This window comes from Flavobacterium sp. TS_SC_5, from assembly GCF_056156265.1.
The window spans coordinates 3,090,370-3,148,040 of the sequence record NZ_CM149588.1 but is presented as its reverse complement, the minus strand read 5'-3'; the positions used below and the strand labels follow the sequence as shown (position 1 = coordinate 3,148,040).

At 33.7% G+C, this 57,671-nt stretch carries 51 protein-coding genes and 1 other RNA gene (2 of these 52 only partly in view); 28 read left to right on the top strand and 24 right to left on the bottom strand.

The annotated features are described in order from the left end of the window. Together AC0J6S_RS13580 and AC0J6S_RS13575 are read right to left on the bottom strand one after the other, a co-directional pair. On the bottom strand, positions 1–335 hold the 5' portion of the coding sequence (locus AC0J6S_RS13580; protein WP_474954298.1) for an anti-sigma factor. It extends 202 nt beyond the left edge of the window; only the first 335 of its 537 coding nucleotides appear in the window; it begins with the start codon at positions 333–335; its stop codon lies beyond the left edge, outside the window. Then, on the bottom strand, positions 332–886 hold the full coding sequence (locus AC0J6S_RS13575; protein WP_474954297.1) for an RNA polymerase sigma factor: 555 nt from the start codon (positions 884–886) through the stop codon (positions 332–334). Before AC0J6S_RS13575 ends, AC0J6S_RS13580 begins: the two co-directional genes overlap by 4 nt. Positions 887–1,194: 308 nt before the next feature. On the opposite strand from AC0J6S_RS13575, the gene lon reads away from it, so the two are divergent. The 9 genes from lon (at position 1,195) to AC0J6S_RS13530 (ending at position 15,936) form a co-directional block, all read left to right on the top strand. Then, complete coding sequence (gene lon, locus AC0J6S_RS13570; RefSeq protein WP_474954296.1) at positions 1,195–3,645, top strand: endopeptidase La; 2,451 nt, start codon at positions 1,195–1,197, stop codon at positions 3,643–3,645. Positions 3,646–3,813: 168 nt separating this feature from the next. After that, positions 3,814–4,833: a type IX secretion system protein PorQ gene (gene porQ / locus AC0J6S_RS13565; RefSeq protein ID WP_474954295.1), complete on the top strand. Its 1,020-nt coding sequence runs from the start codon at positions 3,814–3,816 to the stop codon at positions 4,831–4,833. 34 nt (positions 4,834–4,867) lie between these two features. Beyond that, positions 4,868–5,563: a (d)CMP kinase gene (cmk, locus tag AC0J6S_RS13560; RefSeq protein ID WP_474954294.1), complete on the top strand. Its 696-nt coding sequence runs from the start codon at positions 4,868–4,870 to the stop codon at positions 5,561–5,563. A gap of 76 nt (positions 5,564–5,639) precedes the next feature. Further along, the gene (locus AC0J6S_RS13555; protein ID WP_474954293.1) at positions 5,640–7,016 is read left to right on the top strand and encodes a nucleoside permease; all 1,377 of its coding nucleotides are present in this window, start codon (positions 5,640–5,642) and stop codon (positions 7,014–7,016) included. Between the two features lie 387 nt (positions 7,017–7,403). After that, positions 7,404–9,182 (top strand): 30S ribosomal protein S1, encoded by a 1,779-nt coding sequence (gene rpsA, locus AC0J6S_RS13550; protein WP_474954292.1) that lies wholly within the window; start codon positions 7,404–7,406, stop codon positions 9,180–9,182. A gap of 229 nt (positions 9,183–9,411) precedes the next feature. Then, a complete protein-coding gene (locus tag AC0J6S_RS13545; protein ID WP_474954291.1) occupies positions 9,412–9,966 on the top strand; it encodes a fasciclin domain-containing protein in 555 nt (184 codons plus the stop codon). A 208-nt stretch (positions 9,967–10,174) separates the two neighbouring features. Next, positions 10,175–12,829, top strand: coding sequence for a gliding motility-associated C-terminal domain-containing protein (locus AC0J6S_RS13540; protein WP_474954290.1), 2,655 nt, complete (start codon positions 10,175–10,177; stop codon positions 12,827–12,829). Between the two features lie 31 nt (positions 12,830–12,860). Further along, the gene (locus AC0J6S_RS13535) at positions 12,861–13,796 is read left to right on the top strand and encodes a PorP/SprF family type IX secretion system membrane protein (protein WP_474954289.1); all 936 of its coding nucleotides are present in this window, start codon (positions 12,861–12,863) and stop codon (positions 13,794–13,796) included. A 10-nt stretch (positions 13,797–13,806) separates the two neighbouring features. Then, complete coding sequence (locus tag AC0J6S_RS13530) at positions 13,807–15,936, top strand: OmpA family protein (RefSeq protein WP_474954288.1); 2,130 nt, start codon at positions 13,807–13,809, stop codon at positions 15,934–15,936. A 62-nt stretch (positions 15,937–15,998) separates the two neighbouring features. On the opposite strand, the gene pheT is transcribed toward AC0J6S_RS13530, so the two are convergent. Further along, positions 15,999–18,419, bottom strand: coding sequence for a phenylalanine--tRNA ligase subunit beta (gene pheT / locus AC0J6S_RS13525; protein WP_474954287.1), 2,421 nt, complete (start codon positions 18,417–18,419; stop codon positions 15,999–16,001). A 265-nt stretch (positions 18,420–18,684) separates the two neighbouring features. On the opposite strand from pheT, the gene AC0J6S_RS13520 reads away from it, so the two are divergent. From AC0J6S_RS13520 to AC0J6S_RS13510, 3 genes are all read left to right on the top strand, one after another. After that, complete coding sequence (locus AC0J6S_RS13520) at positions 18,685–20,190, top strand: aldehyde dehydrogenase family protein (protein ID WP_474954286.1); 1,506 nt, start codon at positions 18,685–18,687, stop codon at positions 20,188–20,190. Positions 20,191–20,253: 63 nt separating this feature from the next. After that, positions 20,254–21,288 carry an alcohol dehydrogenase AdhP gene (gene adhP, locus AC0J6S_RS13515; protein ID WP_474954285.1) on the top strand — a complete coding sequence of 345 codons (1,035 nt, stop codon included), beginning with the start codon at positions 20,254–20,256 and terminating at the stop codon, positions 21,286–21,288. Between the two features lie 70 nt (positions 21,289–21,358). Then, positions 21,359–21,733: a DUF779 domain-containing protein gene (locus tag AC0J6S_RS13510; protein ID WP_474954284.1), complete on the top strand. Its 375-nt coding sequence runs from the start codon at positions 21,359–21,361 to the stop codon at positions 21,731–21,733. 2 nt (positions 21,734–21,735) lie between these two features. Here the strand turns inward: AC0J6S_RS13510 and AC0J6S_RS13505 are convergent, their stop codons facing one another. The 5 genes from AC0J6S_RS13505 to AC0J6S_RS13485 all read right to left on the bottom strand — a co-directional run bounded on the left by AC0J6S_RS13505 (position 21,736) and on the right by AC0J6S_RS13485 (position 29,245). Then, the gene (locus AC0J6S_RS13505; protein ID WP_474954283.1) at positions 21,736–22,662 is read right to left on the bottom strand and encodes an AraC family transcriptional regulator; all 927 of its coding nucleotides are present in this window, start codon (positions 22,660–22,662) and stop codon (positions 21,736–21,738) included. Between the two features lie 77 nt (positions 22,663–22,739). Next, positions 22,740–23,603, bottom strand: coding sequence for a bestrophin family protein (locus AC0J6S_RS13500; protein ID WP_474954282.1), 864 nt, complete (start codon positions 23,601–23,603; stop codon positions 22,740–22,742). A 28-nt stretch (positions 23,604–23,631) separates the two neighbouring features. Further along, complete coding sequence (locus tag AC0J6S_RS13495) at positions 23,632–24,945, bottom strand: TolC family protein (protein ID WP_474954281.1); 1,314 nt, start codon at positions 24,943–24,945, stop codon at positions 23,632–23,634. Positions 24,946–25,022: 77 nt separating this feature from the next. After that, entirely contained in the window at positions 25,023–28,118 is a 3,096-nt protein-coding gene (locus AC0J6S_RS13490; RefSeq protein ID WP_474954280.1) for an efflux RND transporter permease subunit, read from the bottom strand. Between the two features lie 68 nt (positions 28,119–28,186). Beyond that, entirely contained in the window at positions 28,187–29,245 is a 1,059-nt protein-coding gene (locus tag AC0J6S_RS13485) for an efflux RND transporter periplasmic adaptor subunit (protein ID WP_474954279.1), read from the bottom strand. A gap of 228 nt (positions 29,246–29,473) precedes the next feature. Between AC0J6S_RS13485 and AC0J6S_RS13480 the strand changes: the two genes are divergently transcribed. From AC0J6S_RS13480 to AC0J6S_RS13455, 6 genes are all read left to right on the top strand, one after another. Then, positions 29,474–29,599: a hypothetical protein gene (locus AC0J6S_RS13480; RefSeq protein WP_395380172.1), complete on the top strand. Its 126-nt coding sequence runs from the start codon at positions 29,474–29,476 to the stop codon at positions 29,597–29,599. A gap of 44 nt (positions 29,600–29,643) precedes the next feature. Beyond that, positions 29,644–30,237: a 2OG-Fe(II) oxygenase gene (locus AC0J6S_RS13475; RefSeq protein WP_474954278.1), complete on the top strand. Its 594-nt coding sequence runs from the start codon at positions 29,644–29,646 to the stop codon at positions 30,235–30,237. A 719-nt stretch (positions 30,238–30,956) separates the two neighbouring features. Next, entirely contained in the window at positions 30,957–31,457 is a 501-nt protein-coding gene (locus AC0J6S_RS13470) for a CAP domain-containing protein (protein WP_165151273.1), read from the top strand. Positions 31,458–31,930: 473 nt separating this feature from the next. After that, complete coding sequence (locus AC0J6S_RS13465; RefSeq protein WP_474954277.1) at positions 31,931–32,416, top strand: SixA phosphatase family protein; 486 nt, start codon at positions 31,931–31,933, stop codon at positions 32,414–32,416. Next, the gene (gene ppk1, locus AC0J6S_RS13460; protein WP_474954276.1) at positions 32,413–34,500 is read left to right on the top strand and encodes a polyphosphate kinase 1; all 2,088 of its coding nucleotides are present in this window, start codon (positions 32,413–32,415) and stop codon (positions 34,498–34,500) included. Before AC0J6S_RS13465 ends, ppk1 begins: the two co-directional genes overlap by 4 nt. Before the next feature lie 70 nt (positions 34,501–34,570). Next, positions 34,571–35,461 carry a Ppx/GppA phosphatase family protein gene (locus AC0J6S_RS13455; RefSeq protein ID WP_474954275.1) on the top strand — a complete coding sequence of 297 codons (891 nt, stop codon included), beginning with the start codon at positions 34,571–34,573 and terminating at the stop codon, positions 35,459–35,461. A gap of 12 nt (positions 35,462–35,473) precedes the next feature. Here AC0J6S_RS13455 and AC0J6S_RS13450 read toward each other — a convergent pair whose 3' ends face one another. The 3 genes from AC0J6S_RS13450 to AC0J6S_RS13440 form a co-directional block, all read right to left on the bottom strand. Further along, positions 35,474–36,049: a DNA polymerase III subunit gamma/tau gene (locus tag AC0J6S_RS13450; RefSeq protein WP_474954274.1), complete on the bottom strand. Its 576-nt coding sequence runs from the start codon at positions 36,047–36,049 to the stop codon at positions 35,474–35,476. Between the two features lie 74 nt (positions 36,050–36,123). Next, positions 36,124–37,209, bottom strand: coding sequence for a DNA polymerase III subunit gamma/tau (gene dnaX, locus AC0J6S_RS13445; protein WP_474954273.1), 1,086 nt, complete (start codon positions 37,207–37,209; stop codon positions 36,124–36,126). A gap of 279 nt (positions 37,210–37,488) precedes the next feature. Continuing rightward, complete coding sequence (locus AC0J6S_RS13440; protein WP_474954272.1) at positions 37,489–37,788, bottom strand: hypothetical protein; 300 nt, start codon at positions 37,786–37,788, stop codon at positions 37,489–37,491. A 118-nt stretch (positions 37,789–37,906) separates the two neighbouring features. On the opposite strand from AC0J6S_RS13440, the gene rnpB reads away from it, so the two are divergent. Together rnpB and AC0J6S_RS13430 are read left to right on the top strand one after the other, a co-directional pair. Then, positions 37,907–38,234, top strand: an RNA gene (gene rnpB / locus AC0J6S_RS13435) — RNase P RNA component class A. 220 nt (positions 38,235–38,454) lie between these two features. After that, positions 38,455–39,387: a ketopantoate reductase family protein gene (locus AC0J6S_RS13430; protein ID WP_474954271.1), complete on the top strand. Its 933-nt coding sequence runs from the start codon at positions 38,455–38,457 to the stop codon at positions 39,385–39,387. Between the two features lie 152 nt (positions 39,388–39,539). Here AC0J6S_RS13430 and AC0J6S_RS13425 read toward each other — a convergent pair whose 3' ends face one another. The 3 genes from AC0J6S_RS13425 to AC0J6S_RS13415 all read right to left on the bottom strand — a co-directional run bounded on the left by AC0J6S_RS13425 (position 39,540) and on the right by AC0J6S_RS13415 (position 41,940). Beyond that, positions 39,540–40,373 carry an OmpA/MotB family protein gene (locus AC0J6S_RS13425; RefSeq protein ID WP_474954270.1) on the bottom strand — a complete coding sequence of 278 codons (834 nt, stop codon included), beginning with the start codon at positions 40,371–40,373 and terminating at the stop codon, positions 39,540–39,542. Between the two features lie 52 nt (positions 40,374–40,425). Continuing rightward, complete coding sequence (locus tag AC0J6S_RS13420) at positions 40,426–41,427, bottom strand: glycosyltransferase family 2 protein (RefSeq protein ID WP_474954269.1); 1,002 nt, start codon at positions 41,425–41,427, stop codon at positions 40,426–40,428. 66 nt (positions 41,428–41,493) lie between these two features. Then, positions 41,494–41,940, bottom strand: a complete 447-nt coding sequence (locus AC0J6S_RS13415) for a type I restriction enzyme HsdR N-terminal domain-containing protein (protein ID WP_474954268.1) — start codon at positions 41,938–41,940, stop codon at positions 41,494–41,496. A 91-nt stretch (positions 41,941–42,031) separates the two neighbouring features. Here AC0J6S_RS13415 and holA point away from each other — a divergent pair, with 91 nt between their 5' ends. The 3 genes from holA (at position 42,032) to ettA (ending at position 45,075) form a co-directional block, all read left to right on the top strand. Continuing rightward, positions 42,032–43,036, top strand: coding sequence for a DNA polymerase III subunit delta (holA, locus tag AC0J6S_RS13410; protein WP_474954267.1), 1,005 nt, complete (start codon positions 42,032–42,034; stop codon positions 43,034–43,036). Positions 43,037–43,111: 75 nt separating this feature from the next. Further along, positions 43,112–43,294: a CAL67264 family membrane protein gene (locus tag AC0J6S_RS13405; RefSeq protein WP_113665712.1), complete on the top strand. Its 183-nt coding sequence runs from the start codon at positions 43,112–43,114 to the stop codon at positions 43,292–43,294. An 86-nt stretch (positions 43,295–43,380) separates the two neighbouring features. After that, complete coding sequence (gene ettA / locus AC0J6S_RS13400; RefSeq protein ID WP_474954266.1) at positions 43,381–45,075, top strand: energy-dependent translational throttle protein EttA; 1,695 nt, start codon at positions 43,381–43,383, stop codon at positions 45,073–45,075. 63 nt (positions 45,076–45,138) lie between these two features. On the opposite strand, the gene AC0J6S_RS13395 is transcribed toward ettA, so the two are convergent. The 3 genes from AC0J6S_RS13395 to AC0J6S_RS13385 form a co-directional block, all read right to left on the bottom strand. Then, positions 45,139–45,264 carry a hypothetical protein gene (locus AC0J6S_RS13395; protein WP_417991494.1) on the bottom strand — a complete coding sequence of 42 codons (126 nt, stop codon included), beginning with the start codon at positions 45,262–45,264 and terminating at the stop codon, positions 45,139–45,141. A 78-nt stretch (positions 45,265–45,342) separates the two neighbouring features. Further along, positions 45,343–45,759 (bottom strand): thiol-disulfide oxidoreductase DCC family protein, encoded by a 417-nt coding sequence (locus AC0J6S_RS13390; protein ID WP_474954265.1) that lies wholly within the window; start codon positions 45,757–45,759, stop codon positions 45,343–45,345. Positions 45,760–45,781: 22 nt separating this feature from the next. After that, a complete protein-coding gene (locus AC0J6S_RS13385; RefSeq protein WP_474954264.1) occupies positions 45,782–47,947 on the bottom strand; it encodes an endonuclease MutS2 in 2,166 nt (721 codons plus the stop codon). A gap of 146 nt (positions 47,948–48,093) precedes the next feature. On the opposite strand from AC0J6S_RS13385, the gene ung reads away from it, so the two are divergent. Further along, on the top strand, positions 48,094–48,765 hold the full coding sequence (gene ung, locus AC0J6S_RS13380) for a uracil-DNA glycosylase (RefSeq protein WP_474954263.1): 672 nt from the start codon (positions 48,094–48,096) through the stop codon (positions 48,763–48,765). A gap of 150 nt (positions 48,766–48,915) precedes the next feature. On the opposite strand, the gene AC0J6S_RS13375 is transcribed toward ung, so the two are convergent. The 5 genes from AC0J6S_RS13375 to porX all read right to left on the bottom strand — a co-directional run bounded on the left by AC0J6S_RS13375 (position 48,916) and on the right by porX (position 53,136). Beyond that, the gene (locus AC0J6S_RS13375; RefSeq protein WP_165151262.1) at positions 48,916–49,290 is read right to left on the bottom strand and encodes a DUF4258 domain-containing protein; all 375 of its coding nucleotides are present in this window, start codon (positions 49,288–49,290) and stop codon (positions 48,916–48,918) included. Between the two features lie 36 nt (positions 49,291–49,326). Next, a complete protein-coding gene (locus AC0J6S_RS13370) occupies positions 49,327–50,526 on the bottom strand; it encodes an alanine dehydrogenase (RefSeq protein ID WP_474954262.1) in 1,200 nt (399 codons plus the stop codon). Between the two features lie 94 nt (positions 50,527–50,620). Further along, positions 50,621–51,094, bottom strand: a complete 474-nt coding sequence (locus AC0J6S_RS13365) for a GNAT family N-acetyltransferase (protein WP_474954261.1) — start codon at positions 51,092–51,094, stop codon at positions 50,621–50,623. Positions 51,095–51,102: 8 nt separating this feature from the next. After that, positions 51,103–51,510, bottom strand: a complete 408-nt coding sequence (tsaE, locus tag AC0J6S_RS13360) for a tRNA (adenosine(37)-N6)-threonylcarbamoyltransferase complex ATPase subunit type 1 TsaE (protein WP_474954260.1) — start codon at positions 51,508–51,510, stop codon at positions 51,103–51,105. A 72-nt stretch (positions 51,511–51,582) separates the two neighbouring features. Next, complete coding sequence (gene porX, locus AC0J6S_RS13355; RefSeq protein WP_113633886.1) at positions 51,583–53,136, bottom strand: T9SS response regulator signal transducer PorX; 1,554 nt, start codon at positions 53,134–53,136, stop codon at positions 51,583–51,585. Between the two features lie 483 nt (positions 53,137–53,619). Between porX and AC0J6S_RS13350 the strand changes: the two genes are divergently transcribed. The 4 genes from AC0J6S_RS13350 to AC0J6S_RS13335 all read left to right on the top strand — a co-directional run bounded on the left by AC0J6S_RS13350 (position 53,620) and on the right by AC0J6S_RS13335 (position 56,043). After that, a complete protein-coding gene (locus AC0J6S_RS13350) occupies positions 53,620–54,351 on the top strand; it encodes a DUF3667 domain-containing protein (RefSeq protein ID WP_474954259.1) in 732 nt (243 codons plus the stop codon). Positions 54,352–54,853: 502 nt separating this feature from the next. Continuing rightward, entirely contained in the window at positions 54,854–55,135 is a 282-nt protein-coding gene (locus AC0J6S_RS13345) for a hypothetical protein (protein WP_114754530.1), read from the top strand. Between the two features lie 18 nt (positions 55,136–55,153). Continuing rightward, a complete protein-coding gene (locus AC0J6S_RS13340) occupies positions 55,154–55,693 on the top strand; it encodes a GNAT family N-acetyltransferase (RefSeq protein WP_474954258.1) in 540 nt (179 codons plus the stop codon). A 23-nt stretch (positions 55,694–55,716) separates the two neighbouring features. Further along, positions 55,717–56,043, top strand: a complete 327-nt coding sequence (locus AC0J6S_RS13335; protein ID WP_395380207.1) for a hypothetical protein — start codon at positions 55,717–55,719, stop codon at positions 56,041–56,043. A 116-nt stretch (positions 56,044–56,159) separates the two neighbouring features. Here the strand turns inward: AC0J6S_RS13335 and AC0J6S_RS13330 are convergent, their stop codons facing one another. Together AC0J6S_RS13330 and AC0J6S_RS13325 are read right to left on the bottom strand one after the other, a co-directional pair. Beyond that, entirely contained in the window at positions 56,160–57,560 is a 1,401-nt protein-coding gene (locus AC0J6S_RS13330) for an efflux transporter outer membrane subunit (protein ID WP_474954257.1), read from the bottom strand. Next, positions 57,550–57,671, bottom strand: partial view of an efflux RND transporter permease subunit gene (locus tag AC0J6S_RS13325; RefSeq protein WP_474954256.1) — the end only. It continues 3,049 nt past the right edge of the window; only the last 122 of its 3,171 coding nucleotides appear in the window; its start codon lies beyond the right edge, outside the window; the stop codon is at positions 57,550–57,552. Before AC0J6S_RS13325 ends, AC0J6S_RS13330 begins: the two co-directional genes overlap by 11 nt.

Genomic DNA, 57,671 nt, shown 5'->3' with positions numbered 1-57,671 from the left:
GCGATGATTTTTTCGTTTTCAGGTGATTTTTTTTCTTTTATTTTTTCTAATTCCTTTTCGATTAAAATAGTAAAAATCGAATCCGTTTGTTTCGTTTCTTTTGATGCAAATTGTAATTCCTCAGTTTTTTTAGGAGTAGTATTGAAAATTGAAAGTCCTAATATAAGTCCTATAGAAGCAGCGATTCCAATAGAAACAAAACGTTTCCAATTCGATTTCTTAGATTTTAATTTTTGTTCAAATCGTTGCTCATGATTACTTTCAGGAGACTCGACATCCCATTGATTTTCAAATTTTTCAAATAATTGGTCTAGTTTTTTATTTTCCTTTTTCATATTTCCTCTAGTTTTTTTCGCAAACAATCTTTGGCTCTGCTCAGTGTAGTTCTGCAATTGGCATAACTGATATTCAAAATTTCGCTAATTTCTTCCTGGTCGTATCCTTCAATGAAAAATAGTGTTAAAACCATTCTGTAATTATATTTCAATGAAGTGATGGTGTCTAGAATTTGTTTTACTTTTAAATCTTTGAAAGAAGTGCTTTCTAAAATGCCATTTTCTGTTTCTTCGATTTTATAAAGTGTCGCATCAAAATCTTCTGGTTTGAATTGGTTGTTCTTTTTATAAAAATCAATACTGCAATTCACCACAATTCTTTTTAGCCAAGCGCCAAAAGCAACTTCTTGCTTGTAGTCATCTATTCGCGTGAATGCTTTTAAGAAACTTTCCTGCATTACATCCTCGGCAAAATGGCTGTCTTTTACGATTCTATGCGAGACATTATACATGGCTTTTGCATAGCGATTGTAAATTTCGCATTGTGCTTTTTGATTTTTTTGCTTGCAGAGCAAAATCAATTCTTCGATATTATGTTGATTTACATTCAAACAGCTGCTAGTAATTTAATAGTAAGGACTTGTTAATTTTTTCTTTGTTACACTTTTATAAAAATAAAACTAAAATTTTCATTTGATTGCTCCTGCAGTGATTAATTTGTTGCTGTTTTAATGGTCAGCATTTTTACTTTCTGATGAAAAATAGGATAAAGATAGTTTCTTTTGGCACAAAGATTGACTCTTTTACCGTTATGCAAATTTTGAGGATTAAACATCGCTTTTATATAAAAAGATTATTTTGAAACCTTATATTTGCTTAAAGAATGAATTTTTTAATGACAAAAAGACTTAAATAATATATGTCAAATCATAAAATACTTACTATTGACAATCTGTCACTTCAGGAATTTGATTCTGAAGCAGATTTAATTCCACTTTTGACTCCTGAAGATGAGGAGGAAATGAATAATGAAGCATTACCGGAATTATTGGCAATTCTGCCTTTACGAAATATGGTTTTATTTCCTGGAGTTGTAATACCGATTACCGCGGGACGTGACAAATCGATAAAATTGATTAATGACGCCAATGCCGCTGGAAAAACGATTGGAGTTGTTGCTCAGATCAATGAAGAAGATGAAGATCCAACTAAAGATGATATTCATAAAATAGGTACCGTAGCCCGTATTTTGCGTGTATTAAAAATGCCTGATGGGAATGTAACGGTAATTCTTCAAGGTAAAAAGCGTTTCGAAATTGATGCTGTTATTGATGAAACGCCATACATCACAGCAAAAATTAAGGAAGTTCCTGAGAAAAGACCTAAGAAAAATGATACTGAATTTGTCGCGATTCTTGATTCAATCAAAGAATTAGCCATTCAGATTATCAAGGAAAGTCCAAATATTCCCAGTGAAGCGACTTTTGCCATCAAAAATATTGAAAGTCAATCATTTTTGGTCAATTTTGTGACTTCTAACATGAACCTGATTGTTAAAGAGAAACAAGACTTGTTGGCTATTAATGAATTAAAAGGGAGGGCTTTAGAGACGCTTCGTTATATGAATATCGAGTTGCAAAAACTTGAATTAAAAAATGATATTCAGTCCAAAGTGCGTTTTGATTTAGACCAACAACAACGCGAATATTTTCTTCACCAACAAATGAAAACCATTCAAGAAGAATTGGGTGGCGTTTCGCAAGAAGAGGAAATGGACGAAATGTTGCAGAAGTCTTTGACGAAAAAATGGGATGAAAAAACCAAAAAGCATTTCGATAAAGAATTATCTAAAATGCGTCGCATGAATCCACAAGCGCCCGACTTCGGAATTCAAAGAAATTATTTAGAATTGTTCCTGGAATTGCCTTGGAACGAATATTCAAAAGATAATTTCGATTTAAAAAGAGCTCAGAAAATATTGGACAGAGATCATTTTGGATTGGAAGATGTTAAGAAAAGAATGATTGAACATTTGGCAGTTTTAAAATTGCGAAATGATATGAAATCCCCGATTATTTGTTTGACAGGACCTCCGGGAGTGGGTAAAACTTCAATTGGACGTTCGATTGCAGAAGCTTTGGGTAGAAAATACGTTAGAATTTCCCTTGGTGGATTGCGTGATGAAGCGGAAATTCGCGGACACAGAAAAACCTATATTGGTGCGATGCCAGGACGAATCATTCAAAGTTTGAAAAAAGCGGGAACCTCAAATCCAGTTTTTGTTTTGGATGAAATCGATAAGCTATCCAACAGTAATCAAGGTGATCCTTCATCTGCATTATTGGAGGTTTTAGATCCGGAGCAAAACAATTCTTTTTATGATAATTTCCTTGAAATGGGATATGATTTGTCTAAAGTGATGTTCATTGCGACTTCCAATAATATGGCTGCGATTCAACCTGCGTTGAAAGACAGAATGGAAATCATCAAAATGTCAGGTTACACAATTGAAGAAAAGGTCGAAATAGCGCGTCAGCATTTGTTTCCAAGACAGTTGAAAGAGCATGGTTTGACTTCCAAAGATTTGACCATAGGAAAAAAACAATTGGAGAAAATCGTAGAAGGGTATACACGTGAATCTGGTGTTCGTGGTTTAGAAGCTAAAATTGCTCAAGTAATCCGTAACGCAGCCAAATCAGTTGCGATGGAAGAGGAGTATAACAAAAAAGTCACAGATGAAAATATTATTAAAACACTCGGTGTTCCAAGATTAGAAAGAGACAAATACGAGAACAATGATGTTGCCGGTGTGGTAACTGGTTTGGCTTGGACCTCTGTTGGGGGTGATATTCTGTTTATCGAATCGTTACTTTCTCCTGGAAAAGGAACCATGACTATTACCGGAAACTTAGGTACGGTCATGAAAGAATCTGCTACAATTGCTTTAGAATATATTAAGGCAAACGCGAAACTTTTAGGATTGGATTCAGAAATACTTTCTAAATATAATATTCACTTGCACGTTCCGGAAGGAGCCACGCCAAAAGACGGACCAAGTGCCGGAATTGCGATGTTGACGTCATTAGTTTCATTGTTTACACAAAAACGTGTGAAGAAAAACTTAGCTATGACAGGGGAAATCACGTTACGTGGAAAAGTCTTGCCAGTAGGAGGAATCAAAGAAAAAATATTGGCAGCAAAACGAGCAAATATCAAAGAAATTATTCTGTGTCACGAAAACAAGAGTGATATTGATGAAATAAAACCTGAATATTTGGAAGGACTTTCTTTTCACTATGTAAAAGAAATGAGCGAAGTATTAAAATTTGCTTTGACCGATCAAAATGTAAAAAACGCCAAGGATTTGTAATAAGTTACAACTCCTAAATACAAAAAATCCAAATTCCAAAACTTGATTTTCAAGACATGGAGTTTGGATTTTTTATTTGCAATTACCAGTTTTAAAGTTGCCATTTATTCTATTTATAATTTTATCTTCGCAGTTGCGTTTTTATTTACACCAACTGCAGTTTAAAGCATGCTAAAAAAACTTATAGTATACTGTTTCCTTATGATTTGCGCTGTTTCACACAGTCAGATAGGGGGAAAGTATACGTATCAGTTTTTGAACCTGGTCACTTCTCCAAGACAGGCAGCTTTGGGAGGAAAAGTAATTACGATTTATGATGATGACGTCAATCAGGTTCATTTTAATCCGGCAACCATAAATGCAGAAATGGACAATCATCTGGCTTTAAATTATGGTAGTTATTATAAAGAAGTTACTTACGGAACGGCTTCTTACGCCTATAGATACGACCAGCATTTGCAAACTTTTCAGGCTGGTGTAAATTATGTAAACTATGGTAATTTTGAAGGCTTTGATGAAAACGGTCAACCTACATCAGAGTTTACAGGAAGTGAAATAGCCCTTTCTTTTGGGTATGCTTACAATATTCCGTACACCACTATTCACATTGGAGCCAGTGCAAAACTGATTTCTTCTAGTTTAGAAACCTATCATTCTTTTGGCGGAGCGCTTGATATTGGCGCTTTATTTATCGATGAAAGAAACGACGTAAATTGGGCTTTGGCTATTCGAAATATAGGAACGCAATTTTCAACTTATAATGGTACGAATGAGAAACTGCCGCTTGAAATCATCGCTGGAGTTTCACAGGAATTGGAAAATGTTCCTATTCGGTGGCATCTTACATTAGAAAATTTACAGCAGTGGAATATTGCTTTTTCAAATCCAGCCAGAGCAGAATCTTCATTTGACGGAGAATCCACCGAAGAAAAAGTATCCTTTATAAATAATGCTTTACGACACGTAATTGTTGGTGTTGAACTTTTTCCGAAAAAAGCATTTAACCTAAGAGTGGGATATAATTTTAGAAGAGCAGAGGAATTACGCCTTGTAGAACAACGGAATTTCTCAGGAGTTTCATTGGGATTTGGACTTAAATTAAATAAATTGAAATTCAATTATTCGTATTCCAGATATACATTGGCCGGAAATACAAGCTTATTTGGGCTGACAGTTAATTTCCAATAATTTTGATATAACATAGAACTTTAAATTTTACATTTTGAATAAAAAAATTACTATCGCAATTGATGGTTTCTCTTCTACAGGAAAAAGCACATTGGCTAAACAACTTGCGAATCATCTAGGATATATTTATGTAGACACGGGAGCGATGTATCGTGCCGTAACTTTATTTGCGATGCAAAATGGGCATATAAATGCGGAATCTTTTGATAAACAAACCTTGATTACTAGTTTACCAAATATAAAATTGCAATTCAAATTCAATGCTGATTTAGGTTTTGGCGAAATGTATTTGAATGGGGTAAACGTCGAAACCGAAATCAGGACGATTGAAGTTTCCAGTTTTGTGAGTAAAGTTGCCGAAGTTTCTGAGGTTCGTGCCAAATTAGTGGAACAACAGAAAGAAATGGGAAAAGACAAAGGAATTGTAATGGATGGCAGAGATATTGGTACAGTAGTTTTTCCAGATGCGGAGCTAAAAATATTCATGACCGCAAGTGCAACTACAAGAGCACAAAGGCGTTATGATGAACTGGTTGCAAAAGGCGATGCGGTCACATTTGAAGAAGTTCTCAAAAATGTGGAAGAGCGCGATTATATTGATACGCACCGTAAGGATTCTCCATTAGTTATGGCTGAAGATGCTGTAGAAATAGATAATTCACATTTGAATCGTGAGGAACAATTCAAGCTTGTTTTAGAATTGGTAAATGAAATTACTAAAACGATTTAATTAGTTGCAGATCTCATTTTTAATAGTAGATTTACGCCTTGTAAATTTTTTAAAATAAAAAATAACAATTCATCTCATGGGAATTAAGAATAGATTGGTAATAATGAGCTTTCTTCAGTTTTTTGTTTGGGGAGCTTGGTTGATTACCATTGCAAATTACTGGTTTGGAACAAAAAACTGGGAAGGAACTCAGTTTGGGTTGGTTTTTGGAACGATGGGAATTGCTTCATTGTTTATGCCAACACTGACCGGAATTATCGCTGACAGATGGGTAAATGCTGAAAAATTATACGGAATTCTTCATATTTTATATGCTGCGGTTTTATTCTATATTCCACAAGTTACCACTCCGGAAACCTTTATTTACATTATGCTTTTGGCAATGTGTTTTTACATGCCAACGATTGCCTTGAGCAATTCTATATCGTATACAGCATTAAAATTAAACAATAAAGATGTAATAAAAAATTTCCCACCCATTCGGGTTTGGGGAACAATCGGATTTATTGTTGCGATGTGGATTACTAATTTAACTGGAAATAAAGCAACTGAATATCAGTTCTATATAGCAGGTTTAGCCGCTGTAGTTCTGGGGATTTATTCTTTTACTTTACCAAAATGTAAACCACAGCGTTTATCAAAAGAGAATGCGTCACTAATGGAAACATTAGGTCTGGAGTCCTTCAAGTTGTTTGCCGATTATAAAATGGCTTTGTTTTTTGTTTTTTCTATGTTTTTAGGAGGGGCGCTACAATTAACTAATGCTTACGGAGATGTTTTCTTAGATGAATTTAAACATTTTCCAAAATATGCAGATTCCTTCGTTGTAGAATATTCAACGATTATCATGTCGATTTCTCAAATTTCAGAGACATTATTTATTCTTGCGATTCCTTTTTTTCTAAGACGTTTTGGAATCAAGCAAGTGATGTTGATTAGTATGTTGGCTTGGGTTTTGCGTTTTGGATTATTTGCATACGGAAATCCAACAGATGGGTTATGGATGATAATTATGTCTTGTGTGGTTTACGGAATGGCATTTGACTTTTTTAATATCTCAGGTTCATTATTTGTAGAAACGAATACAGATGCTAAAAATCGTTCTTCAGCGCAAGGATTGTTTATGATGATGACCAATGGTTTTGGTGCGGTTTTAGGAAGCTTTACTTCCGGATGGGCTATTGATAAATATTTTACTAAATCATTTAATAATACCACTGAGTTAGCTGGTTTTTTGGAAACAGAAACTACAAATTCAAAAATGCTAGAATTTGTAACTGGTCAAGGGAATGTAATAGGAGCTGATGGATTGTTTAGTAAAGTCATTTTTATGAAAGACTGGCATACGATTTGGCTGGCTTTTGCTATTTATGCGTTGATAATTGCCGTTGCATTTGCTATTTTATTCAAGCACAAACACAATCCTTTGGATGTTCAAAATGTAAGTCATTAAATCAGGATTTGAATAAATACAAACCCGATATTTTTTAGGAGATATCGGGTTTTTTTTGTTGAAAATTACCAATTGTAGTTAACTAGCCCCGAGTGAAGCGGCATCCTTTTACGCAGCTTCCAGCCCTTTGAAGGCTGGAAGCTGTGTAAAAGATACAGCGGAAAGCGGGAGCAGAGTTCCTAAAAAATCCAAAATGTTCTGCTCCTAATAATCAATATATTATCGAAACATAAATATTTTGGTATTTGATATAAATGTGTTACTTTTGCAGTCCTTTTGGTGAATAAGAGTTTCCTTTAGGGTTCAACTAATTATACAAACAACTTCTGCTGTTTTCTGGCACATTAAGAAACTCGAGAGAATACAGAATACAAATTTTTAATCAGCATGTCTGAACAAGTAAAATCACAAGAAGAGTTTTTAGCAAATTTTAACTGGCACAACTTTGAAGAAGGTATTGATGCAGTTGATCAAAAAAACTTAAAAGAATTCGAAGAACTAGTTTCAAAAACTTTTATTGCTACAGATCAAGAAGAAGTAGTTGATGGTACAGTTGTTAGAATTACAGATAGAGACGTTATCGTTGATATCAACGCAAAATCGGAAGGTGTTATTTCATTGAACGAATTCCGTTACAACCCAGCATTAAAAGTAGGTGATACTGTTGAAGTATTGATTGACATCCGTGAGGATAAAACTGGTCAATTAGTGTTATCTCACAGAAAAGCACGTACTATCAAATCATGGGATAGAGTTATTTCGGCTAACGAAACAGGAGAAATCGTTAATGGTTTTGTAAAATGCAGAACTAAAGGTGGTATGATCGTTGACGTTTTTGGAATTGAAGCGTTTTTACCAGGATCTCAAATTGATGTTAAGCCAATTAGAGATTACGATGTATATGTAAACAAAATGATGGAATTCAAAGTTGTGAAAATTAACCACGAATTCAAAAACGTTGTTGTTTCTCACAAAGCGCTTATTGAAGCGGATATTGAAATTCAGAAAAAAGAAATCATCGGTCAATTGCAAAAAGGACAAGTATTAGAAGGTGTTGTTAAAAACATTACTTCTTATGGTGTCTTTATTGACTTAGGTGGAGTTGATGGATTAATTCACATTACTGACCTTTCTTGGAGTCGTATTAACCACCCAAGTGAAGTTCTTGAATTAGACCAAAAATTAAACGTTGTAATCCTTGATTTCGATGACGAAAAAACAAGAATACAATTAGGATTGAAACAATTAAACGCTCACCCTTGGGATGCTCTAGATGCTAAATTAGCAATTGGAGACAAAGTAAAAGGTAAAGTAGTTGTAATCGCTGATTATGGTGCATTTATCGAAGTTGCTGAAGGTGTTGAAGGTTTGATCCACGTTTCTGAAATGTCTTGGTCTACTCACTTACGTTCTGCTCAAGATTTCGTAAAAGTAGGGGATATTGTTGAAGCTCAAATTTTAACTTTAGACAGAGATGACCGTAAAATGTCATTAGGTATCAAACAATTGTCTCAAGATCCTTGGACTGATATCACTGCTAAATACCCAGTAGGTTCTAAACATACAGGTATCGTTAGAAACTTCACAAACTTTGGAATTTTCGTAGAATTAGAAGAAGGAATTGATGGATTAATTTACATCTCTGACTTATCTTGGACTAAGAAAATCAAACACCCATCTGAATTTGTAAACGTTGGTGAAAAACTTGACGTAGTAGTATTAGAATTAGATGTTGACGGACGTAAATTATCTTTAGGTCACAAACAAACTACTGCTAATCCTTGGGATCAGTATGAAGATTCTTTCGCAGTTGGAACTATCCACAACGGTGAAATTTCTGAAATCGTTGACAAAGGAGCTACTGTAGAATTCGGAGATGATATCGTTGCTTTCATTCCTACTCGTCACCTTGAAAAAGAAGACGGAAAGAAATTGAAAAAAGGAGAATCAGCTGATTTCAAAGTAATCGAATTCAACAAAGAATTCAAAAGAGTAGTTGCATCTCACACTGCTATCTTCCGTGAAGAAGAAGAGAAAAATGTGAAAACAGCTACTGAAAACACTTCATCTAACTCATCTACAAATGCACCAGCTGCAACTTTAGGTGACAACAATGATATGTTAGCTGCATTGAAAGCTAAAATGGAAAAATCAGAGAAAAAATAATTTATTGAAATTTTTTGAATATAGAAAGCTCCGCAATTTGCGGAGCTTTTTTTTGTTTAAAAGTTTGAGCAGCAGAACATTTTTACTTTATCTCATTTTCACAATAGTAAAAAAAAATAGCTTTCAAATAGTTTAAAATCAGTATTTTAAAAAATATTTACAATTTTTTTAAAACCAAAAGTACTTATTGTGCGTAAATGCTTTGTATAACTTAATAAAAACAGATTTTATGAAAACTAGAAAATTTTTATCTATTGCATTATTTACAGTAGTATTGGGAGCAACTTCTTTCGCTCAAAAAACAGTAAGGGTTGGTGGAGCTGCGATGTATCCTTCTAAAAATATTGTTGAGAACGCAGTAAATTCAAAAGATCATACCACTTTAGTTGCAGCAGCAACAGCAGCCGGTTTAGTTGAAACATTACAAAGTAAAGGTCCATTCACAGTTTTTGCACCAACAAATGCAGCGTTTGATAAATTACCTACAGGAACTGTAACTACATTGTTAAAACCAGAAAACTTAAAAATGTTGCAAACTATACTTACGTATCATGTTGTGGCAGGAAAAATGAATGCTTCGGATATTGCTAAAGCTATCAAAATGGGCAATGGAAAAGCTACAATGAAAACAGTAAGTGGTGGAACTTTGACTGCTTGGATGAAAGGTAAAGATTTATACATCACTGATGAAAATGGTGGAAAATCTAAAGTAACAATTGCTGATGTTAACCAATCTAACGGTGTGATTCACGTTGTTGACGCTGTTGTATTACCAAAAAAATAATTTTTTATAGAGGTTGAAATTTGTTAATTTTTAGAGCCTTGTAATTATTTGTAGGGCTCTTTTGTATTATGTAAAGTCCTTATTCTAATTTAGGAAGCAGAATATTAAGTAATATGCTTATTATTCAAAAACTTAAGGGATTTTAATTTTAGAAAAAAGTATGTAAAAATCGTATGAAAATGTTTATTTTTGGTAAAATGAAACATTTATGATTATAAAATTACCCTTAATTAGAGTTAAACACCTTTATTGTTTTTTTTCTTTTTTTCTTTTTATTTTTTGTACCTATGATGCCTATGCACAATGTTCAGGAATTGCTGGAAATGATGATAACAGCATAATTATTTGCGATATTTCAAACGTATCTAGTACAGCTATAGATTTGAATTTGCAATTAGGTTCTCATATTTCTGGCGGAACTTGGAAAGATGATGATAGATCAGGAGGATTAAATAGAACGACGGGAATTCTTAATGCTCAGTTAATTAAGAAAAGTGGTATCTATAAATACACGTATACTGTTTCGGATGGGTTAGGTTGTACAGATTCGGCGGTTATATCCATAACAGTAGGTGGATATACAGGAGTACCGGGGTCCAATGCTTCAATTTGTAATACCAAACAAGCTTATAATTTATTTGAGGCTTTTAATGGTGATTTTTTAGCGCCACAACTGGGTGGTACTTGGGTTGGAAATACAAGTAATGTAGGCTTAAATAATAATATACTGGATGCTACAAATTTAAATCCTGGTAGTACTTACGAATATACGTATTCAATACCAGCTATTGGTTCTTGTGCAGCGCCTCCAGAAGTTAAAATTTTTGTAACAATTTATCGATCGCCACAGCCTGGAACTCCGTATGATTTGAATTTGTGTTCCAATGAACTAAGTGCTTACACCAATTTTAATTTAAACGATCAACTAATAGGGGAGGATAGTAACGGTATTTGGACTGAGACTGTAACGGATGAAATCGACAATAACGACGATACTGATTCCACTATTAATATCCAAAATATTTATAATACCAAAGGACCTGGGACATATCGTTTTACTTATACAGTATTCACGGATAATAATGTTTGTGATGATCAGTCATCAAGTGTAGATATTACCATTGAAAAACAACTCGATTATACAGGAGCAACTTTAACTGTCAATACACCCATTTGTGAAAAAGAAATTGCAGTAACGGCTTTTTCGGCAACTTTAAAAGATGTTGTGAATATTCCAGATGGAAGTTATAGCGTTACGTATATCATATCAGGTATTGGATCGCCAATAACAACTATTCAAAACTTTTCAAATAATGTTTTGACTTTTCCAATTGCTTCTAATAATTTTTCTGTTCCCGGAAATTACACTATCACGGTTACAAATATTGTCAGTGGCACATCACTTAATATTTGTAATAATATAATTCCTTTAATTTCGGGAGTGATTAAAATTAACCCAATTCCTAAAATCAATAACGCTACACTTACTATTGCTCCAGTTTGTCAAACTTCTGACGCCGTAGTAGAATTTTCGGGGACCTCCAATCTTACTGACGGAAGTTATACTATTGTTTATAATTTATCTGGAAGTAATATAGCCACGGCACAATCGACTGTTATCAACGTTACCGGTGGACTTACTTCATTTTTTATACCAACAGGTTTAATTCCAAATATTGGTACTACAACAATTGCAATTACAAATATCAGAAATCTCACTACCGGCTGTACCAATATGACAACCTTGTCTAAAGATTTTGTTGTTAAAGCATTGCCAGATGTAACCAATTTAGTAGTTACTATTAAAGATGTCTGCCAAAATCAACCTGTCACTGTGGAACTCTCAGGATTAGGGAATTTAACATCTATTTTTTTAAGCTATACTCTTTCAGGTGCTAATAACAGTGCTTCGCAAATAGTAACCTTAGCAGTGAATTCTGGAAAAGCTAATTTTGTAATGCCGGTAACTAATCTTCCTAACACAGGCAGTACTTCATTTACGATTACTGACCTTACTAATGTAAATAATGGTTGCTCAGCAATAATAAATCCAAATTCTAAGAGCTTTTTAATAAATGTAATACCAAACAATCCAACAGTTACGAATCAGGAATTTTGTAAAGTTGATAACGCTACTGTTGCCAACTTAGTTCCAAATGGTTCGCAATACCGATGGTATAATTCATTGACAAGTACGACTGCTCTAAATAGTAGCGCACTATTGGTATCAGGTAATTATTATGTAAAAGAAATAAATTCTGTTACAGGATGTGAATCCGGGCTAGAAATGATAGCAATTGTAATAAATGAATTGCCAACACCAATTTTAAATCCAGATGGTGAAAACTTTTGTGGATTAGATAATCCTACAATTCAAAATTTATCTGATAATGTTACTACTAACGGTACTTTAGTTTGGTTTGATGGTGCAGTAAGTGGAAATCAATTGTCTGCCAATACATTACTTCAAGATAGCGGTATCTACTACGGATTTGATTCTACGACTGCTAATAATTGTTTGTCAACAAATCCATTACAAGTTACTGTATCCCTTACAAATTGTAATGTTACGGCTGATTTCTTTATACCTGATGGATTTTCACCAAATGGGGATGGCGTAAATGAAACATTTAGCATTCCAGATATTGATTTTTTATATCCTAGTTATACATTGGAAATTTTCAATCGATATGGAAATTTGATGTACACCGTAAATAAAAACAAACCGGATTGGGACGGGACAGTATCGGATTCTAGTACTGACATCAATGGAAAAGCGCCAAATGGAGTTTATTTTTATGTTATTAATTTTAATAAAAGTAACACTTCACCAAAACAAGGACGACTTTATTTAAATCGTTAATGGTTCTTTACAAGTTAAAAACAAATTTTAAATGAAAAAAACACTACTATTTTTAAGTTTTTTCTTAATTATAATTAAAGTATCAGCACAACAGAATCCACAATACACACAATATATGTTCAATATGAATGTGCTAAATCCTGCTTATGTTACAGGAGTTGAATCCACTTTAAATCTTGGAGCTCTATATAGAACGCAATGGGTAGGAGCCGTTGGCGCCCCAAAAACATTGACTCTTTTTGCCCATATGCCAGTAAACAAAAAAGTTGAAGTTGGTTTCTCATTAATTTCGGATGATATTGGAGACGGTGCTAAAAAAGAGAATAACTTTTTTGCAGATTTTGCTTATTTGTTAGAATTCAATAATAATCATAAATTATCTCTAGGATTAAAAGCGGGTTTAACATCCTTAGCAACTAATTTTAATGGGTTTGTTTTTGAAAGTGGCAATGCTTCAACAGATTTAGCATTTTCTGAAAATATTAATGATGTCATGCCAAATATTGGTATCGGAGCATTTTACTTCACGGAAGAGTACTATGTAGGTTTATCAGCACCTAATTTGCTTGCTACAAAACACATTGAGGACCGTTCAGGAATTAACTCTTTTGGCTCAGAAAATATTCATGTATTTCTAACTGGTGGTTATGTTTTTGATATCTCGCATTCATTCAAATTTAAACCATCTTTTATGTCAAAATATGTTAAAGGCGCACCAATTTCACTAGACCTTTCTGCTAACGTTCTATACAATGACCAATTTGAATTTGGAGCTGCATATCGATTTGGAGATTCAGTAAGTGGTATGATGAATGTAAAAGCAACGCCTAACATCAGAGTTGGATATGCCTATGATTACAATACGTCTAATCTGGGGCAATTCAATTCTGGAACACATGAAATTTTTGTATTGTTTAATTTGGATTTATCTAGTAAAGGATATGATAAGTCGCCAAGATTTTTCTAACATATAAAATATGAAAAAAATAGTACTGATTTTAATCGTATTTTCAATACAATTAATAAACGCGCAAGAACAAGATTTAAAAAGAGCCAATCGTTTTTTTGATAGAACTTTTTATAATGAAGCTATTCCCTTGTATGAATCCATTATTCGAGAAAACAGTTCAGTAACGGTTGTTAAGAACCTGGCTGATAGTTATTATTTCACGAGTGATTTTGCAAATGCACAGCGCTATTACAAACTATTGATAAATAATTATAGTAAAGATCTAGAAGAAGGGTATTATTTTAAATATTCCCAAACTTTAAAAGCTACTGGAAATTATAAAGCTGCTAATTCAGTTATGAGAAACTATTTTTCTTCATTAACGGATCAAAAATTTTTGATTGACTTTGAAAAAGAGCTAGTCAACCTAGAAAATGTTTCTGCTATTGGTGATCGATTCGAAATAAAAAATTTAGGGATAAATACGCCAAATTCTGAATTTGGAGCAGTGTCAGAGAGAGGCAATTTAGTGTTTTCGGGAGTAAAAAAGAAAGCAGGTTTATTTGATAAAATGTATAAATGGAATGGTGAAACGTATTTGAATTTAATTTCAATTCCTTTGAAAAATATAAATTCCAGTGATTCAATTGTAAATTATTTTTCTAAAGAAATAAATACTTCCATGCACGAATCTAACGCTGTATTCACCAAAGATGGAAAGACAATCTATTTCACTAGAAATAATTATAAAAAAGGAAGAAGAGGTAAGAATAAAGACAAAGTTTCAAACCTTCAAATTTTTAAGGCTCAATATGTTAATGATAAATGGACAAATATAGTTTCGTTACCATTCAATAGTGAAAATTATTCTACAGAACATCCAGCATTGAGTACTGATGAGAAAACTTTATACTTTGCATCCGACATGCCAGGATCACTAGGATCTTTTGACATTTTTTCAGTATCAATAAGTGGTGATGCATATAGTACTCCCCAAAATTTAGGTAATCTAATTAATACTTCCAAAAAAGAACAATTTCCTTTTATTTCAAAAGACAATAAATTATATTTTTCGTCAAATGGACATGAAGGTTATGGATCGTTGGATGTTTTTGTTTCGCAGTTGCAAAATAACGTATTCTTAAAAGCAGAAAACGTAGGTTTGCCTCTAAATTCGGGATATGATGATTTTGCTTTTTACATAGATTCAGAGTATAATGAAGGTTATTTTTCATCCAATCGATTAGGAGGAAAGGGTAGTGATGATATTTATTCTTTAAAAGAGGTAAAGAAATTACTAATAGAGGATTGTAAGCAATTTATTTCCGGTATCATTTCAGATGTAGATACAAAATTATCATTAGAGAATACTGTAGTTGTTTTACAAGATTCTGATGCAATAGAATTACAAAGAATTTTAACATCTGCAGACGGTGCATTTAATTTTACAGTTTCTTGTGAAACAGAATTTAAAGTAAATGCATCCAAAGAAAATTATACCAACAGTTTCAAAATAGTTGCTCGTAGCAAAGAAAGAAATAAGAGGAATGATGCCTCAATGGAATTAAAATCCATGGAAGAAATAGCAAGAGCAGCGCAATTGATTCTTGATGAACAGAATAAAACAGAATTAGCTGCCTTAGCCTTGAAGAAAAAAGAAGCAATTTTAGCGCAGGAGCAAAACAAAAAAGATCTTGTAATAGCAGCCAAAAAAGATAAAGATTTAGCCGAAGCTAAGAAGAAAGAAAAAATAGAAGCAATTGTAGCGAATGAAAAAGATGTAGTTCAAGAAAAAAATAGATTAATCATTAAAACAGATCCGATCTATTTTGACTATAATTTGTGGTATATCAGAAAGGATTCAAAACCTATTTTGAACAGAGTTGTTGAATTAATGAAAAAATATCCTGAAATGGTTATTGAAATTGGTTCGCATACAGATAGCAGAGGTAACAATACGTTTAATATGAATTTGTCATCCAGAAGAGCGCAAGCAACAAAAACTTACTTTCTGGAACAAGGAATACCTTCTAAACGAATTCTTGCTAAAGGATATGGGGAGACGGTCCAAAACATAAAATGTATTCCTGAGGACTCTTGTACTGAAGAGCAACATGAGTTAAACAGACGTAGCGAATTTGTAATTAAAAGCATATAAAAACAAAATCCCGATTCTAATTTTAGAATCGGGATTTTATATATTATAAAAAAAAATAGAAATTATCTTAAACTTGCTCCAAGTTCAGTTTCAAAATTCTTTTGCAGTTTGCTCATAATTTTGTCAATTTGAACATCCGTCAACGTTTTTGAGTTGTCTTGTATAGTGAAACTCAATGCATAAGATTTTTTACCTTCGGGAAGATTCTGTCCTTCGTATACATCAAATAAATCGATATCTTTTAGTAATAATTTCTCGGTTTGACGGGCAATATTATAAATGCTTTCGTACGTAACATTTTGATCTACTAACAAGGCTAAATCTCTACGAACTTCAGGGTATTTCGGAATTTCAGCGTATTTAATTTTCGTAGAAATTTTCTTTAAAATTACATCCCAATTAAAATCAGCATAAAATACTTCTTGCTTTATCCCAAAATGTTTTAAAATAGATTTTTTTACTACTCCTAATTCAACAATTGTTTCATTACCAATTTCAATAGCTATTCCTTCAGAAAAAATATCCGAAGTTTCCGGAGTATTTTGGATTTTTTCTAAACCTAATCTTGAAAGTATTCCAGATACATATCCTTTGAACAGAAAGAAATCAGACGTTTTTTGTACGCTAGTCCAGTTTTCTAGATTTCTATTACCAGTAAGGAATAAACTCAAATGTTTTTTCTCTTCGTAACCAGCAAGATAATTATGATATGTTTTTCCAAATTCGAATAGTTTCAAATCAGCATTTTTACGATTGATGTTATACGAAACTGCTTCCAATCCTGAAAATAACAAAGATTGACGCATTGTGGATAAATCAGCACTTAGCGGATTAAGCATCGTCACATTGTGTGCGACATTCAATTCGTCCGAAAGTGTAGCATAAGTAGCCGTAGTCAATGAATTTGCCATCATTTCATGAAAACCCTGAGAATTCAATTGAGTGGCAATCGTATTTTGAATTTTGTAATCTTCGTTTCTAGGTGAATTCGAAACCGTGGCATTTAACTTTATAGAAAAATTAATGTTGTTGTATCCGTATACTCTTAATATTTCCTCGATTACATCAATTTCTCTTTGTACATCCACACGGTAAGATGGAATAGTCAATCCCAATCCTGCATCTGAAACGCTATTCACTTTAATATCTAAAGAAACTAATATTTTCTTAATGGTATCTTTTGGAATTTCCTGACCAATAATTTTTGCGACTTTACTAAAGTTTAAGAAAACAGAAAAATCTTCAATTTTCTTAGGATACATATTCATAACATCAGATGTTATTTCGCCTCCAGCTACTTCTTGAATCAATATTGCAGCACGTTTCAAGGCGTATTCCGTAATAGTTGGGTCAATTCCTCTCTCAAATCGGAAAGAGGCATCAGTATTTAATTGATGTCTTTTAGCTGTTTTACGAATGCTTACCGGATTGAAATAAGCACTTTCTAAAAATATAGAATTGGTGCTTTCTGAAACTCCTGATTTTTTCCCGCCAAAAACACCTGCAATACATAAAGGTCCTTTTTCATCACAAATCATCAAATCTTCTTCGTGTAAAGTTCTTTCGATATCATCAAGTGTAGTAAATTTGGTTCCTGCAGGAAGAGTTTGAACTACAATTTTCCCATTAATTTTTGCAGCATCAAAAGCATGAAGTGGTTGACCTAATTCGTGTAAAACATAATTGGTTACATCCACAATATTATTTTTTGGATTTAATCCAATAGCTTTCAATCTGTTTTGCAACCAAACCGGAGATGGTTTAACCTCAATACCAGAAATTGTCACCCCGCAATATCTTGGGGCAAGTTTAGGTTCTTTTACATCAATGTCAATTTTTAGAGTTCTTTTGTCGACTCTAAAATTACTTACGGATGGTGTAATCAATTCTACGTTGACACCACTTTGCAGCATTCCGGCTCTTAAATCGCGTGCAGTTCCCAAATGACTCATTGCATCGGCACGATTGGGTGTTAATCCAATTTCGAATACTTCATCATTTTCAATTTTGAAAACTGTGGCCGCTGGAGTTCCAGGTAATAAGGCATCATCCAATATCATAATTCCGTCGTGGCTTTCACCAAGACCTAATTCATCTTCGGCACAAATCATTCCGTGACTTTCCTGTCCGCGTATTTTTCCTTTTTTTATTGAAAAAGCGACTCCTTCTTTATCATATAGTGTCGTTCCAATAGTAGCAACCGGAACTTTTTGCCCTGCGGCAACATTACTGGCACCACATACAATTTGTACAGGAACGCCATTCCCTAAATCAACGGTAGTTATTTTTAATCTATCGGCATCCGGATGTTGAATACAAGTAAGAACATGTCCCACAACAATGCCTTCTAATCCGCCTTTTACCGATTGGTATTTTTCAACAATTTCTACTTCCAGACCTAAGTCAGTAAGTAAAGCTGCAGTTTCCTCAGATTTCCAGTCTATTTTAATGAATTGTTTTAACCAGTTGTAAGATATTTTCATCTGTAAATTTTAATGAGATTGCAAATATAAGGATTGCTTATTGGAGTAAGAAACAATTTTTTTGGTTTTTTTGTGTCAGATTTGGGCTAATTACTACTGGAATTAAATGTTAATATTATATTATAAGCCATAATTAAATGTGAATTAAATAATAAAATTAGGTTAAAAAAATACATATGAAAATTTAATGCTATTAGTTGAATGAATTGTGCTATGAAAAGAAGAATTAGCAAACTAAATTTGAGAAAAATAAAAATTTAACGATATGGATAACGTAGTACAAAGACCTGAATTTAAGGCTAAATATGATAATTATATAGGTGGAGAATTTGTTGCACCAGTAAATGGTAACTATTTTGATGTAATTTCTCCTATTGATGGAAAAGTATTTACACAAGCTGCTCATTCAAGTAAAGAAGATTTAGAGCTGGCTGTTGATAAAGCACATGAAGCTTTTCAGACATGGGGAAAAACATCTGTAACTGAACGTAGTAATTTGTTAAATAAAATTGCGCAGGTTATGGAAGATAATCTGGAATATCTTGCAACTGTTGAGACGATTGATAACGGAAAAGCAATTCGGGAGACATTAGCGGCAGATATGCCTTTAGCAATTGATCACTTCCGCTACTTTGCTGGAGTTATTCGTGCTGAGGAAAGCTCTATTACCGAGTTAGATTCGCAAACCGTTTCCATCGCTTTAAGTGAACCTTTGGGAGTAATTGCTCAGATTATTCCTTGGAATTTCCCCATATTAATGGCAGTTTGGAAACTTGCTCCGGCAATAGCTGCAGGAAATACTGTAGTTTTAAAACCAGCTGAAAGTACCCCAATTTCTATTTTGATATTAATGGAATTAATAGGAGATATTCTTCCTCCCGGAGTTATCAATATCGTAAATGGTTTTGGTGCTGAACTTGGAAGAACTTTGGTAACTAACAAAAAAGTCTCGAAAGCAGCTTTTACAGGTTCAACGCCAACAGGTCGCTTAGTGATGCAATATGCAACTGAAAATATTATTCCGGTAACATTAGAATTAGGTGGGAAATCTCCAAATATTTTCATGAAATCAGTTGGTGACGCTGATGATGATTTCTTCGATAAAGCTGTAGAAGGTGCTGTAATGTTTGCTTTAAATCAAGGTGAAATTTGTACCTGTCCGTCTCGATTATTAGTTCACGAAGATATTTATGATAAATTTATAGCTCGTGTAATTGAAAGAACAGAAGCAATTAAAATGGGTAATCCATTGGACAAAACCACGATGATGGGAGCTCAAACTTCATTGGTACAAAAAGAAAAAATTCTATCGTATATAAAATTAGGAAAAGAAGAAGGTGCAGAAGTTCTAACGGGTGGTGAAGAAAATCATCTGGAAGGGAATTTAGCGGAAGGGTATTATATCAAACCGACACTTTTCAAAGGGCACAACAAAATGCGTATTTTTCAGGAAGAAATTTTTGGACCCGTTTTAGCGGTTACTACTTTCAAAACCACTGAAGAAGCGATAGCTATTGCAAATGATACGATGTATGGTTTAGGAGCTGGACTTTGGACACGTGACGCACACGAGATTTATCAGGTTCCAAGAGCGATTCAAGCTGGTCGTGTATGGATTAATCAATACCATTCTTATCCTGCAGGAGCACCTTTTGGAGGGTACAAACAATCCGGAATTGGTCGTGAAAATCACAAAATGATGTTAGGTCACTACCGTCAAATTAAAAATATGTTGATTTCTTACGATAAAAAGAGATTAGGTTTCTTTTAGAAATATTATAATAATCAAAAAAAGTAAGTTTTTTAACTTACTTTTTTTTAAAATTTTAAAATTATGTTACCAAAAACGATGAAGGCAGCAGTGATTAGGGAATTTGGATCAATTTTGAAAATTGAAGAGGTAGAAGTCAAGCGTCCGGGTAGAAATGAGATCTTGGTAAAAGTTATCGCCAGTGGAGTTTGCCATACTGACTTGCATGCTATTGAAGGAGACTGGCCAGTAAAACCAAAAATGCCATTAATTCCCGGTCATGAAGGCGTGGGTTATGTTGTTGCTGTAGGACAGGATGTGAAAAATGTAAAAGAAGGAGATGCAGTAGGTGTGCCATGGCTTTACAGTGCCTGTGGGGGTTGTGACCAATGTATAACTGGTTGGGAAACGTTGTGTGATACTCAGCAAAACGGAGGGTACAGTGTAGATGGAAGTTTTGCAGAATATGTGATTGCCGATGCAAGATACGTTGGGCATTTACCTTCAAATGTGAATTTTTTGGAGATGGCACCTATCCTTTGCGCAGGCGTCACTGTTTATAAAGGATTAAAAGAAACGGAAGTTAAACCAGGGGAATGGGTAGCTATTTCTGGAATAGGTGGGTTAGGTCACGTTGCGGTCCAATATGCAAAAGCTATGGGAATGCATGTTGCCGCCATTGATATTTCGGATGATAAATTAGAGTTAGCAAAAAAATTAGGCGCTGATTTAGTAATAAATGCTAAAAATCAAAATCCTGGAGAATTTCTTAAAAAAGAAGTTGGTGGGATGCATGGAGCTTTAATTACAGCTGTTTCACCAATCGCATTTAAACAAGGATTGGAAACTTTACGAAGAAAAGGAACAATGGCGCTAAATGGCCTTCCTCCCGGAAATTTTGATTTGTCCATTTTTGACACTGTTTTGAATAGAATTACAATTCGTGGTTCAATTGTGGGTACTCGTAAAGATTTACAGGAAGCAATTCAATTTGCTGTTGAAGGTAAAGTAAAAGCAACTGTAACACCTGCAAAGTTAGAAGATGTAAACGATGTTTTTGATAAAATGAAAAAAGGACAAATTGAAGGTAGAGTTGTTCTTGAAATTGCTAAGGCATAACGCTTTAATCAGAAAGTAAAAAAACCTGTTTTTCGCAGGTTTTTTTACTTTTTTAATTCATTATAATTTGATGACAAAAAGAATTGATGCAACAGAAAAAGCAATAGAATTAATCAAAATTTTACAGGAGAAGCATGGAGATTTAATGTTTTACCAAGCTGGAGGTTGTTGTGAAGGAACGCAGCCACAATGTTTTGAAAAAGGAGGTTTTTATCAAAGATTGGGTGATGTTTGTATTGGTTCAATCGAAAATACAGAGTTTTGGGTAGATAAGGATTTGTTTGAATATTGGAAACATGCTCATTTTACTTTGGATGTTATGGATGCATTTGGCGTTGGAGGATTTTCATTAGAAACACCTTTGAAAAAAACATTCCGAATCGAATATAGAATTTTCACTCCTGAAGAAGAATTATCGCTTGAACCCGTAACGTATATTGAATAAATCTAATTGATTACGTACAATAATTGGTATTGTTTTGGAGTAATTCCTTCATGTTTTTTAAACAAACGAATAAAATAATTACAATCATCAAATCCGGATAAATAACAAACTTCATTAATTTGTATCGAGGGATTTTTGAGCAATTGTTTGGCGCATCTTATTTTCTCGCCAATCACAAATTCGATAGGACTCATACCTAATTCTCTTTTGAAAAGTCTATAGAAGGAAGTAGAGCTCATACACGCTTTTTCACTTAGATTTTTCATGCTGATATTTTCCTTTAAATTCAATCGAATAAATTCTACCACTTGTGTGATTGGATTTCTTGGGTCGGCAAATAAGCCATCGTCAATTGCTTTTGCAGTTTGCGTCTGAATAATCCGAATCAGTAATTCCTGTAGAGTCAAATCGGCTAAAGCATCTTTTGTAATAGAGGTACTCATGCATTCTTTGATCAATTTATTAATGGTTGTTGCTAATTCCACATTATTGTAAAAGAAATAATTTTGGTAATCCAATTGCCAAAATTGGTTTTTTCCTTCTTTTGGATACCGTTCGTTCAAAAACTGCAAAGTATCGGTAATTTTAGTTTGGTCTATCGCCAAAGCCAAACACTGCGTAGGATTATTTTTTGAAGCTTCCGGAAAATCTATTTTCATTTCCACATTCGAAGGAATCACAACGGTTTCACCAGGTAAATAAACAAATCCGGGATCATCAAAAAGATACATTACTTTTTTGCCTCGTAACATGCTGGTCACCACAAAATCATTAAACTTCAAAGGAACCAATGCTGAAGATTCATAAGTCTCAAAAAGATTCAGCTCACAATGGTTTAGAGAGTAAACTGTTCTATTTTCGACTAAAGTTTTTAATGATTTCTCGTTGGATAAAAGAGGTGGATTTATAAGAGCACGGTTACTATTCATATATTTTAAACTTTAAAAAAAGACAAAGTTTAAATTTAATAAAAAATAATTAGAATCAGAACACGGTTTGACAAAAATTAAAGTAACTCTTCTACATGTTTTTTTATGTTCTCAGCAATTTTATGTGTAGGTAAATCATTAGCATCCGTACCAAAAGGATCTTCAATTTCCTCCGCAATTAACTCTAAACTCGCCAAAACATAAAAAATAAATACTACTACAGGAATGACAAAATACCCTAAACTAATGGCATATCCAAAAGGAAGTGTAAGTACATAAAAAAATATAAATTTCTTAAAAAAAGCACTGTAAGAATAGGGAATAGGCGTGTTTTTAATTCGTTCGCAAGCGCCGCATATATCAGTAAACGATTTTACTTCTTCGTTTAAAATAATCAGTTGATCACCCGTTATTTTTTTAGAATCGTATAAGTCATTAATCTTTTGAAACAACATTTTAGCGACTTGATTGGGTTTGTGTTTGTGATGATCAATTTCTAAATCGACATCATCAAATAACTGTTTGCCGGTTTCCTCATCTTTTAAATGTTTGTTTAAAATAGAAGCGTAGCTGGGAATTAATTTTCTGAAGAAAGCTAAATCTTTTTCATCTGTTAAAATGACGGATAGTTTAATAGCAAAATTACGACTGTTATTCACTAACGCACCCCACATTTTTCGTCCTTCCCACCATCGGTCGTAGGCAGTATTAGTTCTGAAAACCAGCAGTAACGAAATCACGAAACCAAGCATTCCGTGCATAAGAGTAATGTTTTTTACATAACTTTTATCAGTCAATTTCCAGTATTCTACTTCTAGATATCCTATTATCCCAGAATAAATTGCGATGGCAAACATTATCGGCAGTAATGTTCTAAAGGTGTCTGATTTCTGTAATTTAAAAATAAAATTAATCCAGTCTTTTGTATTGTATGAAATCATTTAAGATGCTTTTTTTAACAAAAGTAAATCAAAAAATAAGATTTCCTGCCAATTCTCGAAGTGCAATTTCAGATAATTTTCCTTGAAATTGAGCATTGCTGTAGCGTACTTTGGCGTTCACATAATTCAATTGTGCGGTTCTAAATTCTAAAGTAGTGATGGTTCCGATGCGAAATTTGTCTAAAGTTATGTTCAAATTTTGTTTGGCAATCAATTCATTATTTTCTTCTAAAGCAATCAATTCTAAATTGGTTAAATAAGTCTGATAAGAAGTCGCCAGCTGCGAGTTTAAAACCAAATTTTGCTGATCTATATTTAACTTCGAATTTTCAATTTGAATCTTGGCGATTTTCTCATTTCTATTTTGTGCAAAACCATCAAATATATTAAGTGAAGCACTAAAACCATAGTTCAAGCCTCTTGATTGCGATTGTGCCACGAACCCAAGGCTGGATTGACTTTCTGAAAAATTATAGGCGCTATTTACGCGAACAGTAGGGTAACGTCCAGCTTTAATTTGCTTTAATTCTAATTCGGCTACTCTCTTATTAATAATTTGAGTTTCTAATTGTGGATTTTGTTTTTCCGCTAAAGCTCTTAATTCTGGTAGTAAAAGTAAGGAATCTACTTTCAGAACGTCAATAACTTTGAAATCTGTGGCAACATCTCTGGCCAACAGTTGATTTAATAAAATTTTACTGTTGGCATACAATTCTTTTTGTCTTAATAATGCGACCTGATCCGTATTCAAATCCACTTGGGCATTCAAAACTTCTAATTTTGAAGCTTTTCCAATCGTAAATCTATTTTGCGCCAAAGTCAATCGCTGGTTTGAAATAACGATTGTCGTGTCTAGTGCCGCTAATTGTTGTTGCTGCTGTACTAAATCATAATACGCGGCATTCACATCGCTGATTCTTGTGATTACGGTTAATTTTAATTGTGCTTCGCCCAATTTTTGCAACTCCTTCAACTGATCCATTCGGGCAAACATGCGCATACCATCAAAAATGGTCCAATCTAATCCAACGCCATACGTCAAACTATTGTTTTTGGCATTGTCTAATTTTGTTTCAGTTCCGTCCTGACGCGTTTGTGAACTGTTTTGAATACTGTTATTATCAAGTATATTAGCGGTAACAGTAGGCAACATTCCGGCATTTCCAATGGCTACATTTGTTTTTTGAATAGTCAAATTATTGGTTGCAATTTTTATTTCGTAATTGTTTTCCAAAGCTATTTTAACTGCGCTTTCTAACGTCAGTACTTCCTGCGCACTAGCTGTTGCAGCGCAGAACAAGATTAGTATAAAGCTTTGAAAAAGTATTTTAGTATGTATCATAATTATATTTTTTTGACTCGGATCACTATTTATTCAAATGAATATTTTTAACCCAAATCATCAGCATTCCCTTAAAATTAGTTGAAATCTTTTTCATATTCTTCAATATGATCAAATTCGGGATAGTGTTTTCTGGCTCTTGACCACATCAAATACATTGCTGGAATAACGAACAACGTTAACACTAAAGAGAAAATAGTTCCACCTACAATAACAACTCCCATTCCAATTCTACTGGTTGAAGCCGCTCCAAGTGACATTGCAATCGGCAATGCTCCTAATGAAATGGCCAAACTAGTCATTAAAATTGGTCGTAATCTCGCTTCCGAAGCTTCTAATATGGCTTCTAATTTTGGTTTGCCTTGTTCCCGAAGCTGGTTCGCAAACTCTACAATCAGGATTCCATTCTTGGTTACCAAACCAATAAGCATTACGGTTCCAATTTGGCTGAAAATATTCCAAGTCTGGTCAAACAACCACAAGGAGAATAAAGCTCCCGCAACGGCCATGGGCACGGTCAGAATAATAATGAAAGGATCAATAAAACTTTCAAATTGTGCCGCCAAAATTAAAAATATCAACAGCAAGGCCAGTCCAAATGCAAAAGCAGTATTCGAACTACTTTCGACAAAATCCCGGGATTCTCCACCTAAATCAGTGGTAAAGGTATCGTCAAGAACTTTCGCTTTTATTTCATTCATTGCATCAATTCCATCGCTGATACTTTTGCCCGGAGCAAGACCGGCAGAAACAGTTGCCGCCATATACCTGTTGTTGTGGTACAATTGTGGCGGATTACTTTTTTCTTCAATAGTTACCACATTGTCCATTTGAATTAATTGTCCCATGTTATTTTTCACAAACATAGACGTTAAATCCAATGGTTTAGAACGGTCTTTCTGGTCAAATTGTCCAATAACCTGATATTGTTTTCCATTTCTCATGAAATAACCAAAACGCTGTCCGCTCAAGGAAAGCTGTAACGTTTGTGCAATATCAATCACTGAAATTCCCAAACTTTCTGCTTTCTCTCTGTCAATGGTGACATTAACTTCTGGTTTGTTGAATTTTAAATTCACATCACTAACCGCAAAAGTTGGGTTTTTAGCAACTTCATCCATGAAAACAGGAATTTTTTCTTCCAGTTTTTTAAAGTTTGTTGCTTGAATAATGTATTGGATTGGCAATCCACCACGTCGGTTTACGGCAATTGTTGGTTGCTCAATTACGGAGGTTTTTGCATCAGGATATTGCTTCGTCCATTTGGTCAGTTTCTCGGCAATTTCTTTCTGTGAATCAGTTCTTTCATTTGGTTGCACCAACGATACCCGAATAAAACCACTGTTTACCGATGAAGAGCCAAAACCTGGAGATGTAATAACCAAGGCTACTTTTTTGCCCGGAATCGAGTCATCAACTAACTTTGAAACTTCCTGCATAAAGCGATCCGTATATTCATAGGAGGAACCTTCAGGTGTTGTCATTCTTAAAACAAAACCACTACGATCGTCATACGGTGCGGTTTCTTTTTGCAAAAGGTTAAAAAACAAATAAATTAATCCAAAACAGGCAATCAATATAGGGAAGCTCAACCATTTTTTCTTCATAAAACGGCTTAATGAACTCGCGTAACCACTGTTTAGTTGTTGAAAGTAAGGTTCCGTTCGAATGTAGAATTTTGATTTTTTTTGCTCGCCGCCTTTCATCAAATAAGCGTTTAACATCGGAGTTAATGTCAGCGATACAAAAGCCGAAATTAGAACCGCTGCGCCAATGACGACGCCAAATTCCCTAAACAGTCGCCCGACAAATCCTTCGAGGAAAATTACCGGAAGAAAAACCGCGGCTAAGGTGACTGAAATCGAAATTACCGCAAAGAATATTTCGTTAGATCCTTTGATGGCTGCCTCGATAGGCGTCATGCCTTCTTCTACTTTTTTGAAAATATTCTCGGTGACCACAATTCCATCATCAACCACAAGTCCGGTTGCCAGAACGATTGCCAAGAGAGTCAGTACATTTATAGAGAAACCAAAAAGCCACATGATAAAGAACGTAGCAATCAGCGAAACAGGAATATCAATCAATGGTCTGAAAGCAATCGCCCAATCCCGGAAGAATAGATAGATAATCAAAATTACCAAAACAATAGAAATTCCTAATGTTTCCGCTACTTCAATAACTGATTTTTTTACAAAAATAGTATTGTCAATGGCGATATTCAATTTGATATCTTTTGGTAAATCCTTTTTTAGTTTTTCGAATTCCTTATAAAAAGCAGTAGAGATATCTAAGTAATTCGCTCCCGGAAGTGGCACAATGGCAACACCAACTAATGGCGTTCCGGATTGTGTCATTTTGGTTTCTGTGTTTTCTGGTCCTAGGGTTGCTAATCCTACATCGCTGAAACGTACTACTTTTTCACCTTCAGTTCGGATAATAATATTGTTAAATTCTTCAGGAGTAGAAAGGTTTCCAACTGTTTTTACCGTCAATTCGGTGTTGTCACCAGTTAGTTTTCCCGAAGGCAACTCCACATTTTGCTTATTCAACGCATCTCTCACTTCCGATACAGTACATCCATAAGAAGCCAGTTTAACCGGATCAATCCACAAACGCATCGCATATCTTTTTTGTCCCCAAATTTGAACTCCACTTACGCCGGGAATAGTCTCGAGACGTTGTGAAATTACATTTTCAGCATAATCACTTAGTTCTAGCGCATTACGGGTATCACTTTGCACGGTCATCGAAATGATGGCATCACCATTTGCGTCAGCTTTCGAAACTACCGGAGGAGAATCAATGTCTTGAGGAAGATTTCTAACGGCTTGTGATACTTTATCACGAACATCATTAGCAGCATCTTCCAGATTTTTATCCAGATTAAATTCGATTGTAATATTGCTGCTTCCCTGCGCACTGGAAGATGTTACATTTCTAATTCCGTCAATGGAATTAATTGCTTTTTCAAGCGGTTCTGTAATTTGGGATTCGATGATATCAGCATTTGCACCGGCATAATTCGTTCGGATAGAAACTTGTGCCGGATCAATAGAAGGAAATTCTCGAACTCCCAGAAAAGTGTAACCAATTAAGCCAAACAAAACGATGGCTAAATTGATAACTATGGTGAATACGGGTCTTCTAATACTTGTTGTGGATAAACTCATTTAGATTTTAGATTTTTGATTGCTAATTTTAGATTTTTGATTGCTAGGAACTAATCTAATATCTCAATCTATTTTATTAGAACTTTTACAGGAGTTTCGTTCTTTAGTGACATTACACCACTTGTAATCACGGTATCACCCGCTTTCAAACCAGAAAGTACCAGAATAGAAGCATCTGTTCGTGTTGCGGTTTCTATCATCACTTCTTTGGCCTGACCATTACTGGCGATAAAAACTTTTTTACCGTTTTGAACAGGAATAATGGCTTCTGTAGGAACAACAATCGCATCTTTTATGATATCCAATGGCAATTCGACATCAGCAAATGTTCCGGGTAATAATTTTCCGCTTTTATTTTCGGCAATTGCACGAACTTGTAATGTTCTGGTAGCAACAGCCACTTCAGGTTCGATTGCGTATACTTTGGCAGTATATTTTTCATCAGAACCAGCGACTTTAAACGTTAAGGTTGTATTTGTTTTTACCTGACTGGCGTATTTTTCAGGAATCGAAAAAGTAATTTTTAATTTTCCGGTGTTCACTAATTTTGCCACTAAAATGGCTGGTGTGATGTAGGTTCCCGGTGAAATAGAACGCAATCCTATTCTTCCTGAAAAAGGCGCTCTGACGGATGTTTTGGCTATTTGCGCTTTTATCAATTGACTTTGGGCTTGTGCCGATTTTAAATCAGCGCGAGCCAAATCATATTCTTCTTGGCTGATGGCCTCTTTTTGCAGTAATAATTTGGCTCGTCTTTCGTTTTCTGAAGCCAATCCTTCCCTGGTGGAAGTTTGTCTCAATTGAGCTCTTAATTCTAAATCATTTACTTTAAAAAGTACTTGACCTTTACTTACGTTGCTGCCTTCTTGAAAATAAATACCTTCTACAATTCCTGAAACTTCACTTCGAATTTCGACTTGTTCATTAGCTTCAATAGAGCCGGAAAGGGATAAGTTGTTATCAAAAGTTTCATATTCAACTACGATTCCGTTTACGCTCATCGATTTGCCTTTTCCTTTTGGGTCTTTTGAATCTTCATTTTTACTTTTGTTTTCTGAAATTCTGTAACCGATAAATCCAATGATTCCAATTGTTAGCACGGCATAAACTAGGTATTTAATTTTCATGGGTTTAATATAAAGTAGGATTAGTTTTCAATAATTTTAGTTAAAACAAATTTAGGTTTTAGAAACGGGAATTGTGATCTTGTTAATTTTTATTTAACGTTTGTACATACAAATATTAACATATAAAATTGTCTTATCTGTCAAATAATACAATTCATTACAAATAATAGCTTTTAGGACTCCTAAAATTGCAAATGGTTTAATCATGAAGTAAAAAAATGAATTTTTATGCAAGAATTAAGTGCGAAAGATCAAGAGCAAAATTCAATAATGACTGTTTTTATTGCAGAAAGTATAAATTTAGTTTTTAATTTTTTATTTATTACATATTCAGACGCTAACGGATTTGATTAGTGTACCTTGTCCCGTTGGCGGTATTTTCAGTCAATGCAAAAGTCATGGAAAATAGCTTTGAGGATTTAATTGCCTCATATATTGAGAGTAAAGTAGGCATATCGGAACATTTTTTAAGCACTGATTTAGCCAATAATTTAAAACAAAACTTGATTACTCTAAATCAAAAAAGCCTCCTGAAAGATGCTGGAGTTGGAAATTCACAAAAGGTTTCTTATGATAGTGCTATACGCAGCGACTCTATTTATTGGTTGGATAAAAAGCACAACAATGTATTCGAAAATGAGTTTTTTGCTCAAATCGAAGCCTTTATTGTTTATTTGAACCAAAGTTGTTATGCCGGAATAACGGGTTATGAATTTCACTACTCTTTATATGAATCGGGAGATTTTTATCTGAAGCATTTGGATCAATTCAAAAATAATTCTGGTCGAAAATACTCTATGATTAGCTATTTAAATAGCAATTGGCAGGAAAGCGATGGTGGCGAGCTACTCATTCATCAATTAGACCAAAATTTGAAAATTGCTCCTACGCATGGTAAAACAATTTTCTTCAAGAGCGACGAATTAGTCCATGAAGTTTTAGTTACCCAAAATACCAGAATGAGTATTACGGGTTGGTTGAAAATCGATTAATTCCTACAAAAAATACATTCATTGGGATGGATTTTTTTCAAGCAACTCCTTTACAAGTCCTAATAGGTTAAGAACTTCTACAACTTTACATCTACCTAAGTTGCTTCTTCATTCTTCAATATTCTGTACATATTGAATGCTTTAGTTAAGAAAAAATTGCACTCCGTTAAAGAAAATACTCCAGCTATAGGAACCGAAAAATGGGGTAATCCAACTCTTGTTTCTATTTTTTTACGTGATTTAGTTTTTATAAATTTTTTTATTGAAATTTTCGGTAATAACATGCAAAGGGTTACCCTATATTCCAAGCCCAGATTTTCGTCTTAAGGTATACTTTTTTTAAAGTAATAAAGCACATAATTCACATAACCAACTTTTAGATTTTATTAATTATAGTGGTAGCGAAAAGAAATTCTGTTTTCAAATTTTTTAGGTATTTATTTTTTAAAACACGACTATTTAAGAGATAAATTATTGGTAAATAATCCTTTAAACAATTATTTTATACTAATAAATAGGCTTTTTTAAAAATAATTTAAATTATCATTTTCGCAATATGTAAGAAAAAGTATATACAAAATTATTATATATGTATTTAATCGATTATTTTAGGTATTTAAACGATATTATTGATACTTTTGGATAAGAGTTAAAAACATATATCTAATTCTTAAAGAAGTTTGCCCCACAATCTACTTTAAACTTAAACTACTACAATTATGAAAACAAATTTACTCCGTGTAGTATTGCTTACTTTAGTAATATTTATGATGAATTCTTGTTCATCAGATTCTGAAACAACTACAGAAGAAATTAAATCTGAAATAATTGAAACTTATTCCTATTCAGCTTCAGAATTAGAAGCGATGAATTTGATTAACGAATATAGAGTAAGTAAAGGGTTAAATGCATTAAAAAAAATAAATCATTTGTCTCATAAAGCTGAAGAACATGATTTTTTCATGATTGGAAATAATATAGTAAATCATGCTAATTTTAGCGATCGTTCACAAAATATTATCAGCGCATTAGGAGCTAAAAGCGTAAGTGAAAATATTGCATATAATTATAAAACTTCTCAAGCTGCATTAACTGCATGGTTGCTTAGTTCAGGACATAAAGAAAATATTGAGGGAAATTTCACCCACTTCGGGATTTCAATTAGAGAAAACCCCGTTAACGGGAGAAAATATTATACTAATATTTTTATAAAAATTTAATTTAGTTTTTTAGTAAAATAAGGCTGTCATCCCCCAATGACAGTCTTTTTTTATTTTCAATATTTAATTATATGCATAGGTTAGTAACTTCTAGTTTTCAATATTATAATTGATTGAGTTCTATCTTCTTATTTTTTAAAATACTTTAAAAATAATTTCTGTTAAAAATTATTAATCTAATGTCCATTTTTATAGGGTAGTGCCAAAATTATATTTTAATTCTATTGAATTTCAAATAACATTTTCTTGAAACTCGTTGACGTTGAGCAGTTTTATATTCTGTTTAAAATCTCTTTATTTTTATTCTTCTCCTTTTTAAAATTTCTGATATAATTCATATTTATTGATTTTACTTTTTTCTATCCTAATTTCACAAAATAATGATAAAAGTTCAAATGATTATCTTTTGTTTTGTAAATTAGGGACTAAAATTTTTGTCTGTTTCTTGATTTTTCACCATTTTATTCATCATTATGAAAAACTTAATATTGGTTCGCCATGCAAAATCAAGTTGGGAAGTTCCCATGGGTGATAAAGATCGCGGTTTGACTTGTCAAGGTGTAAAAGATTCTCATCTGGTCGCGACCGAAGCTAAAAATTCGATTCCTAAAACATATATAATTTGGAGTAGCATTGCCAAAAGAGCCACTGATACGGCGTTAATTTTTGCTCAAAATATTTCATATCCTATCGAAAGTATCGTTTACAAAGACGACCTTTATACTTTTGATGAAAAGAAATTGGAAAAAGTAATCAAATCATGTAATAATAATTTTGATAGTGTTATTCTTTTTGGGCATAACGCGGCAATTACAGATTTTGTTAATAAATTTGGTGACGTTTCCATTGAAAATGTTCCTACATCTGGTTTTGTGTCATTTAAATTTGATACGGATGATTGGAAAAAAATAGAGAATGGTAAAATAAAAAAAATAATATTCCCCAAAGACATAAGATGAACAAAGTATTAGAATATAAATATATTGATAGAGAAAAAAGTTGGTTGGCGTTTAACGCAAGAGTACTCCAAGAAGCTGGTGATCATTCGGTTCCTTTACTTGACAGGTTGCGTTTTTTAGGTATTTTTTCGAATAATTTAGATGAGTTTTTCAGGGTTCGATTTGCCGCCATCAGACGTTTAAGCTTAACAGGCATATCCGGCGAAAAATATCTTGGAGGTATATCTGCTCAGCAATTAGTCAAGGATATTACCGAAATCGTTATTCAGCAACAGTCTGAAAGTCTTCGAATATTGAATATTATCGAAAGCGAACTGGAAACTAAAAATATTTTTATCATTACGGAAACCGACATTACTGTTGAACAAGAAATTTTCCTGAAAGATTTTTTTATTCAAAAAGTGAGTCCGGAATTAGTTACCATAATCTTAAATGATTTGGCAGAATTCCCCGTATTGAAAGATACTTCAGGTTATTTAGCGATTAAATTGGTAATGAATAAAAACTCAGAGGTTCGGTATGCTGTAATCGAAATTCCTAAAACGATTAACCGCTTTGTAGTTTTACCCTCCAATAATGAAAAACAATATGTCATTCTTCTAGATGATGTTATTCGACATAATCTCAGTAATATTTTCAATATTTTTGATTACCAAAGCGTTTCGGCTCACATGATAAAAATCACCAGAGATGCGCAACTCGACATCGATAGTGATTTGAGTAAAAGTATGATTGAAAAAATATCATTAAGTGTAAAAGATCGAAGAATTGGGGAGCCGGTCCGTTTTATTTACGATCAGTTAATTGAAGAAGATACTTTAAAGTTTTTTCTGGATAAAATGAAAATTGTCTCCACTGACAGTATCATTCCAGGCGGTAGATATCACAATAGAAGGGATTATATGAATTTCCCAAACCTTGGTAGATTTGATTTACTATATCAAAAAAATGATCCTTTGCCTATTCCGGGATTAAGTCTTGAAGGAAGTATGCTCGAAAAAATAAGCGAGAAAGATTATTTATTGAATGCGCCTTATCAGTCCTTTTCCTATTTGACCAAGTTTTTACGTGAAGCGGCGCTAGATCCTAAAGTAATTTCGATTAAAATCACCTTGTATCGATTGGCAAAAAACTCTCAGATTATTAGTTCACTGATAAATGCGGCCAAAAACGGAAAAAAAGTTACTGTTCAAATCGAATTGCAGGCACGATTTGATGAGGCTTCCAATATTTCCTATGCTGAGCAAATGCAGTTGGAAGGTATTGAACTTATTTTTGGAATAAAAGGCTTAAAAGTTCACAGTAAAATATGTGTTATTGAAAGAATTGAAAATGATAAAATAAAACGATATGGTTTCATTTCAACTGGAAATTTCAATGAATCTACTGCAAAAGTATATACGGATGTCACTCTGTTTACAAGTCATCAACAGATTCTGAAGGATATAATGAGAATATTTGAGTTTTTTGACATCAATTACAGAGTGCATCGATACAAGCACCTCATTGTTTCACCACATTACACCAGAACTAAATTTGTTAAGTTGATTGACAGAGAAATTACGCATGCATTAGCCGGCAGGAAAACACATATTAAGTTAAAAATGAATAGTTTATCTGATTTTGCAATGATTGATAAATTATATGAAGCGAGCAGAGCAGGAGTTAAAATTCAACTTGAAGTCAGAGGAATTTGTTCGTTAATTCCCGGAATTCCCGGAATGAGTGATAATATTGAGGCAATAAGTATAGTAGATAATTATCTGGAACATTCCAGAATTTATATTTTTGGAAATGCCGGACAAACAGAAGTTTATATCTCATCAGCTGATTTTATGACCAGAAATCTTGACGGAAGAGTCGAAGTAACTTGTCCAATTTATGATCAGGGAATAAAAAATGAGTTGATTGATAATTTTGATATTGGCTGGAAAGGAAACGTGAAAGCGCGTTTTCATTCTTATAAATTAGATAATAAGTATCGCACTAGAAATCATAATCCTATTTTTAGAGCACAATTAGAGACCTATAAATACTACCAAAAAAAGCTGGACGCAGTATTAACTGAAGAGGAAAAAGTATAATTGTTTGTTCATGATTAAAGGGGAACTTTAACAAAACAATTAATAAGGAATTAAACGAATCAAAACGAAGATGATTAAAATAAAAAAATATGCAGCAATAGATATTGGTTCGAATGCCATGCGTCTATTGATTGCTAATATTGTGGAACAAGAGGGAAAAGAGCCTCAGTTTAATAAAAGTTCCCTGGTAAGAGTACCCATTCGTCTTGGGCAGGACGCTTTCACCGTTGGAGAAATTTCAGAGGAGAATATTGAAAGAATGTGTGATGCAATGAAAGCTTTCAATTTGTTGATGAAGGTTCATAAAGTAGAGCGCTATATGGCTTTTGCGACATCAGCAATGCGAGAAGCCTATAACGGAAAAGAAGTTGTAGCAATAATTAAGAAAAAAGCAGATATAAAAATAGAAATTATTGATGGTAAAAAAGAAGCTGCAATAATTGCATCAACTGATTTACATCATTTATTGAAAACAGATCAAACCTATCTTTTTGTAGATGTTGGTGGTGGAAGTACCGAGTTTACATTGTTTTCTAATGGTAAAATGATCAACTCAAGATCGTTCAAAGCTGGAACCGTCCGTTTATTGAATGATATGGTTTGTGATGTTGTATGGGATGAAATCGAAAAATGGATTAAAACCAATACGCAAGAATATGATGATGTTACGCTGATAGGTTCTGGAGGAAATATAAATAAGCTCTTTAAAATGTCGGGGAAAATGCAAGAAAAACCACTTTCCTATATTTATATGAATTCGCAATATGCTTTTTTGAATTCTCTTACTTATGAACAAAGAATTTCTGAATTAGGACTTAATCCTGATCGTGCCGATGTAATTGTGCCAGCAACAAGAATTTATCTGAATGCAATGAAGTGGAGTGGAGCACGAAATATTTATGTACCAAAAATTGGTCTTTCGGATGGAATTGTAAAAGCAATGTACTACGGAAAAATATAGTTTTAATACATACTAAGCGTCTAAATCTAATCCAAATGTTGTGCGTAAAAGCTCAATATTTGGATTTATTTCTAATAATCTATTGTAACGGTCTTGGTCATTAAAGCTTCTCTTGTTTTCAATACTTTCATTGACGATAACCTCAATTGTAATGTCATGATTGTGTAAGTGTCCTTTTAAATGTCCTAAAAGTCCATGTATTTCTTTTTCGAAATCTAATTTAGAGCCTTCATTTGGCAATTCAATTGTGATGGCGGTTTTGTTTAATTTTGGATCGTTAATAAGCAATAGAGATTCCATAATTCTATAGCCTTTGTCGCCTAAACGTTGTGCATATTTATTCCACTGCAGCAACATTTCAGTCTCTGAGAAAGGCTCGGTTGGCAAATGAAGTACTTCTTTTACAATTCCTTTACTACTTTCTTCTAATGCTTTTTTGGCACGAATACTGGCTAATGAAAACGCGGAAACCTTTATTCCTTCTGATTGTGGAATACTACTTTTTGTTGCGGGACTAGGAACTGGAATTGATGGAACAGCAGTTTTAGTTTCCAGTTCTTTTGATGGAACTGATTTTCCAACTGGCATAGCAGGTTTTGAATCTTCAATTTTGGGTTGAACCGTTATTGAATAATCATTCTTTCTATAATAAACAGGTGGGATTATATATTGCTCAACTTTTTTTTTTCTCCATCATAAGTGATAGAGGCTAATTGCATCAGACAAAGTTCAACAAGAAGTCGTTGATTCTGGCTCAGTTTGTATTTTAAATCACAATCATTTGCAATCTCGATTCCTTTCAAAAGAAAGTCCTGACTACATTTTTGGGCTTGCACGCCATACATTTGTTGTGCTTGTTCCCCAACTTCTAATAAAGTCAAGGTTGCAGGCGTTTTAGAAACTAATAAATCTCTAAAATGAGAAGCCAATCCAGATACAAAATGATGTGCATCAAAACCTTTTGCTAGAATTTCGTTAAACTCCATCAATAAATCCGGGATTTTGTTTTCCAAAATTAAATCTGTTACATTGATGTACGTTTCATAATCCAACACATTCAAGTTTTCCGTAACGGCCTGACGTGTTAATTCTTTTCCACAAAAAGAAACTACTCGGTCAAAAATAGACAAAGCATCACGCATGGCGCCATCAGCTTTTTGAGCAATAATGTGCAAAGCGTCATCTTCAAAAACTACGCCTTGGCTAGTGGCTACTTCGGCAAGATGTTCTTTAGCATCTTTTACAGTAATTCTTTTAAAATCAAATATCTGACAACGAGAAAGTATCGTTGGAATAATTTTATGTTTTTCGGTCGTTGCCAAAATAAAAATCGCGTGCTTAGGCGGTTCTTCCAGCGTTTTCAAGAAAGCATTGAAAGCTGCCGAAGACAACATGTGAACCTCATCAATAATATAGACTTTATATTGTCCTGTTTGTGGTGGGATCCTAACTTGATCAATAAGATTTCTGATATCATCAACGGAGTTGTTTGATGCAGCATCTAATTCGAAAACATTAAAGGCAAAATCTTCATTGGGATCATCATATCCTGGCTGGTTAATTTTACGAGCCAAAATACGGGCGCAAGTTGTTTTTCCAACGCCACGAGGTCCTGTAAATAACAATGCTGAAGCTAAGTGATTGCTTTCTATGGCATTCAATAAAGTATTAGTAATGGCTTTTTGTCCTACAACATCTTTAAATGTTTGAGGACGATATTTACGGGCCGATACAACAAATTGTTCCATAGAAATTTTATTCGAAAGCAAATATAGGTTTTAATTTAAAGATGCAAAAATTTAAGTATTGAAAGATTTTATAATTTTCAGAATGGTTTTTGTTCCCCAAATTTCCTAGCCCAGATTACTTCACAGTACTATAATTTTATTGGAGTTCAGTGAACTGCGTTTGTAGTGAAAATCCTTATTCGCCGGTCCCGAAACCTCGGGATGGCGTATAAGATTGTAACGGATAGCTGGAATAAGCTCCTAAAAAAATAATTGATTTAAGTTCTTTTAGAAAAGGATTTACTTGTCTCTTCCTTTGATGCTAAGATCGATTAAAACTCTTGCTGCACCATTATCTGAATTTGCGGCATATCCCGCTACAAATACTCCTTTTTTTCCAGAAGTTGATTTTATGCCATAAACCGTGGCTTCGTCATCTGGATTGGTGTCTCCTTCGTAACGGTAAATATGTTGAATCTCATAATGGCTTGGATTTTTTATAATGTCTTCCTCATGTAGATTGAAATCATAGGTAAAACCCATCTCGTTTAAATCGTCTAAGGCTTTGGAAACGGTGGCATAATGATACATATTTGACATAATAGAGATTTTTTAGTTATTTATTAAAGGTAACTATTTTATTATGAATTGATTGTAAAAGGCTTGTTAAAGTAAGCAGTGTTAAATGAAAAAAGAGAATTAAATAGTGTAAATTTGCCCTGCAGACCGCCTTATCGCCGTCTCGTCTTTTGGGACGAGAGGGAGGAAAGTCCGGACACCACAGGGAAGCATAGCGGGTAACACCCGTCGGTTACGTCTTTACGGGCGTGATTAGGACAAGTGCAACAGAAAGTATGTACAGGTAATGCTGTAGTGAAACCAGGTAAACTCTATGCGGTGAAATATCAAGTATATCAGCATTTAAGGGCTTCTCGTCCGTTGTTGAAGGGTAGATAGCTTGAGTCTCGCAGTAATGCGGGATCTAGATAAATGATAAGGCTCTAATTTATTGGAGACAGAATCCGGCTTATAGGTCTGCATTTTTTTAATTAAATTATTTAATAAAATTAAGATTGTGAAATCTAAAAAAAAACCATTAAGAAATTAAGTTTCATTAAGTTCCAAAGCTTAATTTTCTAAATTTCTTAATGGTTTTCTTTTTAATTAGTAGTTATAAAATCGCCAATAACAACAAGTTTGGATTAGTAAAAACAATAGATAAAAAACTAAAACATAAAGGTCAACTTAAAAATAAATTTTATACCAATGAAAACAAGAATTGGAATTTTAGGATTGGGTGGAGTAGGCGGTTATTTTGGTGGGTTATTAGCCAAAGCTTATACTGACTCAGATACAATCGAAATTATTTTTATTGCTCGTGGCAAAACTAAAAAAGCCATTGCTGCAAATGGTTTAAAAATCATTTTGGATGAAAGTGAAATGATTGTTTTTCCAAAGTTACTTTCTGATGATGCAGAAAATATTGGTAAACTGGATTACTTAATTTGTGCCACAAAAACCTATGATATTGAAACTAGTTTTGAATCCATAAAAAACTGTATAACTTCAAAAACTATAATTTTACCTGTATATAATGGCGTTGATGCAACGGAACGCATACTAAATTTGTTTCCTGAAAATAATGTTTTGCAAGGCTGCGTTTATATTGTTTCCATGATTGAATCTCCTGGAGTGGTAAAGAAAATAGGGCATTATGAAAAGTTGTTTTTTGGGTCTAAAAACACTTCAATTTCTTCATTAAAGGAACTGCAATCTATTTTCGAAAAGGCTTCTGTCCAAAGTTATCTTGTTGAAAATATAGAAGAAACAGTTTGGGAAAAATTTATATTTATTTCAGCTTTGGCTTCAGCAACTTCTTATTTGAATGAGAATATTGGTGGGATTCTAAATAATCCGGATAACAAAGCAATTTACATTTCACTTCTCAATGAAATTACTGCTGTAGCTCTGGCAAAAGGATTAGCGTTGCCAAATGATGTTATTGTTCAAACAATCATTAAACTCGAAAAATCACCACAAGATAACACATCATCTATGCATAGGGATTTGTTGGCAGGTCATAAAATAGAAGTGAATTCCTTAACCGAGTTTGTAGTAAAAGAGGGTATGAAATATGGTGTTCCAACTCCAACGTATCGAATGATTTTAGATAAATTAATGGATAGTAACATTTACTAATTAAGAAGATTAAATATTATTTGCTAGCGTATAAAATAACTTCACGATTTTTATTGAATGATAAAAATGAAATTACACAACCAAGTTTATCAATAAAAAAAAGAGGTTGTCTTTTTTAGACAACCTCTTTTAATAAAAAATTTTCACAAAAATTATGGTCTTTGCTTTTTCATTTCTTTTTCAATCATTTCGTAGAACTGATCAATTTTAGGTAAAACAACAATACGAGTTCTTCTGTTGCGGGATCTGTTTTCAGCAGAGTCATTCGCCACTAAAGGAATGTAAGAACTTCTTCCTGCTGCAATTAATTGCTCTGGTTTAACACCCAATTGATTTGTTAATACACGGATTATAGAAGTAGAACGTTTTACACTTAAATCCCAGTTGTCTAACAAAACACCAGAACCATTGTAAGGAACGTTATCAGTGTGTCCTTCTACCATACATTCGAAGTCTGGTTTGTCATTCACTACTTTTGCAACTTTTGCCAAAACCATTTTAGCTCTGTCTGTCACTTCGTAACTTCCGCTTTTGAATAATAATTTATCTGCAATGGAGATGAAAACTACTCCTTTTTCTACATTTATTTCGATATCTGGGTCAGATATTCCTACTGAACTTTTCAAGCTGGTTACTAATGCAAGTGTTACGCTGTCTTTTTTAGTTAAAGCATCCTGCATTCTGCTTATTTTTAAATCTTTCTCTTTAATAGATTCTAAAGCTTTTTCAATATTTTCAGCCCCCTTAGTTGACAATACAGTCATGTCTTTCGAAACACTGATTAAACCCTGATTTTGCTCTTTTAAAGTAGCTGCTGTAGCAGCAAGACCTGCTTTTTCCTCTAAACAGGAATTTAATTTCACTGTAGCCGTATTTAATAAATCTTGAGTTTCTTTGTTTCTAGCTTCTAATTCAGTGTATTTCTTTTTAGAAACACAGGAAGTTAAAAGGGCCATTACTGATAAGGCAATTACGATTTTTTTCATAAATTGTTTAAATTTAGATTAAAGGTTAATGACAAATTTAGCTTTTTAAAATTTATTTGGTTCTAAATAAATCGTTAAAAACTTTTATTTTTCTGATGAAGTATATGTAAACGATACTTTTGACGGTATAGTATGATGATTCTTGAAATTCATTTCTTTTTTTATAATTATCAGAAAAAAGGTTATAAAAAGACCCATGTGCTTTCAATATAGCCCAAAAATGCTTGAACTTTCCTTGAGTTAAAAATTGAACTCCTGCAATTCCATCTAAAATCATTCTGACTAATAGTATTCTGTAAAGTTGCTCTTTCGGAAGGTTTTTGGTCAGCATTAATAAAGAGTTTCTAAAATTTAAGTAGGTCTTCATTGGATGGCCTTGCTGTAAAGTGGCGCCTCCTACATGATAAACTACAGATCCAGAATTGTATTTTATTTTATATCCTTTATTAATGGCACGCCAACACAAATCAATTTCTTCCTGATGTGCAAAAAAATCATCGTCAAAACCATTTAGTGTTTTGTAAACCGAACTTCGGATAAAAAAACAAGCTCCTGATGCCCAAAATATTTCACGAGTATCATCATATTGACCGTTATCTTTTTCTAAAGTATCAAAAATACGACCCCGACAAAAAGGATAACCATATTCGTCAATAAATCCACCAGCAGCACCAGCATATTCAAAGTATTCTTTACGTTTATAATCTAATATTTTGGGTTGAATAATAGCAGTTTTTGGTTCGTTCTCGAAAGTATCAAGAATAGGTTTCAGCCAATTCTCGGTCACTTCGATATCCGAGTTTACTAATGCATATATTTCAGCATCAATATGTTTTAAAGCTTCATTGTAGCCACTTGCAAAACCAAGGTTACTTTCGTTTTTTACAATTTGTACCGATGGGAAAAAAGCTTTTATGTAGGAAATAGAATCATCTGTAGAGGCATTATCAGCAACATAAATTGTCGCTTGTGGAGAATAATTAACTACAGATGGAAGAAACTTTTCAAGCAATAAAATTCCATTCCAATTTAGTATGACAACAGCTATATTCATTTTTGTTTTTATATTTTCAGATTTTAGACTTTATAGATTTTAAAATTTCAAGAAGTCTAAAGTAAGCTAATTATTATAATTTGGCAGATTCTCTAAAAATGCATATTTCTCGTTTTCAAAATCCATTTGGCAAAAGTAATGATTCAATCCATTGGTTACCATTAGGAATTGGGCTTTCATCGTCATGTTATAACGGGCAATTTGGTCGAAAGTCGCTTGTGCAATTTTGATTTCTGGCGCTTTGCATTCAATTAAGATGAAAATAGAACCATCGGGATTGAAAACCACGACATCGTATCTTTTGCGCAAGCCATTGACTTTTAAAACTTTCTCGACATTAATTAAGGAGTGTGGATACTTTTTTTCTTCCAATAAAAATTGGACTACATGCTGTCGAACCCATTCTTCAGGAGTAAGAATGATGAATTTTTTCCTGATTGCATCAAAAATGGAGACTTTATTTTCGCTATTTTTGAACCGAAAGTTATAAAGTTGAAAATTGAGTTTTTGCATAAAGCAAAAGTATTAAATAAGTTTAAAATTTAAAGTTTAAAGTTTCATTCGAAGCGACAAACTTTAAACTTCAAACTTTAAACAAAAAGGAATGGACGAGGTTATAAAAATTGTAAATGATATAAAAAGTGGTAACATCAAACCTATCTATTTTTTGATGGGTGAAGAACCGTATTATATTGACAAACTATCGGATTATATTGAACAAAAAGTCTTATCCGAAGAGGAAAAAGGTTTTAATCAAACAGTTTTATACGGCAGAGACGTTTCTATAGAAGATATTATTTCGACTGCAAAACGCTATCCAATGATGGCGGAGCGTCAAGTGGTCATTGTAAAAGAAGCACAAGATTTAATCAGAACAATAGATAAGCTCGAAAGTTACGCTGATAACCCAATGGCAACAACAGTTTTAGTTTTTTGTTATAAATATAAAACGTTGGATAAACGTAAAAAAGTAATGAAATTGTTAGCTAAAAACGGTGTCGTTTACGAAAGTAAAAAACTGTATGAGAACCAAGTAGGTGATTGGATCAAACGTGTTTTGTCAGGCAAAAAATATTCAATTGAGCCTAAAGCAAATGCCATGTTGGTCGAATTTTTAGGAACTGATTTGAGCAAAATAAACAATGAACTCGAAAAATTACAAATTATTTTGCCGGTTGGAAGTACCATAAGTCCAAAAGATATTGAAGAAAATATAGGGTTCAGCAAAGATTTTAATGTGTTTGAATTGCGAAAAGCACTTGGCGAACGCAACCAGTTAAAAGCATATACTATTGCTGAAAATTTTGCACAAAATCCAAAAGATAATCCAATGGTAGTAACGACGAGTCTGGTTTTTAGTTTCTTTATTCAATTATTGAAATACCATGGTTTGAAAGACAAAAATCCCAAGAATGTAGCAGCAGTTATTGGTGTAAATCCTTTCTTTTTGAAAGAATATGATGTGGCTTTGAAAAATTATCCGATGAAGAAAGTGAGTCAGATTGTAGGTGCTTTAAGAGATATTGATGTGAAAAGCAAAGGAGTTGGCGCAAATGCGATGTCCCAATCTGATTTGTTACGAGAAATGCTTTATAAAATATTTAATTAAAGGGCAAAAATTTCCGATATTTGCACTCCCGTTCCGAGGCTTCGGAATTGGATCATTAAAATAAATTCCACAATTATGTCAATGAATAAAAATACGATTCTGGGTTGGGCCACTCTGATAATGATAATCATGGGCTTATTGCTTATTGCATTAGGTGCTTTTAGATATGATGATGTAGCGGGTTGGGGATTTGCAGCTGTAGGAGTTGGTTTTCTAGCTAATGCGTGGGTGTTTAGTTCACTCAAGGGAAGACTTTAGTTAATCATAAATTACAAATTTAAAATTGAAAAAATTAGATAAGAACTAATTATCTAAAAGTATAATAATCAGAAAATCTATAAAAAATGGCAGACGATAAAAAAGTAATATTCTCAATGTCAAAATTGAGTAAAACGTATCAAGGAGCAGATAAGCCGGTACTTAAAAACATCTATCTGAGTTTCTTTTACGGGGCTAAGATTGGTATTTTGGGATTAAATGGTTCTGGAAAATCTTCCTTATTAAAAATTATTGCCGGTGTTGATAAAAACTACCAAGGTGATGTAGTGTTTGCACCAGGTTACACAGTTGGTTATTTAGAGCAAGAACCTATTTTAGATGACAGCAAAACAGTTATCGAAATTGTAAGAGAAGGAGTTGCTGAAACAATGGCTGTTTTAGATGAGTTCAATAAAATCAATGATAGTTTTGGTTTGCCGGAAGTCTATGAAAATGCCGATAAAATGGAGCAATTGATGGATCGTCAAGCGCTTTTACAAGATAAAATTGATGCATTGGGTGCTTGGGAAATCGATACCAAACTGGAAATTGCCATGGATGCATTACGCACGCCAGAAGGAGATACGCCAATCAAGAATTTATCTGGTGGTGAGCGTCGTCGTGTAGCTTTATGTCGTTTGTTGTTGCAACAACCTGATGTATTACTTCTGGATGAGCCTACGAATCACTTGGATGCGGAGAGTGTACTTTGGTTAGAACAACATTTAGCACAATATGCGGGAACTGTAATTGCAGTAACGCACGATAGATATTTCTTAGATAATGTTGCCGGTTGGATTTTAGAATTGGATAGAGGAGAAGGTATTCCTTGGAAAGGGAATTATTCTTCTTGGTTGGATCAAAAATCAAGCCGTATGGCATTAGAAGAGAAAACAGCTTCTAAGCGAAGAAAGAATTTAGAACGTGAGTTGGACTGGGTTCGTCAAGGTGCCAAAGGTCGTCAAACAAAACAAAAAGCGCGTTTGCAGAACTACGATAAATTATTGAACGAAGACCAAAAACAATTGGATGAAAATTTGGAAATTTATATTCCAAATGGTCCGCGTTTAGGAACGAATGTAATTGAAGCCAAAAATGTTGCTAAAGCTTTTGGAGATAAATTATTGTATGATAATTTAAATTTCACTTTGCCACAGGCAGGAATCGTTGGAATTATCGGACCCAATGGAGCTGGTAAATCAACTATTTTCAAAATGATAATGGGTGAGGAAAAGCCAGATTCAGGAGAGTTCTCAATAGGAGATACGGTAAAAATCGCTTACGTAGATCAAGCGCACTCTAATATAAATCCAGATAAATCAATTTGGGAAAACTTCGCTGACGGTCAGGAATTGATTATGATGGGCGGAAAGCAAGTAAATTCAAGAGCCTACTTGTCACGATTTAATTTTGGTGGTGGAGAGCAAAATAAGAAAGTTTCTATGCTTTCTGGTGGAGAACGTAACCGTTTGCACCTTGCGATGACTTTGAAGGAAGAAGGAAACGTACTTTTGCTGGATGAGCCTACCAATGATTTGGATATTAACACACTACGTGCATTAGAAGAAGGTTTGGAGAGTTTTGCAGGTTGTGCGGTAGTTATTTCTCACGACAGATGGTTCTTAGACAGAATTTGTACGCACATTCTAGCTTTCGAAGGAAACTCTGAAGTGTATTGTTTTGAAGGTGGTTTTTCTGAATACGAAGAAAATAAGAAAAAACGTTTGGGAGGTGATTTAACACCAAAACGATTGAAATACAGAAAATTAATTAGAAGTTAGTTTTCTAATTATACATAATAACAGCAAGAGGCTGTCCGTAAAGGCATCCTCTTTTTTATGTTGTTATTTTTTTCTGTCGGAATTCATCATAATGAAAACTGCCGAAATGATTCCTATTATGACTAACCCGAATACGACAACCATTATAAAAGTTCCGTTATCCCAAGAAAAAAGTGTGGTGTCTTTCATGATCCATTTATTTTTAAGATTTGTCAAATATATTATTCTTGCAAAATAAAAGGTATGATAATTATCATGATTGGATGTTTATTCTAAAAATTTGGCTTGTAGCTCCTTTGTGGGAATCATGCAAGTTTCCTTTTTTCCATACCATTTGTAGCGATTCTTAGCGATATAATCATAAATATGGTTACTGAATGAAGTGGGTAATATTGAAAATAGTGAAGCAAAATAAAATATTCCTCCTAAATTTTTAGCAATTTCTAAAGCTGCTTCTGATTTGTAGTGGTAAGCAAAACCAGGCTGATACAGAATAATACTATCCATTTTTTGTGTATCAATTCCCAAGTGCTTGATGATTTTTTTACCTAAATCAGATTGTAAGGCTACAAACCGGAAAACATCTTTTTTATCGTTCTTAATAATCATTTGCACCGCCAAATCACACAGATTGCAGACGCCATCAAAGAGGATTATTTTTTTGTCTTTAGGTATATCTAGCATTTTCTTGTTTTGTTATGTCATTCTATTTTTTTCCTGCTTCCACAAATTCTAGTGCTTCCAGACTGACTTTTGAAGTAAATACGCCGTAGTTCACTGTTACTTTGTTTTTTTCAATAGAATCGATGGTTCCTACTGCCTTTCCATCAAACATGCGCACGCGATCACCTAGTTTTAATATTGGTTTTGGTTTTTCAACCACGACTTTCAATTTCTTCTCTTTCTTTTCTTTTCTGATTTCCTCAACTTGAACCGTCACTTCTTCAATCACTTCTTTTTTCTTTTCAATAAGTGCTTTCGATTCTTTGGTTGTCGCTTTTTTGCGTTTTGAATTTTCGATTTCAATGATTTTCAAAAATTCTCCGAGCAGTTCTTTCTTGTTTTTATTATTAAAATATTTCTCGGAGATGTCTTCAATTTTTTGACCAATGTAAATCGTTTTCTGGTTGCTGTCGTACAATTCCTGATAGCTTTCCAGTTTTTGTTTGATTTTTACATTAATGGTTTCCATTTTCTTGCCTTCTTCACGTGCTTTTGTTTCTTCTTCTTTAAGCGTTTGCGAAGTTTTCTCCATTTTAGAACGTTCTTTTTGAAGAGTAGCAATGGTTTTATCGAAACGTACTTTACCAACTTCGATTTTCTTTTTAGCTCGATTGATTAAGCTGAAAGGAATTCCGTTTTTCAAAGCTACTTCAAACGTAAAGGAACTTCCTGCCTGACCTAAAACTAATTTGTACAACGGCTCTAATGTTTTTTCATCAAAAAGCATGTTGGCATTTGTGGCAAAAGGCAATTCGTTCGCCAGAATTTTTAGGTTTGAATAATGCGTTGTAATAATCCCGAAAGCTTCTCGATGGTAGAATTCTTCTAAGAAAATTTCGGCTAAAGCACCTCCTAATTCAGGGTCTGAACCAGTACCAAACTCATCAATAAGAAACATAGTTTTTCTATTACACTTCTTTAAAAAGTAGTTCATGTTCTTTAATCGGTAGCTGTATGTACTTAGATGATTTTCAATAGATTGATTATCGCCAATATCTGTTAAAATCCTGTCAAAAAGAAAGGTTTCACTGCGTTCGTGCACCGGAATCAGCATCCCGGATTGCAGCATTAATTGCAGTAGTCCTACGGTTTTCAACGAAATGGTTTTCCCTCCGGCGTTTGGACCTGAAATCACAATGATTCTACTTTCCTGACTTAATTCAATAGTTTGCGGATGTGTAATTTCGTTTTTTAGTTTGTTGTTTAAAAACAAAATAGGATGATACGCATCTCTGAAATAAAGGCGGCGTTCCTCTGTAATTGTTGGTAAAATTCCATTGATTTTATTGGCATATTTTGCTTTCGCAGCAATTACATCAATGTCACTAAGAAAATCCTGGTATTTGATCAAGAGCGGTAAATATGGGCGAATATAATTAGATAACTGTTTTAAAATTCGGGTGATTTCTTCTTTTTCTTCATATTCAAGATTACTCAATTCACGGGAATATTGTAAAGTAGCTTCGGGTTCAATATAAGCAATACTTCCTGTTTTGGAACTGCCCAAAATGGATCCTTTTACTTTACGGCGATACATTGCTAAAACTGCTAAAACACGTCGATTTTGAACAAAACTTTCTTTGATATCGTCTAAATATCCTAAAGCATTGTATTGAGTCAATGCTGTACCAAAACTTTGATTGACTTTTCCTCGAACAGCATTCATACTGCGACGGATGTTCAATAAATCCGGGGATGCATTGTCTTTAATTTCGCCATATTTATCGACTACTTCGTCCACCATCGTGATGATTTCTTTGGTCAGTTCGACTTGGTTTGCTCTTGCGTTTATATTTGGATAATAATCCTCGAATTTTCTCAAAAAACTCAACAAGAAATTTACCGTTGAAGAAATGGTAGCGATTTTTCTAAAACTGCCCACTTCCAAGAAACTGTCTTCAATGGCAAGAAACTTTATTTCATGCGTGATAGCATCAAAACCATGATTGGGAATCGCATTGTTATTTTGGAAAGACGAAACATATTCTGAGGTTTGCATTAATGCCTGCATCAATGTTTCCTTGTCTTTAAAAGGGGTTATTTCTAATGCTTTTTGTTTTCCAATGTCAGTGTTACAAATGGTCGAAATGGTTTCGAGAACCGTTGGAAATTGTAAATCTTGTAATGTTTTTTCAGTGATGGATATCATTTATCGTATAATTCTTTTCAACACAAAAATAGCTAATAGTTAAGACTATTTAACAGACTTTCACAAAGAATTAATGAATGTTTATTATCCTTTTTATGATTCAAAAAAAATATTCTCTCTGTATCTTTGCTTTCTAATATTTAACTATGCAAATCAATCTTAATCCCACTTGGCAATCCATTTTATCTGGTGAAATCAAGAAATCCTATTTTCAGGAATTAATGGAAACGGTTGATGAAGAATATAAAAATCATACGTGTTATCCCCCTAAAGAATTGATTTTTGCTGCCTTTAATTATTGTAGTTTCAAAGATGTAAAAGTGGTTATCATTGGTCAAGATCCATATCACGGCAAGGGCGAAGCCAATGGTTTGTGTTTCTCTGTGAATGATGCTGTTCGAATTCCGCCTTCGTTACGCAATATTTTCCGCGAAATGAGTGAAGATTTGGAAACTATTTTCATGCCCACTTCCGGTAATTTAGAAGCTTGGGCAAAGCAGGGTGTTTTATTGTTGAATGCATCGCTGACCGTGAGAGAAGACAATGCGAATAGTCATAAACACTTAAAATGGAATCTTTTTACGGATGCAGTTATACAGAAAATTTCGGAAGAAAAAGAACATGTTGTTTTCTTACTTTGGGGGAATTTCGCCCATAAAAAAGGACTCAAAATAGATCGAAAAAAACATTTAGTTTTAGAATCCGGGCATCCTTCGCCAATGAGCGCCAATCAAGGAAAATGGTTTGGAAATAAACATTTTAGTAAGACGAATTCGTATTTAGAAAGTAATAATTTAGAACCTATAAAGTGGTTGTAGTTTTTTAAACTATTTTCAAATTTCCTTTTTCTGAACCATTAAGAAATTAAGTTTAATTAAGGCTATAATACTTAATTTTCTAAATATCTTAATGGTTTGATTTTAAAAATACTATTTTCTAAAATTTACTTTTGTTGGTATAAAGAGTAATTATTTTTTAATAATATCCTCTAAAACGGCTTTATCAGCGTAATTAATCACTTTCAAAGTTACCTCTTGGTTTTTGATTGTTTTTCCTTCGATGATGTATAACTTTCCTTTTTTAAGTTCTTTGTTACTTTGATCAAAATCTACGTCACCAAATTGCAATGTATTTTTAATATCGGCAGTGTCAATCCATTTTTCAGCCAAAATCATTGAAGCTTTATCCGAATAATAAAACGGTTTGTTTCTCAAATCATTCAAAACTCTTGCATTTGGAAAATAGTTACAACGGGTATCTTTACCACTGAAAACTAACGCTACAAAAAACAGTCCTATTACTAAACCTACTAGATAATAGGCAAAACGATGTATAAACTTCATGAATTAAATTTTTGGCAAAGGTAGAAGAAAGTTTTCTTAAAAAACAATTAAATTGATGTCGTTATAAGGCAAATCAAACCATTCGCCTATGGAAGTATTAGTGAGGATTCCGTGGTACATGTAAACTCCATTTTTCAATCCTTTATCACAACGTATAGCACTTTCGATGCCGCCATCTTCAGCAATTTTCATCAGGTAAGGGGAAATTATGTTACTTATGGAAAGCGATGCCGTTTTAGAATATCGGGAAGGTATATTGGGTACACAATAATGTAAAACATTGTTTTTGATAAACGTTGGTTTCTCATGTGAAGTCACTTCCGAGGTCTCAAAACAACCGCCGGTATCAATACTTACATCCACAATTACGGCTCCATTTTTCATGTGCTCCACCATGGTTTCTGTGACAATAACTGGACAACGTTCTTTGCCTCGCATGGCACCAATGGCTACATCGCAACGTCGGAGTGCTTTAAGTAACGCTTTTGGTTGTATCGTGGAAGTGAAAATCCTTTGGTTTAAATTATTTTGTAAACGACGTAATTTGGTAATAGAATTGTCAAAAACTTTGACACTAGCACCTAATCCTATAGCAGTTTTTGCAGCAAATTCCCCAACGGTTCCTGCGCCTAAAATAACCACATCAGTAGGAGGGACGCCGGTAATGTTCCCGAATAATAATCCTTTTCCAAATTCGTTGGTAATCATCAACTCGGCAGCGATAAGAATGGATGCTGTTCCGGCAATTTCGCTCAAGGATTTCACCGCAGGATACGTTCCGTCTTCGTCCTTGATGTATTCAAAAGCTAGAGCAGTAATTTTCTTTTTGGTTAACGCCTCAAAGTATGTTTTCTTTCGGGTTTTCAATTGAATGGCGGACAGCAAAATTGTTTGCGTGTTCATCATTTCAATTTCAGCGAGTGTGGCTGGTTCCACTTTCAAAATCATGGGGCAAGTGAATACTTTTTTGGTATCATTAGTAATTTCGGCACCTGCATCAGAATATTCTTTATCAGTATAACTCGAACTCAATCCCGCTCCCGCTTCAATCATCACTCGATGGCCATGATAGGTAAGCGAGTTAACAGCATCTGGGGTAAGACAAATTCGGCGTTCCTGATAACTCGTCTCTTTTGGAATCCCAATAAAAAGTTCGCTTTTTTGTCTTGCAATTTCCAGTTTTTCCTCTTGGGGCAAAAGCTGTTGTTTTGTGAATGGCGTTATAGTTATTGACATTGTTGTTGTTAAATTAAGGGTACAATTTACGTAAAAAGTTTTATAAACAGTACAAATTCAATCGTGTTAAATTCATTTGGAATGCTGCTTAATTTCAGCGAATGATTCTTTCCATTTTGATATCGGCTCTTTCATAAACGCCATCTTCCAATGGTACTTCTACGAAACCAAATTTTTCATACAAATGAATAGCCGACAGTAATTTCCGGTTCGAATATAAAATCACTTTTTCCATTCCTTTTGCTTCGGCAACAGCAAGACAATGCAACATTAGTTTCTTGCCAATTCCTAATCCTTGTACACCATCTGTAACTGCCATTTTACTCAGTTCGAAAGTCGTATCGTCAATTTTTATTAAGGAAACCGTTCCTACGATTTCATATTTATATTTCGCATAAAAAATCATTCCACCTTTGTCTATTATCTGACCTTCCGGATTGGAAAGCACAAGTTCATCTTTGGGTTCAACCCTAAAGTGTTTTTGCAACCATTCCAGATTTAATGTTTTTATAGCTTCTTTTTCAGCAGGAGAAAATGGGATAATTGATACCGTATTGTCTACACTCATGTTTACTTTTAGCTTAAAGTTAAAGAACGTTTTCCATCAGCAAGCAGTGAAATAGTGATAACCGAATGTACCTCGGGAATCAAATTTGGAATCTTCTCTGCCCATTCTATAAAGCACCAATTACCGGAATATAAATAATCATCAATACCCATATCCATAGCTTCTTCCTCTTTGTTTAATCGATAAAAATCAAAATGATAAACCAGCTGATTGTCAATTGCTTCATATTCATTAACTAAAGAAAAGGTTGGACTGCTCGTTGCTCCGGTTACGCCAAGTGTTTTACACAATTGCTTGATCAATGTCGTTTTTCCAACGCCCATTTCTCCGTGAAAAAGAATTACTTTTTTGGGATTTGCGGCTATTATTTTTTGCGCCACTTCTTCGAGCTGGTCTATAGAAAAAATGATATTCATTCTTATAAAATTGTTTAAAGTTTAAAGTTTAAGGTTCTTGCCGTACACTGAAAACTGAGTCTGACTACTTTTTTATTTTGGGTTAAAAACTAAAAACGGAATAATCATTTCTTCCAATGAAATTCCACCGTGCTGATACGTGTTTTTGTAATAACTCACATAATGATTATAATTGTTGACATACGCCAAGAACAAATCATTTTTTGCAAAAATATAAGAACTACTCATATTTATGGTAGGCAAACCAATATTTTTTGGTTCTTTCACAGCGTAAACGTCTTTGTGTTCGTATGTCAAACTGCGTCCGGTTTTGTAACGTAAATTCAAACTCGTATTTTTGTCACCCACCACTTTTGATGGATTTTTTACATTTATTGTCCCGTGATCGGTGGTCAAAATCAATTTGAAACCCATTTTTTGGGCCTGTTGAATGATTTCTAAAAGTGGGGAATTCTTAAACCAACTCAACGTCAGCGAGCGATATGCTTTATCATCTGAGGCCAACTCTTTCACCACATCCATCTCTGTTTTGGCATGCGAAAGCATATCTACAAAGTTGTATACCACGGTCACTAAATCATTATCTTTTAAGGCTTTGAAGCTTTCGGCTAATTTTTTTCCGCCGGCAAGACTGGTGATTTTAAAATAATCTTCCTTGATATTCAAGCCCAATCGTTTCAATTGCGCCGTCAAAAATTCGGCTTCAAAAAGGTTTTTTCCGCCTTCTTCAGGGTCATTTTTCCAGTATTGCGGAAACTGTTTTTCCATTTCCAATGGCGTTAAACCAGAGAAAATTGCGTTTCTTGCATATTGCGTCGCCGTAGGAAGAATAGAGTAGTAAGGCACTTCTTTTTCCAGTTTGTAGTAATTTCCCACTACACTTTCAAAAGTTTTCCATTGGTCGTAACGCAGGTTGTCAATCACGACAAACAAAATGGGCTTGTCTTTTTTCTTAAGTTCAGGAAGAACTAATTCTTTGAATAACGTGTGCGATTGTACCGGTTTATCTGCTTTTGGAGCAAACCAATCCTCGTAATTGCGCTCAATGAATTTTCCAAATTGCGAATTGGCTTCTGTTTTTTGGGATTCCAAAATTTCAATCATACTCTGATCATCGATATTCTCCAATTCCAGTTCCCAAAAAATCAATTTCTTGTACAACTCAATCCAGTCTTCATAGGAATTCACCATCGCCATTTCCATAGTGATTTTTCTAAATTCCTTCTGATAATCCAGCGTTGTTTTCTGCGAAATCAATCGGGAATGATCCAGATTTTTCTTTAAACTTAACAAAATCTGGTTTGGATTCACGGGTTTGATCAAATAATCAGCAATTTTAGAACCTATGGCTTCCTCCATAATATATTCTTCCTCGCTTTTCGTAATCATAATCATGGGAACCGAAGATTTTTTCTCCTTCATTTCTGACAGCGTTTCCAAACCGCTCATTCCGGGCATATTTTCATCCAAAAAAACAATATCAAAATTGTTTTCCTCAAAAATCCCAATGGCGTCAAGTCCGTTATTACAAGTAGTTACCTCGTAATTTTTCTTTTCCAGAAATAATATATGTGGTTTCAAAAGGTCGATTTCATCATCAACCCAAAGTATTTTTATTTTGTCCATAATTGTATCAACAAGTGTTCTATCGTGCCTAAATTAAAGTGCCAAATTACATTTTTTTGTAACGGCTTCCTGCTAATATTATGATAATTTTTTAACACACTTACGCTACATTTTATAAAACCGAAATTCGCTTTCATTTTGTTTTATATTTGTTTTTAGGCGTGCCCCATCCTCCGTAAACTCCGCCCGGGTCGGGCTGTACGCTGTATCTTTCCTTCTTAAAGAAAAAAGGAAAGGATGCCGCTTCCATCCCTCACGCAGTTGAAAGAATGATTGGGGTTTACAAGAACGTTTGAGAAGAAGAGTTTTTTTATAATATAAATTACATTTGATTATTTGTAGTTGTTTTTTTATATTTTCGTAAAAAATAATAATAGATGTATATTACGTAAAGCCGCCTAAAAATGGTCGGCTTTGGGTGAGCTTAGGACACATATAAATAAGTTGGATCTATTGTAAACAGACCCAATAAACAAATAAAAATTGACAGAAAGAGAAATGAAATGTAAAAATTGCAACACAGATTTAACTTTAAAATATTGTCCAAACTGTGGACAACCAAACGAACTGAAAAGAATTGATAGACATTACATAATTCACGAAATTGAACACGTTTTGCATTTTGAGCGTGGAATTTTATATACGATTAGAGAACTAATTACAAATCCAGGACAAAATGTAAAAAATTATCTCACTGAAAACAGAACAAGAATTGTAAAGCCAATTATTTTTATTATCGTAACTTCATTAATCTACTCATTGAGTAGTCACTTTTTGCATTTTCAAGACGGCTATTTAAGCTATTTAGATAGTGTTAAATCTACAACAAGTGAAATTTTTAAATGGACACAAGGACATTTAGGGTACTCGAATATAATTATGGGTGTATTCATTGCATTGTGGACAAAACTGTTTTTCAAAAAGCACAAATACAACATATTTGAAATACTAATTCTTCTCTGTTTCGTTATGGGAATTGGAATGTTGATTTATTCAGTTTTTGGAATTATTCAATGGATAACACATTTAGACTTAAAGCTATTTGGAGAAATTGTTGGACTTATTTACACAACGTGGGCTGTTGGACAATTTTATGATAAAAGAAAAGTTTCCTCTTACTTTAAAGCTTTTTTTGCTTATATTTTTGGTATGCTAACTTTTGCATTAGCAGTTATTATAGTTGGAGCGTTAACAGACATAATAATCCCAAGATAACCAGAGCGTCACACTCGTGACCGCAAATAACATTGATTAAAATTGCAACAAAACGAACAATTTAAAAGAATTTTAAACACATTCGCTGATAAAAATATTCGAGTAAAAACAAAATGATGAAACCGATACTGATTTTAATAATGCTCTTTTTTACAGCAGCTTCAAATTCTTAAATCAATAAAAAATAAATTTCATTCTTGAAATTCTGTTTTTTTTAAATACAGTAAATTAATTTCTTTAAGAATTACTTACGAAAAAAACAGGGAATTTATTGAGCCTCGAAAAAATAGGAATTAATAAAATTTGGGTTTTACTTTTTGAAACAATAACCCTGACAACATTAAGAAAATAAGACATTACGCAGAGAAAAATTAATATAAAATTGGCAGTTACAAAGTATGGAGGTTTTATTTTTGTAATGTAGTATTATGGCGAATAAAATTGGTCAAGTTTTTGTACTACCACAGTACTGCAATTTATTATTAATTAAATTTTTACTATTATGACAGAAGATTTCAAAATCATTGATAAAGAAGATATTGCGCTTCTTAAATTTCCAAAGACAGATGTTCTAAACGATGTTGATGAAATAAAAACTAGAACCGGTGAAATCAACAGAGCTTTATCGTTGGGTAATTTGGAACATTCAAAAATTAAAATTTTCTTCGAAGACACTGAATCCAAGAAAGTTGTAGACACTACGGTTTGGGCTGTTACTGACAAAAATGTTATTCTGAAGCAAGGTGTGATGATTCCAATTCACAGAATATATAAGTTGTTTTAGTATTATAAAGAACAAAAAATGAACACCCTAATTCTCAAAACAGAACGATTGATTTTAAGACCAATTACACTATTGGATTTGGATTATGTTCATGAATTGCATTCTTTGAAAGAAACCGATGAGTTCAATACGTTAGGAATTCCGGAAAATAGTGAAGAAACAAAACTTCTGTTAGAAAAGTGGATTTCTGAAAACAATAAAGCAATTACGACTCATTTTACTTTTGCGGTCGAAATGAATACCGGAAACCAAATTATAGGATTAATTGGAATTAATTTGGGGAAAGTAAAATATAAAAATGCTGAAGTTTGGTTCAAATTCCACAAAGATCATTGGAACAAAGGATACGCTACAGAATCTTTAAAAGAAATTCTCCGTTATGGTTTCAATGAACTGAATCTGCATCGGATTGAAGCAGGTTGTGCGGTCGGGAATATTGGTTCCATACATGTTTTAGAAAAAACAGGAATGACCAGAGAAGCTCACACTCGAAAATTATTGCCGTTATCATCCGGCTGGTCCGATAATTACGGCTACGCTATTTTAGTAACTGATTAATGAAATTTAACAAAAACCACACTATGAAATTTACAACAATAAATCTTGGAGACAATAAAATTGAAGTTTTTAATTCTTTTATCGGAAGAGAGACAATAGTACTAAACGGTAAAGTAGTTTCGGAGAAAAGTTCGATAACCGGAGCAACACATCATTTTAAAATGATTGAAAATGATCAAGAAGTTGCGTGTAAATTTATTTTGGGTTATGGACTAAATGGAGTGGTAATGAGTTTATACAAAGACAACAAACCAGTAATTGAGTCTCAAAAAAGTATATTCTTTGGATTTGTATTTCTGACGCTTATTTGCTTTGGTTTTGTGTTTTTTTATAACGTAATCTTTCACTGAGAACGTCAATAATACCATTCAATACAATTATAATTTAAAAGACAAAACCACTGCCGGTACAAAGAGCAGTGGTTTTGAACAAACAGGAATCAATACTATTTAGTCAAGCAATTTGATTACTGCCAGCCACCACCAAGGGCTCTGTACAATTGAATTATCGCTTTGTATTGTTGGAATTTATTGTCTATCAAGCTTAGTTCAGCATTCAAAGCATTGTCTTTTACGGTCAAAACTTCTAAATAATTGGCTAAACCATATGTCAATAATTCATCCGAATAATCGGTGGCTTTATTCAACGCATCGACTTGTTTTTCTCTAACCGTAAGTTTATACGTCTCATTATTGTATTGTGCCAAAGCATCCGAAACTTCTTTTCCAGCAATCAATAATGACTGCTCAAATTGAAGATAGGCTTTTTCCTGATTGGCTTTAGCAATTTCAAACTTCGTTTTAATTTGGCGTTGATTGAAAATGGGTTGCGTCAATCCCGTAATTACATTTGCGAAAATTGAATTGGCACTAAACCATTCTTTCAAATCGATACTCTGAAGTCCGCCAGTTGCAGTAACTTTCAGTGTTGGATAAAAATTACTTTTGGCTACATTAGTTTGTTCAAAATTAGAAATTAAGTTGTATTCAGCTGCAATAACGTCAGGTCTGTTTCGCAGCAAAGTTGCAGGAACCCCAAGTGTAATTGTAGGTTGCATGGATTGAGACTCGAATGTGCTTCTTTCAACTTTGGTAGGACCTTGACCCATCAGAATACTTATGGTGTTTTCAAGAATAATAATGCTATTCTTTAAATCGGCAATGATGATTTGGGTAGCATATTTCTGAGCTTCTGTTTGCTTAACGCCAACTTCAGTTACATTTCCCGCTTTTTTCAATGCTACAATAGTTTCAACACTTTTATCTCTGTTTACCAATGTTTTCTCCGCTAATTTTATTTGCGCATCAACCGAAAGCAATTGATAATAAGTAGCGGCAATGTTAGCAATCAACTGCGTTTTTACGGCTTGATTGGCAGCAGTTGTTTGCAGATATACAGCATTTGCAGCACGCTTGTTGCTTCTTATTTTTCCCCAAATATCAGCTTCCCATGAAAGATTTCCTGTTAACTGATATTGATTGGTACTTCTGTCTTGCAACAATGCACCAAACTGACTATTCCTAGAAAGTTCCTGATGCGTCCAGTCGGCACCGGCAGAAAGAGTAGGGAAGTACCCTGCTTTTCCTTGCTTCATCGATGCTTCTGCCGCTGCAATATTTTGCATGGCAATTTTGATATCCAAATTATTTTCTAATCCTTTCTTGATATATCCCTGCAAAATCGGATCCGTGAAAACGTTCTCCCAGGCAACATTTGCAAGTGAAATGGTATCGGTTGAAACAATTTCGTTTCGGTATAAATTTTCCGTTTTTAATTCTGGTCGGTCGTATTCTTTGGCAACAAAGCACGATTGCATTACTGTTGCGGTTGCAACAAGTACTGCTATTTTAGTTAACTTATTCTTCATTTTCTTTGTTTAAAAGTGCGACATTTGAATCCTGATTTTCTATAGGAAGTGGTTTTGTAGAAATTTTTTCCTGTAAGGTTTGAAAGACAATAAAAAGAACTGGTATTACAA

Bases quoted from the DNA above. Each gene is read 5' to 3' on its own strand.
- lon (WP_474954296.1), top strand. From the start codon at position 1,195: ATGTCAAATCATAAAATACTTACTATTGACAATCTGTCACTTCAGGAA.
- porQ (WP_474954295.1), top strand. From the start codon at position 3,814: ATGCTAAAAAAACTTATAGTATACTGTTTCCTTATGATTTGCGCTGTT.
- AC0J6S_RS13555 (WP_474954293.1), top strand. From the start codon at position 5,640: ATGGGAATTAAGAATAGATTGGTAATAATGAGCTTTCTTCAGTTTTTT.
- rpsA (WP_474954292.1), top strand. From the start codon at position 7,404: ATGTCTGAACAAGTAAAATCACAAGAAGAGTTTTTAGCAAATTTTAAC.
- AC0J6S_RS13545 (WP_474954291.1), top strand. From the start codon at position 9,412: ATGAAAACTAGAAAATTTTTATCTATTGCATTATTTACAGTAGTATTG.
- AC0J6S_RS13540 (WP_474954290.1), top strand. From the start codon at position 10,175: ATGATTATAAAATTACCCTTAATTAGAGTTAAACACCTTTATTGTTTT.
- AC0J6S_RS13535 (WP_474954289.1), top strand. From the start codon at position 12,861: ATGAAAAAAACACTACTATTTTTAAGTTTTTTCTTAATTATAATTAAA.
- AC0J6S_RS13530 (WP_474954288.1), top strand. From the start codon at position 13,807: ATGAAAAAAATAGTACTGATTTTAATCGTATTTTCAATACAATTAATA.
- pheT (WP_474954287.1), bottom strand. From the start codon at position 18,419: ATGAAAATATCTTACAACTGGTTAAAACAATTCATTAAAATAGACTGG.
- AC0J6S_RS13520 (WP_474954286.1), top strand. From the start codon at position 18,685: ATGGATAACGTAGTACAAAGACCTGAATTTAAGGCTAAATATGATAAT.
- adhP (WP_474954285.1), top strand. From the start codon at position 20,254: ATGTTACCAAAAACGATGAAGGCAGCAGTGATTAGGGAATTTGGATCA.
- AC0J6S_RS13510 (WP_474954284.1), top strand. From the start codon at position 21,359: ATGACAAAAAGAATTGATGCAACAGAAAAAGCAATAGAATTAATCAAA.
- AC0J6S_RS13505 (WP_474954283.1), bottom strand. From the start codon at position 22,662: ATGAATAGTAACCGTGCTCTTATAAATCCACCTCTTTTATCCAACGAG.
- AC0J6S_RS13500 (WP_474954282.1), bottom strand. From the start codon at position 23,603: ATGATTTCATACAATACAAAAGACTGGATTAATTTTATTTTTAAATTA.
- AC0J6S_RS13495 (WP_474954281.1), bottom strand. From the start codon at position 24,945: ATGATACATACTAAAATACTTTTTCAAAGCTTTATACTAATCTTGTTC.
- AC0J6S_RS13490 (WP_474954280.1), bottom strand. From the start codon at position 28,118: ATGAGTTTATCCACAACAAGTATTAGAAGACCCGTATTCACCATAGTT.
- AC0J6S_RS13485 (WP_474954279.1), bottom strand. From the start codon at position 29,245: ATGAAAATTAAATACCTAGTTTATGCCGTGCTAACAATTGGAATCATT.
- AC0J6S_RS13480 (WP_395380172.1), top strand. From the start codon at position 29,474: ATGCAAGAATTAAGTGCGAAAGATCAAGAGCAAAATTCAATAATGACT.
- AC0J6S_RS13475 (WP_474954278.1), top strand. From the start codon at position 29,644: ATGGAAAATAGCTTTGAGGATTTAATTGCCTCATATATTGAGAGTAAA.
- AC0J6S_RS13470 (WP_165151273.1), top strand. From the start codon at position 30,957: ATGAAAACAAATTTACTCCGTGTAGTATTGCTTACTTTAGTAATATTT.
- AC0J6S_RS13465 (WP_474954277.1), top strand. From the start codon at position 31,931: ATGAAAAACTTAATATTGGTTCGCCATGCAAAATCAAGTTGGGAAGTT.
- ppk1 (WP_474954276.1), top strand. From the start codon at position 32,413: ATGAACAAAGTATTAGAATATAAATATATTGATAGAGAAAAAAGTTGG.
- AC0J6S_RS13455 (WP_474954275.1), top strand. From the start codon at position 34,571: ATGATTAAAATAAAAAAATATGCAGCAATAGATATTGGTTCGAATGCC.
- AC0J6S_RS13450 (WP_474954274.1), bottom strand. From the start codon at position 36,049: ATGCCAGTTGGAAAATCAGTTCCATCAAAAGAACTGGAAACTAAAACT.
- dnaX (WP_474954273.1), bottom strand. From the start codon at position 37,209: ATGGAACAATTTGTTGTATCGGCCCGTAAATATCGTCCTCAAACATTT.
- AC0J6S_RS13440 (WP_474954272.1), bottom strand. From the start codon at position 37,788: ATGTCAAATATGTATCATTATGCCACCGTTTCCAAAGCCTTAGACGAT.
- AC0J6S_RS13430 (WP_474954271.1), top strand. From the start codon at position 38,455: ATGAAAACAAGAATTGGAATTTTAGGATTGGGTGGAGTAGGCGGTTAT.
- AC0J6S_RS13425 (WP_474954270.1), bottom strand. From the start codon at position 40,373: ATGAAAAAAATCGTAATTGCCTTATCAGTAATGGCCCTTTTAACTTCC.
- AC0J6S_RS13420 (WP_474954269.1), bottom strand. From the start codon at position 41,427: ATGAATATAGCTGTTGTCATACTAAATTGGAATGGAATTTTATTGCTT.
- AC0J6S_RS13415 (WP_474954268.1), bottom strand. From the start codon at position 41,940: ATGCAAAAACTCAATTTTCAACTTTATAACTTTCGGTTCAAAAATAGC.
- holA (WP_474954267.1), top strand. From the start codon at position 42,032: ATGGACGAGGTTATAAAAATTGTAAATGATATAAAAAGTGGTAACATC.
- AC0J6S_RS13405 (WP_113665712.1), top strand. From the start codon at position 43,112: ATGTCAATGAATAAAAATACGATTCTGGGTTGGGCCACTCTGATAATG.
- ettA (WP_474954266.1), top strand. From the start codon at position 43,381: ATGGCAGACGATAAAAAAGTAATATTCTCAATGTCAAAATTGAGTAAA.
- AC0J6S_RS13395 (WP_417991494.1), bottom strand. From the start codon at position 45,264: ATGAAAGACACCACACTTTTTTCTTGGGATAACGGAACTTTTATAATG.
- AC0J6S_RS13390 (WP_474954265.1), bottom strand. From the start codon at position 45,759: ATGCTAGATATACCTAAAGACAAAAAAATAATCCTCTTTGATGGCGTC.
- AC0J6S_RS13385 (WP_474954264.1), bottom strand. From the start codon at position 47,947: ATGATATCCATCACTGAAAAAACATTACAAGATTTACAATTTCCAACG.
- ung (WP_474954263.1), top strand. From the start codon at position 48,094: ATGCAAATCAATCTTAATCCCACTTGGCAATCCATTTTATCTGGTGAA.
- AC0J6S_RS13375 (WP_165151262.1), bottom strand. From the start codon at position 49,290: ATGAAGTTTATACATCGTTTTGCCTATTATCTAGTAGGTTTAGTAATA.
- AC0J6S_RS13370 (WP_474954262.1), bottom strand. From the start codon at position 50,526: ATGTCAATAACTATAACGCCATTCACAAAACAACAGCTTTTGCCCCAA.
- AC0J6S_RS13365 (WP_474954261.1), bottom strand. From the start codon at position 51,094: ATGAGTGTAGACAATACGGTATCAATTATCCCATTTTCTCCTGCTGAA.
- tsaE (WP_474954260.1), bottom strand. From the start codon at position 51,510: ATGAATATCATTTTTTCTATAGACCAGCTCGAAGAAGTGGCGCAAAAA.
- porX (WP_113633886.1), bottom strand. From the start codon at position 53,136: ATGGACAAAATAAAAATACTTTGGGTTGATGATGAAATCGACCTTTTG.
- AC0J6S_RS13345 (WP_114754530.1), top strand. From the start codon at position 54,854: ATGACAGAAGATTTCAAAATCATTGATAAAGAAGATATTGCGCTTCTT.
- AC0J6S_RS13340 (WP_474954258.1), top strand. From the start codon at position 55,154: ATGAACACCCTAATTCTCAAAACAGAACGATTGATTTTAAGACCAATT.
- AC0J6S_RS13335 (WP_395380207.1), top strand. From the start codon at position 55,717: ATGAAATTTACAACAATAAATCTTGGAGACAATAAAATTGAAGTTTTT.
- AC0J6S_RS13330 (WP_474954257.1), bottom strand. From the start codon at position 57,560: ATGAAGAATAAGTTAACTAAAATAGCAGTACTTGTTGCAACCGCAACA.